The following is a 57,671-nucleotide window of genomic DNA, read 5'->3' as shown; positions in this document are numbered from 1 at the left end:
GAATTTATTACAAGCTCTGCAGCAAGACCCGCCTACCACGCTGCGCTGGCCAGCCGGCCAGCTGCAATCTACCGTTCGTCCGCCGTTTTAGGTCATTTCTTACAAATATTATTAATGGGTATATGCTCAAAGCCCTTCATTGAAAATGGCTAGCAACTTATACCACAGCGGGGTATTAAAAATTCCGCTCAGCGGCCTTGATTTTGTAAGCATTTACCGGCATCTTTAACTTACAACGAGCGCATCCCGCGCCCGAAGACTGACAAGGAAGTTGCCTGACCATGCCTGCTGCCCTCCCGCATCCAGAAACACTGTTTCTGACCCCGGCAGAACGCGGCCTAGTGAGCCCGCAACCCGCGAGCCCGGCCCCGGCGCCGACCCCAACCATCACCGATAAAATTCAGCGCCTAAAAAAGAAGCGTGAACTCGCTGGCGAGCTACAAACCATGCTGGCCCAAAGCGGCATTACCCTGGAAGAACTGCGCGACAGCCTGCGCGCCGCAGCCTGATTTAGCCCGCGCCTCTTGCCAAGCCCGCACAGTTCGGTATAATCCGCCCTCTGCTTTGGCCCAGGTGGCGAAATGGTAGACGCAGGGGACTCAAAATCCCCCGCCGCAAGGTGTGTCGGTTCGAGTCCGACCCTGGGCACCATATGCCAAAAAGCCGTTAAACTTCAAAAGTTTAACGGCTTTTTTCGTTTCTACTCCCGCCCCAATCAATTAGACTGCATTTTTTGCTGTACACAGGTTTGTACACAGCTCTTCTCGCAGTATCCTCCTCCGCTGCGCTTGGTTTGCATCTACAGGGCTTTGTTGCACAAATCAGCGGCACTACGCCGCTGATTTGTGCAACAAAGCCTGGCGGAGTTGTGTTTCAGTCCGCGCAGACCATTCCTTAGCATCAGTTTTTCGATCAAATGTGGCGGTCTGCGGAGGCTGACCTTTAACGCGCACATAAACCTGATACTTCTTCTTACCTGTTTTAGTAATACGTTCAATGATACTGGCCATCTTCGTCTCCGAAGCAGTAGGAGTCGCATCCGCGACACGGCTACTACTTAATTTCTTCAATTAAAACAGCCCGTTAATCGATAAATCTACTTGGATTTTCGGAATAACAAGCTAGAAGAACGGGCAAAAAATGGCAACAAAATAGATGTAGCATGGTTGCGACAACACTGAATATCACCGATCAATGAGGCGAAAATGCAGATATGCCGATGCCAAAGCTGGCGTTTGCTATTGCTTATGGTGGTTTACTTGGAGGTGTGACAGGTTAGTGCGTTGAAATTGCGTTGCGCAATAGACAAAGGGTTAGCAATTTCTTGCTAACCCTTTGATATTCTTGGTGCCGACGGCAGGAATCGAACTCGCGACCCCCTGATTACAAGTCAGGTGCTCTACCAACTGAGCTACATCGGCTAAGAGCTGCGCATTATACACGACTGAGTTACATCCGCAAGCCCCGCTGCACTTAAAGTCCGCGCAAAGGCTTACTTCACTTGCTGGCTACTAAAAAACGCGTCGGAATAAAACTCGTCTGCCGGTAAGCCATGGGCTACAAAAGCGCTCACTGCCGCCTCTACCATTATCGGTGCGCCGCAGGCGTAGACTTGATAATGATCGAGTTTGGGGAAGTCGGCCATTACCGCTTCGTGCACCAGGCCTGTACGGCCCGTCCATTGATCTTCCGCTTTAGGCTCAGACAAGACCGGGATAAAGCTGAAATTGGGGTATTGCTGCTGCCACTGCGCCGGCAGCTCTGGCATATAGAGGTCATGCAGCGAGCGGCAGCCCCAGTACAGCACCATTTCGCGCTGCATGTTTTGTGCAAAAGCATGCTCAAGCATGCCTTTGATGGGGGCAAAACCGGTGCCGGTGGCGACAAAAATGATCGGTTTGTCAGAATCTTCACGCAAAAAGAAGCTGCCCAGCGGGCCGGTAAAGCGGAAGATTTCCCGCTCTTGCAGCGTATCCCACACATAGCTGGAAAACTCGCCACCGGGCACTTTGCGGATGTGCAATTCCAAAAAGCCTTCTTGCGCGGGCGAATTGGCGATGGAAAAACTGCGCTTATTGCCGGTTTTGGTGTGGATATCAATATACTGCCCGGCCAGAAAGGCCAGTTTTTCGGTCGATGGCAGTTTGAGCGTCAGCACGGCCACGTCGTGCGAGACCTTATTGATTTTCTCAATCCGGGTGGGCAAGGTACGGATCTGGATATCTTTGGTGGCCGCCACTTCGCGGCATTCGATGCTCACCTGCTCACTCACCGGGGTGGCACAGCAAAATAGCGCCAGCCCGTTGGCCTGATCGGCGGCAGTGAGCGCCGTGGGCGAATGATCGCCATGCACGACCTCGCCTTGCAATACTTTGCCTTTGCAGGCGCCGCAGGAGCCATTCTTGCAGCCATACGGCATGTTGAACCCCTCACGCATCGCGGCGTCGAGCAGGGTCTCGCCGTCAAACACACTCAGTTGCTGGCCTGATGGTTCGATGATAAGTTGTTTACTCATTATTTCTGGATGTCCGACAAGTGCGAAAAAAACGCTTGTTAATCATTGGTTGTGGCGATGTTGTGCAGCGGGCTCTCCCATGGCTGCAACGGCGCTTCAAGGTGTATGCCACGGCACGCAGCGCAGATAAAGCGCTAGCACTTCATACCCTGGGCGTGTATCCAATTCGTGCAGATCTGGATCAACCGCGTACCTTGCGCCGCCTGGCTGGGCTGGCCGATTACTGGCTACACAGCGCACCGCCGGCCGAAGCGGCTGGTGAACCACGCACCCAGCATTTGCTCGCGGCCTTGCTACGCCCGCGGCAACACCGCCGGGCGCATCGCGCGACGCATCGCCAGGCGGCGATTTTAGCACAGCCCCCTCGCCGCGCCGTTTACATCAGCACCAGCGGTGTGTATGGCGATCATCAGGGCCGCTGGCTCACCGAGAGCAGCCGGCAATTGGCGCGCACCACACGCGCCTGCCGCCGGCAATGGGCCGAGCAAAGCTGGCGCGCCGCCGCTCGCCGACAAGGCCGCGCAGGCCGCCCATTGCGCGTGAGCCTGCTACGCGCGCCGGGCATTTACGCCCTTGATCGTTTGCCCACCGCGCGGCTGGCGCGTGGCGAACCGGGCATCGTGGCCAGCGAGGACAGCCTCAGTAATCATATTCATGCCGCCGATCTGGCGCAGGCCATGGTGCTGGCGCTGTTTCGTGGCCGGCCGCTGCGCAGCTATAACATCGTCGATGATGCGCCCCATACGATGGGGGAATGGTTTGATCAGGTGGCCGACTTTACCGGCCTGCCGCGCGTTGCGCGCATCAGCCGCGCCGAGGCGCAAACCCAGCTCTCGCCCACCATGTTGTCCTATCTGAATGAATCACGGCAGCTGAGCAATCAGCGCGCCAAGCGCGAACTGCGTTGGCGGCTGCGTTACCCTAGCACCGCTGATTTTTTTGCTGCCCACACTGGGGAGTATGTGGCTACACGCAAATACTGATCTAGCCTGCAGCCAGATACACGGGCATGTATCTGGTGAGCCTCGTTTAATTGACATCGTGCGTGCAACACGCCTCCACCAGAGTAGCTGCACGCAAGGCTAACACGGCATTCTGACTAACCGACGCTCAGGCTTACGACCACAGCCGGCCAAACCAGCTTTTCTTTTCCCAGGTTTTCTGTACGCCGCGCGACAAGAAATGCGATACATAGCGCTGATCGCCTTCCATGATGTGATGGGTGAGCCAGTTGCGCAGAAAATGCAGCAATTCAAAGGTAATGGCCTCACCTTCACGCATCCGCTGCTGCAAGGTATTCACCTGGCTGATCAAATCTTCGTGATGACCTTTGTGGGTTTCATACTCGGGGTAGCCCAAAATCCGCATCAGGCTCTCTTCCACCGCAAAGTGAATACGGGTGTAATCCACCAGCCGGCCTAATATTTCGACCGAGGCTTCGCGGCCATGATGCTGGCGGATGGCGTCGTGCAGCTCGTTCAGCAAATCCACCAGTACTTTATGTTGTTCGTCGATTTCTTGAATGCCGACCGACAGGGCATCGTTCCATTCGATCAGTTTGCTCATTGTTGTGATCTCCAGTCGCTCAAGCCTGCATACTGCCCAGCCCGACAAAACGGCCTTTGACCTACATCAAACTGTCACGAAGGATAGTGCGTGCTGTGGCGCTCAGGTTGCAGTGGCGGCGCCCTGCCCGGCCAGCTCGCGCTCCACCACTTGCTGCAAGGCGGCAAAGCACAGCGGATCGAGCGCATCGCCCACCATTTGTTGCATCAGGTGCAGGGTATGTTCGGGCGTATTGGCCGGATGGTAGGGCCGCTCGGCGCTGATGGCATCGAAGATATCAGCGGTGGTGATAATGCGGGTTTCCAGCGCGATCTCGTCGGCCGCGAGCCCACGCGGATAACCACGCCCATCGAGCCGTTCATGGTGGGCGCCGGCCACCCGCGCCAGATCACGAAAATGCACGATTTTGCTCAAAATTTCTTCAGTCAGTCGCGCGTGCTGTTGTACCGCAAGGAATTCGTCGGCCGTGAGACGGCCCGGTTTTTCCAAAATCGCGCTGCTCACACCCAGCTTGCCCACATCGTGCAGCAAAGCTGCGCGGCGAATCCATTGCCGCTGCTGTGCATCTAGCCCTAATTCAATCGCGATCATTTCGGCGTAAAAGCCCACCCGCTCGCTGTGGCCAGCGGTAAACGGGCTCTTGGCATCCACCACCTGACCAAAGGCCGAGGCAATGGCATCCATATAATCATCATCTAACGGCAGGCTAAATTGCGCGGGCTCGAGCTGCAGCACGGCTTCGGCAATCATCGGCTCGGCCAGCATGTGCCAGAACGCCGGATCGGCCGCTACTTCGCGAAAAGCCGCCACCACATTGGGGTCAAACCAGCTACCAGCACGCGTCTCAACTTCAGCCAAGGCAGCCGCGGGCCCATACGAGAAATGAAAGACATCCACCACTTGTGCCAGGAGCGCAATCCGCGCATACAAGGGAATGGCCGTACCGGCTAGTTGCTCGGGCCTGCCGCTGCCATCCCAATGCTCATCCAGCGAATGAATGCCCAGCGCCACCGGTTCGGGAAAGCGCAGCTGTCGGGCAATACGCGCGCCACGGTCGCAGCGGGTTTGAATCAGCTCGTTGGCAATCGTATCGCCATTACGCATGATGTTCAGAATGGCATTCAATCGGCGCGTCCAGCTTTCATGCTGACCGGTATGGCTAAATACAAAACCCAGCACCTGCGCCAGATTACCACCCACCAGCTTAAAGTCGCGCTTGAACGATTGATCATCGGTGAGATACAGCTCGCAAATACGCGCCGCATTGCTGCTACAGCCCAGATCTTTGAGCAGCAGGGTGTAGTAGAGCTCCCACTGCGCTTGCTCGGCAATCCCTAGCTGCCGGCCGATGTGCATGCCAATCCAGCAGCAGCGCACGCAATGCCCTTGCGGCTGGCCTTCGGTCATGTCTAGCGCGTAGGAAAAAGCGCCAAGAATTTCGGCTAATTGCACAGAAGAGTACGGCATGGCGGGCTAAGCAGGGTGAATCACAGCTTCACCATAGCGCTGGCACGGCCGCTTTACCAGCCGGCAACCGGCAGAAAAAAACCCGCCGGCGGCGGGTTAGGTGTGCAGACGGTAAGCGATTAATCCGCGCCACGGGCACGATCCGCGTGGAATTTGGCTACGAACTGCGGAAATTGATCCACTTCGATGGCATCGCGCATTTCCTGCATCAGCACCTGATAGTAATGCAGATTGTGAATGGTATTGAGCTGCGCGCTCAGGATTTCCTGGCTGCGGAATAAATGATGCAGATAGGCGCGGCTAAAGTTGCGGCAGGTATAGCAGCTGCAGCTTTCATCCAGCGGGCGCTGATCTTTTTTGTAATGCGCGTTTTTGATTTTGACATTGCCATAGCGGGTAAACAGCATACCATTGCGCGCATTGCGGGTCGGCATCACGCAATCGAACATATCGATCCCTTGGCTCACTCCAAACACCAAGTCTTCCGGCGTGCCCACGCCCATCAGATAGCGTGGTTTATTCACCGGCAATTTCGGCGCAGTGTGTGCCAGAATCCGCGCCATATCTTCTTTCGGCTCACCCACCGACAAACCACCAATCGCCATGCCGTGGAAATTAAGCTCATTTAGGCCGGCCAGCGATTCATCCCGCAGGTCTTCGTACATGCCGCCCTGGACAATGCCGAACAAGGCATTCGGGTTTTGCAGCCGATCGAATTCATCTTTCGAGCGCTTCGCCCAGCGCAGCGACAGGCGCATTGAGTCACCCGCCTGTTTGCGATCAGCGGGGTATGGCGTGCATTCATCAAAAATCATCACCACATCAGAATTCAGCACTTTCTGAATGCGCATCGATTCTTCTGGCGTCAGAAAGAGCTTGTCGCCATTCACCGGGCTTTGAAACTTCACCCCTTCTTCGGTGATTTTGCGCATCGCACCCAAGCTAAACACCTGAAAACCGCCCGAGTCGGTCAGCATGGGTTTATCCCAGCCCATAAATTGATGCAGGCCGCCAAATTGCTCGATCACTTCCAGCCCCGGGCGCAGCCACAGGTGGAAAGTATTGCCAAGGATGATCTGGGCTTTGATTTCATGCAGATCGCGTGGCGTCATCGCCTTCACAGTGCCGTAAGTGCCTACCGGCATAAACACTGGAGTTTGAACTACGCCGTGGTTCAGCGTGAGCGTGCCGCGGCGCGCACCGGCCGAGGTGGTTTTCAATTCGTAATGCATGGTCTTGATTTCCAATCAGAAGCGGCCAGAGACACAGTCCGGCGCAAGGCGGCAAGGTTAACGGCTGCGCCAGCCCAAGGCAAGTGCAAAATGCCGCACAGGCGATGATTTTCATTGGTGATTCACGCCGATGCACTACAATGAACATGCCAATTAAATCAGGCACTTATTAGGGAAAACATGTACTCGCCTCGCCACTGGGTTTCGCTCATTTGCTTTTGCGCCCTCGTCAATTCGCCAAGCTGGGCGGGTGAAACCCTGCGCATTTGCGCCGAAAACGATTGGAAGCCGTACTCTTTTGCCAAACAGGGCCAGGCTGCTGGTGCCTCGGTCGAACTGATTAGTGCCGCGCTTAGCCAGCAGCGCATGGCCTTTACTATTGATAGCGGCAGCTACAACCGCTGCCTCAAACTTACCCAAGCGGGCCACTACGATGCAGTACTGAACGTGGCCAAAACCAGCGAGCGCCAAAATCAGTTTGTCTGGCCGCAGCTACCTTATCTGCATGTGAAATTGCACCTACTGGCGCATAGAAAATTAGCCAAAACCAGCACCGAGTATGGGGTATTGGCTGGCAAGCGAATTGGTACAACGGCTGGCTACGAATACCCCGAGAAGATGTTTTTGCAAAAAGACATCAAGCTGATCGAATCGCACAGCGAGCTAGCCAGCTTGCGCCGGCTGGCGGCAGGCAATATCGATTTCATCCTGATTTCGCAATCCACCTATCAGGCGCAGCAAAAACTACTCAATAACGCGGAAAATGCCGGCATCAGCGACTGGGGGCTGATTGATAATCTGGCGCTCTATGTAGCCTTTAGCCCCAAACTGCCAGACGCCGGCCGCTGGACGCGGGCGCTAGATGCTGGGCTGGCGGAATTGCAAAAGCGCGGCGAAGACAAAGCCATTTTCAATCGCTGGCACGCCCTGTATTGAGCGCGCCAGCCTCCTGCCTTAGGCCGCGGTCTGCGGCTCCAGCAACATCGAATCGCCATAGCTGAAAAAGCGATATTCATGCGCAATGGCATGCTGGTAGGCATCCAGCATGGTTTGGTGGCCGGCAAAAGCCGACACCAGCATCAGCAATGTCGATTTGGGTAAGTGAAAGTTGGTGATCAGCCGGTCAACCACTTTGAATTGATAACCCGGGGTGATAAAGATATTGGTGTCGCCCGTAGGTTCGGCCAGCAGCCCCTGCTGCGACGAGGCTTCCAGCGCCCGCAATGAGGTTGTCCCCACCGCAATCACCCGCCGGCCGCTGGCTTTGGCCGCCCGAATGGCTTCTTGGGTACGCTGCGGAATTTCATAGCGCTCGTGATGCATGGTGTGCTCGGCGATGTTATCCACGCGCACCGGCATAAAGGTCCCGGCGCCCACATGCAGGGTTAAAAATTCCACCCGCACGCCTTTGGCGCGCAATTCATCCAAAATCGCGTCGGTAAAATGCAGCCCTGCAGTCGGTGCAGCCACCGCACCCGGATCGCGCGCGTAGACGGTCTGATAGCGTTTGGCGTCTTCTTCGTCCGGCTCATGCGTAATATAGGGCGGTAGCGGCAAACGGCCGGAGGCATCCAGCACTTCCAACACGCTCAGTTCACCCAGAAACTTCAGCTTAAATAAATCCTGCTGCCGCTCCAGCATTTCGGCCTCAAAACCACCCTGAAAGTGCAGAATGGTACCCGGCTTGGGGGCTTTCGAGGCCTTGATGTGCGCCAGCGCATGCTGTTGATCCAGCACCCGCTCGACCAGCGCCTCAATCTTGCCGCCGCTGGCTTTTTCGCCGAACAGGCGGGCTTTGATCACTTTGGTATCGTTAAACACCAGCACATCGCCAGCCGTGAGCAATTGCGGCAGCTCGGTAAACACATGATCCGCCAGTTGCGTGCCATTCACATGCAATAAACGACTCTTGCCCCGCTCGGTAGGCGGGAACTGGGCAATCAGGTGCTCAGGCAAATGGTAATCAAAATCGGCAATCTGCATCGAAATCTACTCTGTAAGGTCGGTAACATTCACTGGGTAAATTATACCAGCGAAACCCTTTGTAACCCGCGCCAATCCTGATGTAACAGAATATTGCAAGCCACTTGGGTCGGTGTAAGACAGCAGAAATTAAAAAAAATTCACGGCTTTTTCTGGACAAATTCGGCGAAGTTGCGGCAAACTCCGACGATTCGAAGGGAATATAAGGATTGCATGATGTCGGCGAGCGACAAGATCCTGGTTCTGCATGGCCCGAATCTGAACCTGCTGGGGCTGCGGGAACCGCAGCATTATGGCAGCCAGACACTGGCGCAGATCAACGCACAACTTGTCGCTTTAGGTACCGAACACGGCATCGAGGTCGAAACTTTCCAGTCTAATCGTGAATACGAGCTCATCGAGCGCATTCACGCTTGTCTGGATGACGGCACTCGCTACATCGTGATTAATCCGGCCGCCTTTACCCACACCAGCATCGCGCTGCGCGATGCGCTATCGGGCGTGAAAATTCCGTTTGTAGAGGTTCATCTCTCCAATATCCACGCTCGTGATGCCTTCCGGCATAAATCCTATTTTTCCGATCTTGCCGCTGGCGTGATTTGCGGCCTGGGCCCTCAGGGCTACCAGTTTGGCCTGCACTTTGCCATCAGCAAGCTCAAAACCCAATAACACCAATAGCTCACTGAGCTGTAGTCATCCAACTTAAACAGAGAGGATTGCATCAATGGATCTGCGTAAACTGAAAAAACTCATCGATCTGGTGGAAGAGTCCGGCATCGCCGAACTGGAAGTCACGGAAGGTGAGGAAAAGGTACGCATCACGCGCAGCGTAGCCAATCCGGCTTACGTGCAAGCTGCCCCAATGCAATATCATGTTCCAGCTGCCGCACCTGCGGCCGCCGCGGCCGCTACTGCGCCGGAAGCCGCAGCGCCGGTAGTCGATGGTTTCACCCAGAAATCACCGATGGTGGGTACGTTCTACCGCTCATCTAGCCCAGGCGCGAAAGCCTTTGTTGAAGTTGGCCAAACCGTGAATGCCGGCGACACGCTGTGTATTATCGAAGCCATGAAACTCCTGAATGAAATCGAAGCCGAGCAATCAGGCGTGATCAAAGCGATCCTGATTGAAAATGGTCAGCCGGTTGAATACGGCGAACCGATGTTTATCATTGGCTAATTCTGTGGGGTATGGCCGGCAAATCAAGCTTTGATTTGCCTTTTTGGCCTATCCCTACCCGGAGTACCTATGTTTGAAAAAATCCTGATCGCCAATCGCGGCGAAATTGCGCTGCGCATTTTGCGCGCCTGCCGCGAAATGGGCATTAAAACCGTGGTTGTGCATTCTGAAATCGACCGCGAAGCCAAATACGTCAAACTGGCGGATGAATCGGTGTGTATCGGCCCGAATCCGTCAGCACAAAGCTACCTGAATGTACCTGCCCTGATTGCCGCCGCCGAAGTGACTGGCGCGCAAGCGATTCACCCGGGCTACGGTTTTCTGTCGGAAAACGCCGACTTTGCCCAGCGCGTTGAAGAATCTGGCTTTGTCTTTATCGGCCCACGCCCGGAATCGATCCGCGTGATGGGGGATAAAGTCGCCGCCAAAGACGCAATGAAAAAAGCCGGCGTGCCTTGCGTACCCGGTTCGGAAGGTGGCTTGCCGGATGATGAAGCCGCCATTCTCAAGCTGGGGCGCGAAGTAGGCTATCCGGTCATTATTAAAGCCGCCGGCGGTGGCGGTGGCCGCGGTATGCGCGTGGTGCATAAAGAAGAAGATTTGCTCGCGTCTGTGGCGCTGACCAAACAGGAAGCCAATCAGTTCTTCGGCAACCCGATGGTCTACATGGAAAAATTCCTGCAGACCCCGCGCCACGTCGAAATTCAGGTCTTGGCAGACCAGCACGGCAACGCCATCTATCTGGGTGAGCGCGATTGCTCGATGCAACGTCGTCACCAAAAAGTGATCGAAGAAGCCCCTGCACCGGGCGTGACCGAAGAGCAGCGCCGCAAAGTGGGCGAAGCGTGTGCCGAAGCCTGCCGTCAGATCGGCTACCGCGGCGCGGGTACGTTCGAGTTCCTGTACGAAAACGGCGAGTTCTACTTTATCGAGATGAACACCCGTGTGCAGGTTGAGCATCCGGTGACCGAGATGATTACCGGCATTGACATTGTGCAAGAGCAGATTCGCGTGGCCGCAGGCCTGCCGCTGCGCTACACGCAAGACGATGTGAAGCTTAAAGGCCATTCGTTCGAATGCCGGATTAACGCGGAAGACGCCGTGAAGTTTATCCCTAGCCCCGGTCAGGTCACCAAATGGCACACGCCAGGTGGCCCGGGTGTGCGTGTAGATTCGCACGTGTATCAGGGTTACCGCATTCCGCCAACGTATGACAGCATGATCGGCAAGATCATCACATACGGCGACACCCGCGAGCAGGCCATGGCCCGCATGCGCATCGCCCTGTCGGAGATGGTGGTCGAAGGGATCAAGACCAATATTCCACTGCACCAGCAATTGTTGCTGGACAAGGAATTCATCAAAGGTGGCACCAGCATTCATTATCTGGAACACCATATGGATGTGATCCGCGAAGCCATAGAAGGTAAAGCGGTTTAAGCTGTGATCTAGATCACCACCCAAGGGCAGCCTAGCTGCCCTTTTTAATTGCCCATTCCACCCGGGGTATACCCCTATAATGCTTATTGGTATTTACATTCAGACACATACCCCGCCGTAGCACAGCAGCATATAACATCAGCAAACCCTAACATGTAGTGCGCAGCACAGAATTACATCCGGCCGGATTGTCAGCTTACGTTGCATCCCTTACTATCGAATCGCCCGGTACACCAAGTGGGCTTCCTGCGGTCATATCGCACCGCTGACAGATAAAAACTGGATGGAGAGATTTCAAATGCAAGTACGCACCTTGATGCATCGCAGCCGCTTGGCTGCCCTCTTGGCAGGTATGCTGCTCGCGGCGGGCGTTCAGGCCGCCACTTGGCAGGAAGGCTCGACCTACACCGCCGGCGCAGTAGTTGATTACAACGGCAAAACCTACACCGCACTGGTGACCCACACCGCGTATGTGGGTGCCAACTGGAATCCAGCGGCGACCCCAACCCTGTGGAAAGAAGGCGGCAATAGCTCAGCTACCCCAGCACCAACTGCAGCGCCAAGCGTGGCGCCGACAGTAGCACCAACTACAGCCCCAACCACCGCACCAAGCAGCGCCCCAACCGCTACGCCAGTTGCGGGCGTAAATGGCTGGGATAAAGCCACGGTGTACACCGGTGGCCAACGCGTATCTTACAATGGCGCCGTGTATGAAGCCCAATGGTGGACACAAGGCGACGTACCTGGTGCAGCGCAGTGGGGCCCATGGAAATTGGTGAGCGGCACAGTGGCTACGCCTACCCCAGTGGTCACCGCCAAACCAACGAATACCCCAGTGGTGACCAGCACCCCAACGCCGGTGGTGACTAGCACGCCTGTCGTGACTGCCACCCCAACGCCAGTGGTAACCCCGGTTGTGACCGCTACGCCAACGCCAGCGATCACCCCAAGCCCAACGCCAGTCGGCCCTACGCCTACACCAAATCCAAACGGCCTGCCAAAACATGCGCTGATTGGTTACTGGCATAACTTCACCAACCCAGCCGGCGACACCTTCCGCATCCGCGATGTACCCGCCGAGTGGGATGTGATCATGATTTCCTTTGCGGACGATGCCGGCAATGGTGCGGTGGCCTTCAATCTGGATAAAAACGCCGGTACTGAAGCCGAATTCATCGCTGATGTGGCCGCAAAACGCGCCCAAGGTAAGAAAGTGGTGTTGTCACTGGGTGGCCAAGAAGGTCGCATGACCCTGTCGACCAAAGAAAACGTGACTAACTTCGTTAACAGCCTGCATGCCATCATCACCAAATATGGTTTTGACGGGATCGATCTGGATCTGGAAAGCGGCGCCGGCGTGGTACTGGGCACCCCAATCATCAATAACCTGATTGATGCGGTGAAACAGCTGAAAGCCAAAGTCGGTCCAAGCTTCTACCTGTCGATGGCACCTGAGCATCCATACGTTCAAGGCGGTTATGTATCGTACTCGGGCATCTGGGGTGCTTACCTTCCGATCATCGATGGCCTGCGCAATGATCTGAACATCATTCACGTTCAGTACTACAACAACGGTGGTCTGTGGACACCTTACTCTAACGGCGCACTGAACGAAGGCACCGTCGATGGTCTGGTTGGTGGTTCGCTGATGCTGATCGAAGGCTTCAAAACCGTAGGCGGCACCGGCTGGGAATTCAAAGGCCTGCGTCCTGATCAAGTGGCCTTTGGCGTACCAAGTGGCCGTAGCTCAGCCAACACCGGCTTTGTGACCAGCCAAGTGGTGAACGACACCCTAACTTGCCTGACCCAGCTGAAAAACTGCGGCATGGTTAAACCAAAACAAGCCTACCCTGACTACCGCGGCGTGATGACCTGGTCGATCAACTGGGATAAACACGATGGCTACAACTTCAGCAAACCGGCTTCGGCTGCACTGAAAGCCCTGCCATAAGCTAAGAAATAGCATGACAACACCCCGACGCGTTCGGGGTGTTTTTTTGTCTGCCGCCCATACAAAGGCGCTGACGGATGTAGTTCACACGCCTTTGTCAGCTTTTTGAAATACCTATTGAGCTTACCCATAGAAAGGATTATCTTAGCGATCTACTTCGCTTACACCGACCATGTCAGACCTCTTAACCTCCATACAGCAGTGCTATGAGCGCAGCCGAGCGCTGATGTATGCCGATCCACCTGAAGCCTTGCGCCTCGCCTGTGCGGCCACGGCCATGCTCACCACCGAGCTGCCCGCGGCATTTCGGGTGAAGGTGATGTTTCAGCAGGTGGAAATGCTGATGGGGTTTGGACGGATTCATGAAGGCACGACCTTACTGCACGATACGCTGCTGATCGCCGAAACCGAAAATCTGGAAGCCGAGCGCGGCAATCTGCTTTACACCCTCGGTATTGCCCACTACACCACCGCCGATTTCAGCACCGCCATCGACTACTGGCGTGATTGCCTGAATCTGGACAATCGGGGCTTTAGCGTTGAAACCCGCATCAACGCCTTTATCGCCTTGGGGCAAATGTATTTTGCCTTCCATATGCCAGAAGACGCCCTGCGTCACCATCTTAGCGCCCACAAATACTTGCACGAGGGCATTGATCTCGAGCTGCGCGCTCGGCTGTATATCAATCTGGTCGCCGATTATTGTGAGCTGGGGCGCTATGCCGAAGCGCAGCCCTTGCTGGATGAAGCCGAACATATCTGCCAGCAGATACAGCATCTGGAATACCTTGGCGAAGCGCTCAGCTATCGCACCCTGATGCTTTTGCAGCAAGATAAACTCGAGGAAGTCACCGCGCTGCTGGAGCGCGGCCATAGTATGGATCGCTATTGGGCCTGGGGCGAAATCAGCTGGAAAATCGTCACCGGCAAAATCGCCATGGCCGAAGACAATCTCGCCGCCGCCATTGCGGCGTTTGAAGAGGCCTTGAGCCTAAGCCAGAAATACGAATGCACTAGTAAAGTTCATGTCGTGCATGCCACCTTGGCGATTGCCTATGGCCAGGCTGGCCAGCCCGCGCAGGCTGAGAAACATCAGCGCCTGTATCAGGAACATTACAACCGGCTTGGTTCGGCCGAGATTTTTGCCCGCCTACAAGACTTAGAGCAGCAGTTACATAATACCTAGCCTCGGTATCTGCTGCTGGGCTAAGATAGTCGTACCTTTGAAATCGATACCCCAGTGAGGCTAAGATGAACAACTTTAGTTTTCACAACCCAACCCGCATTGAGTTTGGCCAAGGCCAGATTGCGCAACTAAGCCAGCTACTGCCTGCTAATGCCCGCGTACTGCTGCTGTATGGTGGTGGCAGTATCAAGCGCAACGGCGCCTACAGCCAGATTATCGCGGCTCTGGGTGAGCGGGTCTGCCATGAATTTGGCGGAATCGAGCCCAACCCCGAATACGAAACCTTGCTGCGTGCAGTTGCGCTCGCGCGGCAGGAAAAACTAGATTACATCGTGGCCGCCGGCGGCGGCTCGGTCATTGATGGCGCTAAATTTGTCGCGGCAGCGGTACCGCATCAGGGTGATCCTTGGCTGATTATCGGCAACCGAACGCCACTACAGAGCGCGCTGCCAATTGCCGCAGTGCTGACCTTGCCGGCGACAGGCTCGGAATCCAATTTCGCCGCGGTGATTACCCGGCGCGCTACCCAAGATAAGTTGTCATTCAAAAATCCGCTGGTCTTTCCCCAACTAGCGATTTTGGACCCCACCCTCACCTACAGCCTGCCAGCACGCCAAGTTGGCAATGGCGTGGTGGATGCCTTCGTGCATACCACCGAGCAATACCTCACTTACCCCAATGAGGCGCGGGTGCAAGATAGGCTGGCCGAAGGCATTTTGCAAACCTTAATCGAAATCGGCCCGCAAACTTTGGCCGAGCCCACTGATTACGCCGCGCGGGCCAATTTGATGTGGGCGGCCAATCAGGCCTTGTATGGCATGGTGGGGCTAGGCCAGCCACAAGATTGGGCCACGCACGCCATGGGGCATGAGCTCACCATGCTGTTCGGGCTGGATCACGCTCAAACACTGGCGATTGTGCTGCCGGCGCTGTGGCGCTATCGCTTAGCCAGCAAAATGGCCAAGCTGGCGCAATATGGTCGCCGCGTGTGGGGGCTAAGCGGTGAAGATGCCGTGGTGGCCGTGGCGGCCATTGAGCGCACCGAAGCATTTTTCACCCAGATGGGTCTACCCTGCCACCTCAGCGCTTACCAGCTGGATGCGCAAACTGCGGCCGATGGCGTCGCACAACAACTGATCCGCCATCAGCGTACCCGACTAGGCGAAGCCCAAGATCTCAGCCCCGAAGATTGCCGTGCCATTTTGATCACAGCCGCGTAGTCAGGCAGGGCAAAATAAAAGTGTAATGGTATGCTTGGCCTTTCACGCATCCCTTACGATCATCGCATGCAAGAGGCTGATCTGCGCCGCCAATTGGCCAAGGCGCACAAACTGCTGAACTCGCAAAGCACCGAGAGCCTGGCCATTGCGCTAGAAGTGCGCAATCAGGCGCGCGAACGCGATTTGCCCGAGCTAGAAGCCAGCGCTTTGTGCCTGATGGCCAATTGCGTGTATGACTTTGGTAACTACAGCGAAGTGCTGGATTATCTGCAGGAAGTCGGCCAAATCGCCGCGCGCGCGCCCATTGGCCGGCAGGAAGGCGAGCAGCTACAAGCACTGGGGCGCACCTATTACACCATGGGCGATTACCGCCGCGCCAGTGATTACTGGCGCCGCTGCCTCACTTTACCCGATTGCGCCATCAGCCTTGAAACCCGCATCAAAGCCCATATTGGCATGGGGCAATTATTTTACGCGAGTGAGCATTTCGAATCCGCGCTCGCCCACCATCGCCGGGCGGAAGAGCTGGCCGCCAGCTCAGATGATTATCATCTGCAAGCCGCGATTCTGATCAATATCGGGGTGGATCTGATTGCCTGCCAAAAGCTAGCCGAAGCCCATGTCGTGCTCAAAGGCGCTCTACCGCTGGTTAAGGCCGATCAGAACTATCGTAATGAAGCCGAAATTTACGCGTTGATTGGCCAGATTCAACTGCTCAATGCTGAGTATGACAAAGCGCGAATGAGCCTCCTAGTGGCCTTAAAAATCAATCGCTTACACATCAATCTGTGGGGCGAAGCCAGTACTTTGCTCACGCTGGGCAAAGTGTATTTTGCCAGCGGCATGATTGATATCGCGCGCGAACAACTGGTGGAAGCGCTGAACAAAGCCTGCTCGCTGGGCGCACTACACCTGCAGCAGCATTTGCATGAGATTCTTAGCCGCGTATACCGGCACCTGGCACAAGAAGAGCTCGCCAGTGGGCACGAATCACTCTTTCATACCTTGCGCCAGCAATTGCTTGCGCAAACCGGTGAAGGTGAGCTGGAAACCATGGAGCTGCGCCTTGAATACCTGTGAGCCGGCTAATGCATAGCCACGCCGATGTCGACAATCTAAATCAGCGCGCTCGTGATCTGGCTCGCGAGCATTCGGCAGAGGCATTGGCTTGCGCACAGCATGCGGCCAATTTATCCATCCCGCTCGATTACACCGCAGGGTTTACCGAGGCGCTCTTCCTGCAAGGCAGCATTAGCTGCATTCAGGGCCAGCTTGCGGATGGACTGCCACTAATGCGCCATGCGCTGTATATGGCCAATCTGCACCAATTGGTGGCCTTGATTCCTGATTGCCTGCAAGAAATCGCCCGCGCTTGCTATACGCAGGGTGATTATGACAACGCATTAGAGGCCTGGGCTCAATGCCTGGATGCCGCGCTGGCGATTGAAAACGACGCCATCTACATTAAAGGCCAGCTGGGAATTGGGCAGCTGTATTTTGCCCACGACGAGTTTTATCAGGCGCTGAATCACCATCTGAAAGCGCGTGATCATGCCTACCGCTCCACCGATCTGGTCACCAAAGCTGCGATTGAAATCAATATCGGCGTTGATCAACTCGAGCTGGGGCAACTAGTAAATGCCAAGCAAACCCTGAAACAAGCTCTGATTTTGGCGCAAGAAGCCCACAACCTTGAATATCAAGCGGCGGCGATGGGCGGACTGGGGCAATTGGCACTGCTAGAAAAAGATTATCCGCTGGCGCAGTCTTACCTCGAACGGGCGAAAGGCTTGAACCAGCAGCACCAGAATCACTGGGGCGAAGCGCAGAATTTATACCTACTCGGCCGCTTGGCCCTCGCCCGTAACCAGCTGGATGCGGCGCTGGAAGCACTCAAACACAGCCTGACATTGGCCAATGAGATCGGAGCAGCGCATCTGATTTATAAGCTGGAGCTTGCGCTGGCCGATGTGCATGCCGAGCGCAAAGAGTACGCCCTGGCCTTGCAATACCACCGCCAAGGCTACCAGCATCATTACCAGCTCTTGCGCCAAGCGTCGCCGCAGCGGCTGCATATGATGGAAGCCAAGCTCGAAGTCGAAAAAACCCGCCTAGAAAACCTCAATCTGCGCGAGCAACATGCCGAAGAGCGACAAGCGCGGCTGCAGAGTGATTATCTGGCTTCACAAGACCCACTAACGGGCCTACTCAATCGCCGCGGACTAGAGCTCAAACTCGGCTCAGGCCTGCAATCCAATCCCGAACATCAAGAGCCACTGGCCTTGTTGATGATTGATATCGATTACTTTAAAGGCATCAATGACCGCTGGGGCCATCTGGTGGGTGACTCGGTCTTGCGGCAAGTTGGTGCGCTGCTTAAATCCGGTTGCCGGCAGGATGATCTGGTTTGCCGTTGGGGTGGGGAAGAATTTCTGGTCTTACTCCCCTCGCGCAGTGGCGTACCCGCGCGCGATGTCGCCGAGCGGCTGCGCTTAATGGTGTCGCAATGGCCATGGGGCAAAATCGAGCATGGCATGGAGCTCACTATTAGCGTAGGGGTAACGCAATATCAGAACGATGCCCAGCTCAGCAGCATGGTGCAGCGCGCCGATCAAAATCTTTACAAAGCCAAGCAAGCTGGCCGCAATCAGGTCGTCTACTAATTGCCAGTCAGCTGAAAAAAAGCCTCACCAAACCGCTGCTAGCGCCCTAAAAGCCGAGCTCGCGCAAATCCCTATCAAATTTGCGAGTTTAAGTAAGCATTTTTCCGTTAAAATTCGGTCTTTAGCCGTCTTTCCCGCCGGAGATGCCCTTCATGGCCGACCAGACCGCCGCCGCCATCGTCCAATCGCAAGAACGCTTGCGTGAGATTCCCTACAACTACACCTCGTTTTCTGATCGTGAAATCGTGATTCGCCTGCTGGGCGATGATGGTTGGCGTATTTTGGACGAGCTGCGCCAAGAGCGTAAAACCGGCCGTTCGGCGCGTATGTTGTTTGAAGTATTGGGCGACATCTGGGTGGTGAAGCGCAATCCGTATCTACAAGATGATCTGCTGGAAAACCGCAAGCGCCTGAGTTTGCTGGTGGAAGCCATGCATCACCGGCTGGCCGAAATCGAAAAACGCCGCCAGGAAAACGAGCGGGTGAATATTTTGCTCGCCCGCACCCGGCAGGCGGTGGATGAATTTGAACGCGAATTCCGCGATATCGGCATTCTGCGCAAGAAAGTCCTGAAAAAAATGGGCGCCCTCACGCGCAAAGACAACATCCAGTTTGATGGTCTGGCGCGGGTTTCCCATGTTACCGATGCCACCGACTGGCGGGTGGAATACCCCTTTGTGGTCCTCACCCCGGATACCGAAGCCGAGATGGCGCCGCTGGTCTCCGCCTGTATTGAGCTGGGGCTCACGATTATCCCGCGTGGGGGTGGCACTGGTTACACCGGCGGCGCTGTGCCGCTGACGCCAATGAGTGCGGTGATCAATACCGAAAAACTCGATCGCCATCAGGGCGTTGAGAAAATCCGCATCCCCGGAGTGGATCACGAAGTTGCCACCATTCAGTGTGGCGCAGGCGTAGTGACTCGCCGTGTGATGGAAGCCGCGGAAGACGCGGGCCTCGTATTTGCGGTGGACCCAACCTCGGCCGATGCCTCCTGTATTGGTGGCAATGTCGCCATGAATGCCGGCGGTAAAAAGGCCGTGCTCTGGGGCACAGCACTCGATAATCTAGTCAGCTGGAAAATGGTCGACCCCGATGGCAACTGGCTGTTTATCGAGCGGATGGATCACAATCTGGGCAAAATCCACGATGCGGCACAGGCTACCTTCCGCATTAGCAAATTCAAACCCGATGGTAAAACCAAGCTCGGTGAAGACACGCTGGTGATTCCTGGCCGTACGTTCCGCAAGGAAGGCTTGGGTAAAGACGTTACCGACAAATTCCTCGCTGGCCTGCCTGGGATTCAAAAAGAAGGTACTGACGGGCTGATTACCAGTGCCCGCTTTGTGCTGCACCGCATGCCGGATCATATCCGCACCGTGTGTTTGGAATTCTTCGGTGAAGTAAGCCGCGCCGTACCGTCGATTGTTGAAATCAAAGATTATCTCGATGCCCATCCGAGCGTGCAGCTCGCTGGCCTAGAGCATCTCGATTGGCGCTATGTCCGCGCGGTAGGCTATGCCACCAAGGCCAAATCCAAAGGCCGGCCCAAGATGGTGCTGATTGCCGATATTGTGTCGGATGATGAAAAAGCGCTGGGCGAAGCCACTAGCCATGTCGTGAAACTGGCCAACGCCCGCGGCGGTGAAGGCTTTATCGCCGTGCTGCCCGAGCAGCGGAAAAAATTCTGGCTGGATCGCGCCCGCACAGCAGCGATTGCCAAACATACCAACGCCTTCAAGATTAATGAAGACGTGGTGATTCCGCTGCCGCGCCTGGGTGAATACTCAGACGCCATCGAGCGAATCAATATCGAGCTGTCGATTCATAACAAACTGGAATTACTCGACCAGCTGAGCGAGTTTTTCACCCAAGGCCGCCTACCCTTCGATACCAGCGATGCACCAGTCAGCCATGATGTGCTGATTGGCGATCGCCGCGAATCGGCGCTGGCCTTTATCGAGCAAACCCGCCAGCACTGGCAGTGGGTAAACAATAATCTGGATGTCGCGTTCGAACTGTATCAAAGCGCCTTCCCCCAGCTGCCGCTCGAAAAAGCCGTCGATGCCAATGAGCTTCCGCAAAGCGTATTCCACGCCTTGCGTGATTTTGTACTGCGCATTTCCTACAAACGCGAGCTACTGACCGAGCTAGAAACGCTATTTAGCGGCCGCACCGATAAGCCGATTCTGGATGCGATTCATGCCCTGCATCAGAAAGTCTTAAAAGGCCGCACTTGGGTCGCGCTGCATATGCACGCCGGCGATGGCAATGTGCACACCAACTTGCCGGTGAACTCGGACGACTACGATATGCTGCAACGCGCCCACCACGCAGTGGCGCGCATTATGCAAGTGGCCCGTGATCTGAATGGCGTGATTTCCGGCGAGCACGGCATCGGCATTACTAAATACGAATTCCTCACTCGCGCTGAACTGCAGCCATTTGAAACCTATAAGCAAAAAGTCGATCCGCACGGCCACTTTAATAAGGGCAAGCTCTTGCCCGGCGCCGATCTGACCAATGCCTACACGCCATCCTTTAGCCTGCTGGGCACAGAATCGCTGATTCTGGAGCAATCCGATATCGGCAGCATCAGCAATATGGTCAAAGACTGTTTGCGCTGCGGTAAATGTAAGCCGGTATGTACCACCCACGTACCGCGCGCAAATCTACTGTACAGCCCACGCAATAAGATTCTGGCCACCGGTTTGCTCACCGAAGCTTTCCTGTACGAAGAGCAAACCCGCCGTGGCATTTCGCTCAAGCACTTTGAAGAGCTGGGTGATGTGGCGGATCACTGTACCGTGTGTCACCGCTGTGTGAACCCTTGCCCGGTGAAGATCGACTTTGGTGATGTCTCAGTGGCGATGCGCAATTTCCTGCGCAAAGAAGGCAAAAAGAAATTCAACCCGGGCTCGGCGCTGGGCATGACTTTCCTGACGCTGAAAGATCCCGCCACCATCAAACTGATGCGCGCCATGATGATCGGCTGGGGTTACAAAGCGCAGCGGCTGGGGCATTCGGTGGCGAAGAAATTTGGTCTGCTCAAAGGCGTGACCAAGCAGCCACCATCCACGCTGGGCACAGCGCCCATCAAGGCGCAGGTGATTCACTTCATCAATAAACCGATGCCAGGTGGCTTACCGAAGAAAACCGCCCGCGCCTTGCTGGATGTGGAAGATAGCAATGTAGTACCGGTAATTCGCGACCCGCAGCGCCTGAACGACGACAACGAGGCCGTGTTCTACTTCCCGGGTTGCGGCTCGGAGCGGCTGTTTAGCCAGGTGGGTTTGGCCACGCAAGCCATGCTGTGGCATGTGGGCACCACCACGGTGCTGCCACCGGGCTATCTATGTTGCGGCTACCCGCAAACTTCCAGCGGCCAGCAGGATAAAGGCGACAAGATCACGATGGAAAACCGCGTGCTGTTCCATCGCTTGGCCAATACGCTGAACTACCTCGACATCAAAACCGTGGTCGTGTCGTGCGGTACATGTATGGATCAGCTGCTGAAATACCGCTTTGAGGAAATCTTCCCGGGCTGCCGCCTACTGGATATCCATGAGTATCTGCTGGAAAAGGGCGTCAAGCTTGAAGGTGTGAGTGGTACCCAGTATATGTATCACGAGCCATGCCACACGCCGATGAAGACCTACAAAGGGGTGGAGGTGGCCAACCAGCTGATGGGCCAACGCGTTGACCTGAACGATCGCTGCTGCGGTGAATCGGGCACCTTTGCCGTTGCCCGCCCTGATATTTCGACCCAAGTGCGTTTCCGTAAACAGGAAGAAATGGAAAAAGGCGCAGCGAAATTGCGTTCCGATGCGGGCAATGACAAAGCGCCAGTCAAAATCCTGACTTCTTGCCCATCCTGCCTGCAGGGCCTGAATCGCTACAACGACGATGCCGGCACCGAAGCAGACTACATCGTAGTCGAAATCGCCAAGGCGGTACTGGGGCAAAACTGGATGCCCGAGTATGTCGCCAAGGCCAGTAACGGCGGGATTGAGCGGGTTCTGCTCTAGGCCACGGCTTAAATTAGCATTTACTGTTGTATGAACACCGCAAAGGGCAGCGCCGATTAGGCCTGCCCTTTGTGATTTATGCCACCGCCAAGCTGACAGCCTGCTATGGTAAGAAAACCCCAGTGCGCTGATTATCCACGCCAAATCGCAACAAATGCTGGGGCATAATCGCGGCTTGAGTAAGCTTGCAAGCCCAGCGTTTGATTTTTGTAATACGACTCACCTCTGCAGTATGAACGGTGGTTTTGCCCTACTCGCCAAACGGGCGCGCCGTAATATAATCAACACAAAATTAAAACACTGGTTTGAACATGAACACCCACTGCCCCCTGTGTCATGAAGACGGCGGCGAAGTCGTCTGGCGCAATCACCTTGCCCGCGTCGTTCTAGCGCATGAGCCCGATTACCCGGGCTTTTGTCGGGTTATTCTGGCCAAGCATCAGGCCGAAATGACCGATCTGCCGCTGGCCGAACGCGAAGCGCTAATGGCGATTGTCTGGGCGGTAGAGGCGGCCGTGCGGCAAACACTCAATCCAGACAAAATCAATCTAGCCAGCCTGGGCAATATGGTGCCGCATGTGCATTGGCATGTGATTCCGCGCTGGCAAGATGATCTGCATTTCCCGGCACCAATTTGGGCCACAAAGCCGGCCGATCGCACTCGCCATCAGCCCGCGGCGGCTGACCTGGCGGCGCTACGGCAAGCGCTGGAGCAACTGGCACCATGATCGAACAGTGGATTGAGCGTGCCCTGCCCCAACCTGATCGCGGCCAAGTACCGCCGTTTCAGGATGCACGCAGCGCGCGTGACTGGCTGAAATTACTGCCACTGATTAATGTGCCGGTAGCGCATGCCGAGCTCACCGAAGCCATCAGCCAGCTCAATCACAGCGATTTGCCGGCACTAGATGCACTGAAAATCATCGAGCAATTTCGCGAAACCGTACACATCCTGCAAGAGGGCATGCAGGAAAAACTCATCGGCAAACCCGTGCCGCTCACCCCCGCCGAGCAGGAAACCTGGTTTGCCATCTACAGCATGTGGCTGCATTTAGAGCATGCCTATGCGCTAGCTTGGCGCGCCGCCTGCAGCGGCGAACAAACCGTGGCCGAATACCTGCCCCTACTGGCTGAGCGCACCTTGTATTACACCAATCAGGCCATGGCCTGCCAGGTGCAGATTTATCGCCGTCCACCGGCGCGGGATTGGCAACAATTATTCGCCTTTTACCAGCTAGCGCGCGCACAGCACATCGATAAGCTCAAAGCCCGCGATAGCCTGATCCAGATCAGTGGGGTCAGCACCCCTGAGGCGATGTTCCTGCACGCGCTGCTGTTTGCCGCGGCCAATCCCTACCAGTATTCGCATAAGCAACAGCTGTGGCTGCATAAACGGCTAGAAATATTGGCCACCCGCAGCACACTGGCCCCCAAGGCCGAAGGCCTGCCTGGCCGCCCACCGCTGCTGATCAATCTGGCCGAACCCGGCGTACCGCTGCGGGCCGATGGCCGCGGCGAAGCCGATGAGCTGAGCATCGATACTCTGTCGCTCGCGCAGGTGCTCAGCAAACGGATCAAGCTGCTGCGTATGGGCGAAATGCCGGAAAAAATCGGCTTGGGCAGCGAGCTGGGGCCACAGGCCGCCGAAGAATTATTGCGCGAGCTATATCGCGCTTGGTGCGATCATCCGCTTGAGCGGCAATTACCCCGCCGCCCTACTGATCGCTATCTCGAAGCCGGGCTGCAGCTGAAAAACCTGCATCTGTGGCTTGCCGCTGGGCACTTTGCCCCGCCACCACAAGCCGAGCAGCAGATGAGTAGCGCTGAGCTGATGCAGATTCGCATGTTTGGCCAAACCAGCGCTCGGCTGGCGCCGGTTGCGCCCTTGGCGCCGCAAACCCAGCAATGGCAGATCAGCAATGAAACTGCCCAGGGTATGTGTCTGCGTCGCCCGCGGGATGAGACGCAGCGGCTGGTACTGCACCAGGTATTGATGATTGCCGATGGCCAGCAGCGCCTCATCGGGCAGATTCGCTGGCTGGCCGAGCAAGATGGCGAACAGCAATTGGGTCTGCAGCTGCTGCCCGGCACGCCGCATGCCGCCAGTATCCGCGCGCAAGATGCCGCGCGTTTTGGGCAAAGTGATTTCACCTCGGTGGTGATGATTGATGCCGTACCAGCGCTGAAATCCCCTGCCAGCCTACTGCTGCCGCCCGGCTGGTTCCGGCAGGGCCGGCTCTTGGATTACTGGGATGGCCAGACCATGCATCGCATCCGGCTGGTTAGCCTGCTGCAACGCGGCGCAGATTTTGAACGCGTGCATTTTGTAGGCTCGGGCGGCTTGTAATTAGCCACAAGCGCACGCCATTTGCTCGCGAGCAAACCACGGCCAACGGACCGCCACCAACGACCTTCATCAAAAAAACACCGGCTGCTGCCGGTGTTTTTGTTTCGCCCGCTAAACGCGTGCGGCCACAGCCGACCTGTGGGGCCCTAACGCCTTGCGGCGATCAGCCGCCAAACAGCGCGCGCCGCCACGATTGGCATGATATGAATATCTACCGCGCCCAGCCCCAACGCGGTTTCGCCCAGCGCCAGAGCCGCCAGCCCAGTAATAGCGCCAGCCCGGCGGCAAACAGCAGTGGCGTGGTCAAATCGCGCTTAACCAGCCACAGATAATGCAGCACGCCCAGTAGCGCCGCCGGATACACCAGCTGATGCAGTAGCCCCCAACGGCGCTTTAGTCGCCGCATCCAGCCTTGGGTTGAAGTGATCGCCAGCGGTAGCAATAAGGTAAACGCCAGCATCCCCAGCAAAATAAATGGCCGCTTCACCAGATCTGCCACGATCGCGTCCAGCGCAAAAAACTGATCCAGCCACAAATAAGTCAGCCAGTGCAGGCAGGCATAAAAAAACGCAAACAGCCCCAGCAAACGCCGATAGCGCTGCCAACCCGCCCAGCCGCTCAGCTGGCGCAGCGGTGTGATGGCCAAGGTGGCGCACAGCAAACTCAGCGCCCAAGTGCCGGTGCTGTGGGTGATAAATTCAATCGGGTTCACGAGCTCGCCCTGCAGCACCAGCCACACCATGCGCAGCAAAGGCGTCAGCAAGAGCAGCCACCAGCAGGCCTTATGCTGTAGACAGCGATACAATAGTGGGGTATTGCCCGCTAAATCATGATTTAACAACATTACTGGCTCATACCCCGCCAATTAAAAGAATTTCTGCAAATCCATCCCGCGATACAAGCCCGCCACCTGCTCGCCATAGCCATTAAATGGCAGGGTTTTGCGTTTGAAAAACTCGCCAATGCGCCGCTCGGTGGCCTGGCTCCAGCGCGGGTGCGCCACGGCCGGGTTCACATTGGAGTAAAAGCCATATTCATTGGGCGCGGCCAGATTCCAGCTGGTGGGCGGCTGGGTTTCCTGCAAGCGGATCCGCACAATCGATTTAATGCTCTTAAAGCCATATTTCCACGGCACCACCAAGCGAATCGGCGCGCCATTTTGCTTGGGTAGCACCTCGCCATACAGGCCAACCGCTAGCAGTGTGAGCGGGTGCAATGCCTCATCGATCCGCAGCCCTTCCTTATACGGCCAATCCAGCACGCGCGTACGCTGGCCGGGCATTTGCTGCGGATCGAGCAGGGTTTCGAAGGCGACGAATTTGGCTTTGCCAGTAGGCTGCACCACTTTGAGTAAACTCGCCAGCGGGATACCAATCCACGGAATCACCATCGACCAGCCTTCGACACAGCGCAGGCGATAAATCCGCTCTTCCAGTGGCGCCAGTTTCAGAATTTCTTCCAGCCCAAAGACTTTGGGCTTGAGCGCCTCGCCTTCGACCGCCACCTGCCAAGGGCTGGTTTTCAGCCGCTGCGCATTGGCGGCCGGGTCTTCCTTGCTGGTGCCAAACTCGTAAAAATTGTTGTAGCTGGTAATTTGCTGGCGAGTGTTCAGCGCCTCGGTGGTGGAAAACGGGCTGGGTTTGCCAGTGAGCGCCGCCAGCGCTTCGCCGGCCAAGAGCGGCGTGGCCGCAGCCAGCGCCATAAACTCGCGCCGGCGCAAATACTGCGCCTGCGGGGTAATTTCAGAAGGGGCAATATCGGTCGGGCGGCGAATCAGCATGGCTTAGCTCCACGGCACACTCAAGCTGCCAGTATGCGCGAAAACCCGCCTCAATGGCAGTGGCTGCGTTGCCCTAGCCAGCGCGCAATGCATTCACGCCAGACGAAAAAAACCCCGGCAGCGGGCCGGGGTCAGTGTGTTGCAGGTGAGTTTTATTTTCGGGCCAATACCCATTCGGCCATCTGTTTGGCCTCGGCTTCAGTCACCGCATTAGCAGGCATCGGCACTTGCCCCCACACCCCTGCTCCTCCTTTTTGAATCTTGGTCGCCAGCTTGCTCACTGCGGCTTTGTCGCCTTTGTATTTGGCCGCCACTTCCTTATACGCGGGGCCGACCAGTTTTTTATCGACCGCATGGCAGGCAAAACAGGCCTTGGCCTTCATCACATCTTCTACCCCCGCGGCATGGCTCGCGGCGGCAATCAGTCCCATGGCCACCCCGGCCAGTACGGTGCTGCTTATCCCTTTCATGGCAGATCTCCTGTTTTGATCAATTCAACTGGCCCGGCGCAGTGGCTGCGCATGCATAAATTGTAAAGACAAGGCCGGCACAAGGGCCGCGGTGCGCGTTGCACGCGCAGCTTTGCGATTGTGCTGGCGAGCAGCATGGCATAATTCACCTTGAGCAAAAACGATCTAGATCAAAATCGCCCCGGAAAACCACGCGCCGCCGCCGGCATGCGCGACAATGGCGGCTCACCGCCCGAGATGCCCATGGACTATTTCCCCCTCTTTCTGAATTTGAAACAACAACCCTGTCTGCTGGTTGGCGGCGGGGAAATCGCGCTGCGCAAAATGCGCCTGCTAGCCAGCGCCGGCGCCGACCTTACCGTGGTCGCGCCGCAAATCTGCGATGAACTTCTAGCCGAAGTACGCGCCGGCCGGCTGAACTGGCGGCCCGGTGAGTTTTCACTCAGCCACATCGTCGGCATGCGGCTGGTGATTGCCGCCACCGATCAGCCGGCGGTCAATCAGGCCGTATTTGCTGCCTGCGAATCCGCGGGCATTTTGGTCAATGCCGTGGATGACCCGGCGCATAGCCGCTTTATCACCCCGGCGATTGTTGATCGCGCCCCGCTGACGATCGCGCTTTCCACGGGCGGTGGGGTACCGGTGCTGGCGCGGCATCTGCGCGCCCAGCTCGAAGCGCTCATCCCGCATGGCTGGGGCGACTTGGCCCGGCTGGGGAGCGAGCTGCGCCTCCTGGCGAAAGAAAAACTGCCTGATCCGGCCGCCCGACGGGAATTTTGGGAAAACGTGCTGGCGGGCCCGATCCCCGATCAGGTCTTTGCCGGCCAAGTGACCGCGGCCCGCAGCGCGCTGGAAGACGCCCTGCATAGCGGCCAGCCGCCGGTGCGCGGCGCGGTCTATCTAGTGGGCAGCGGCCCGGGCAACCCTGATCTGCTGACCTTCCGGGCGCTGCGGCTGATGCAGCAAGCCGATGTGGTGCTGTACGATAATCTGGTGTCGCCGGCGATTATGGAGCTGGTACGCCGCGATGCCGAGCGTGTGTATGTCGGCAAAAAGGCCAGCAACCACGCTCTGCCGCAAGAAGAAATCAACCAGCTGCTGGTGCGATTGGCGCAAGCTGGCAATAAAGTGCTGCGCCTCAAGGGGGGCGATCCATTTATCTTTGGCCGCGGCGGCGAAGAAATTGCCGAGCTGGCCGCGGCGGAGATTCCATTTGAAGTGGTGCCCGGTATCACTTCGGCCGCCGGCGCCTCTTGCTATGCCGGCATTCCGCTCACGCACCGCGATTATGCGCAATCGGTCACCTTTGTTACCGGCCACCGGCGCGCCACAGAGAGCGAGGCGGATAAACTGGAGCTAGATTGGGCGCGCCTTGTGAATCCGCAAGAAACCGTCGTGGTGTATATGGGTGTAGCGCAAGCGGGGTATATTGCCGAACAGCTTATCCAGCATGGCCGTGAGGCCAATACCCCCGTTGCGATTATCGAGCGTGCCACCACCCCGCAGCAACGCGTGGTGATCAGCCAGCTCGCCACCCTCGCCGCCGACATCCACTGCGCTGCCATCAAGCCACCAGCCCTACTCATCATCGGCCATGTGGTGGAGCTGCACGGGCAGCTGAATTGGCGCCAGGAAGCGGCGAGCTAAAGCGCAGTCTGCATCGGTTACGAGCAAGCGCATCAATCAGCCCGCCTTTTGGCGGGCTTTTGTTTGCATCCACCCGCAGACGAATGGCCAACGCAAGGCCCCAATATAAGTCTGCTAACCATGTAGCTCAGCGCCTGCCTAGGCAATCGGCCTATACCGGCGCACAATGCCTTTATCCCTCGCTGCGAATCCCACTATGCCCTTACGTCACCTCAGCCAACTCTTGTTGCTTGCCGCCATCTGGGGCGCATCGTTTTTGTTTTTGCGCGTGGCCGTACCGACACTGGGGCCGGCGTGGCTGATTGCGGGGCGGATTGGCTTTGCGGCGCTGTTTCTTGGCGCCGTGGCAGCGCTGCTGCGGCAGGATTTGCCATTGGGGGAATGGCGGCATTTTCTGGTGCTGGGGCTATTGAATACGGCCTTGCCATTTCTGGCGTATGGCTTTGCCGCCCGCCAACTGAATGCTTCGCTGATGTCGATTTTGAATGCCACCGCGCCGATCTGGGGGGCGATTATTATGGCCAGCTTGCAGCGGCGTTTGCCCGCGCGCAGCGTGATGCTCGGCCTTCTGCTCGGCATGCTGGGCGTCGCGGTGCTGGTGGGGTTTGATCGGGTAAGCGGCCAGCCCGGCGCAGCTTGGGCGATTGGCGCCTGCCTCGGCGCCACGCTGTGTTACGGCCTGGCCAGTAGCTATGCCAAACTCAAGGCCAGCCACCTCGCGCCGTTTCAGAGTGCGCACGGCAGTATGTGGGGCGCCACTTTGCTGGTGTTGCCACTCCTTACCGTCAGTAGCCCGGCGGGCAGCCCAACCCCGCTGGTGTGGGGCGCGGTGCTGGCGCTGGCGATACTCTGTACCGGCGTGGCGTATTTGCTGTATTTCCGTCTGGTGCGCGATATTGGCGCCGCCTCGACGCTAACGGTGACGTTTTTGATTCCAATCTTTGGGGTGCTGTGGGGGGCTTTGCTGCTGGGCGAGCATATCGGCAGCAATACGCTGGCCGGTGGCCTGATTATTTTGCTGGGGACGGCCTTGGTCACCGGCTTTAATCCGCTGGCGCGTTTGCGCGCGGCGCAGCCAAGCTAAGCGGTCGGCGTATAATCTGCTTTTTTGCGCGGAAAAAACGATGAATCTACTGGCTTGTGCCTTGATCGGCGTTGGCGCGGCGGCAGGCGCGTGGTTGCGCTGGGTGCTGGGCTTAGCGCTCAACCCCATGCTGGCGGGGATTCCGCTGGGCACGCTAAGCGCCAACTGGCTGGGCGGCTATCTGATGGGCATTGCGCTGGGGCTGTTTAGCCAAACTGGCGTGCTGAGCCCCGAATTACGCCTGATGGTCACCACCGGTTTTCTCGGCGGCTTGACCACCTTTTCGACTTTCTCCGCCGAAACCACCAGTATGCTGCTACGCGGCGAATACACGCTGGCGCTGGGCACCATCGCCCTACATGTGTGCGGCTCGCTGCTGCTCACCTGGCTGGGGATTTTGAGCATTCAATACGGTTTTGCCCGCTGGTAGCGCTAGTTAGCCAGCCGCCCAGCAGCGCTGATAGTCACCCGCGCGGTCATAGTCATGCGCCTGCTTGAGCGGATTAAACCGCCGCCCGGCGCGCGGATCGGTGCCGCGACCCGCCAGATATAGCCAGTTGCCCTGATTGCTGTAAACATCGTAATCGACCAGTTGCGCTTCAAACCACGCCGCGCCAGCGCGCCAATCGCCGCCCAAATCATGCACGAAATAGCTCGCCACATTCTGCCGCAGCCGATTGGATAAATAGCCCGTCAGCCGCAGCTCACGCATGCCGGCATCGATAAAAGGCTGGCCAGTTTGCCCCTCGCACCAGTGGGCAAAGCGGGCTGGATCATGGGTGGGTGCAGGGGCACTAGGGTTTAAGCCGCTGGCGCGGTACAAACGCCGCCCATGCTGGCGGTGCAAATGGCGAAAATACTCGCGCCACAGCAGCTCGAAATACAGCCATTCGCTGCCTTCATCTGCGCCACGCGCTTGCTCGCGCGCCGCCAGCCCCGCATAAATCTGCCGCACCGACAGCGCCCCGCTGGCCAGCCAAGCCGACCATTTGCTGGAATACGCCGCGCCCAGCAGGCCATTACGCGTTTGCTTGTAGTGGGTGGGCAATTCGCTGGCGAGATAGGCCTGCAAATAGCGCAGGGCCGCGCTTTCTCCAGCGACAAACTCGGGCAGATCAAAGCGCAGCGCGGCGCGCGGGTCTGGCGCGGCCGGGTGGCTCTCGCGCCAGGCGGCTAAATCAAATTGCGGCACTTGCGCCGTCCAGGCCGGCAGCGCCGGTAGCGCGCTGATCGGCGCCACAGGCGCGGCAGGTTCGCAACCGGTGCGCGCCAATAATTGCCGAAAAGGGGTAAATACCTGCGGCAAGCTATCCGGGCGAAATGGTAAATCGGCCAGCGCAAACAGACCCGATTGCCAGTGCGAGTGCACTTGCCAGCCCGCCGCGCGCGCGGCCTGCAGCTCGGCTTCTTCGTCCGGCGCGGCAATCTCCTCGCACCAGAGCTGACAAGGCCAGCCTTGCGCCCGTAGTTGGGCTTGCAGCTGGGCCAGCGCAGCAGCGGGCGGGCCGGCCAGAATCAGCAAATCACTACCCAGCGCACGCAGCCGCTGGCGCAAATCCAGCGCCGTGTCGGCCAGATAACGCAATTTCAGCCCACTATGGCGAGCAAAGCCCCAAGCGGTAGTGGGGTTATCAGGCCACACCCACACGGGCACCACTTGCGGGCAAGCCGCCAGCGCCGCAGTGAGCGCAGGCTGATCGTGCAGGCGTAAATCTTGCCGAAACCAATACACGCCACACGATTGAGGCTGCGTCATGCTAGATACCCCACCCTAGTAATAACCCAAAAGCTATTAATAATGATAATTTCAAGCCCATACCTCTCATAAATCATCCAGCTGCGCCAGATACAACTCGGCCTGCGCCAAGGTGGCCGCCTGCTCTTGCGCCCCGAGCTTCTCCCAGCTGCGATAGCTCATCGCCAGCCGCGGGTTGCGCCCCAGCCGCTCGGCGTGGCGGGCATGAAAATGCCAATACAGGCTATTAAATGGGCAAGCCATCTCGCCGTGCCGCAATTTGGGCTGATAGACGCAGCCTTTGCAGTAGTCGCTCATCTTGCCGATGTAGCTGGCGGAACCGGCATAAGGCTTGCTGCCCAGCAGCCCGCCATCGGCGTATTGGCTCATACCGCGGGTATTGGGTAGCTCCACCCACTCGAAGGCATCGATATAAATCCCCAGATACCAAGCATCGACCTGATCGGGGTCGATGCCGGCCAGCAAGGCGAAATTGCCGGTTACCATCAGCCGCTGGATATGATGGGCATAGGCCATGCTCAGCGATTGGCCAATCGCATGGCGCAGGCAAGCCATTTTGGTTTGGCCATCCCAATACCAGCGCGGCAAGGGGCGCTGATGTTGCAGCACATTCAGCGCCCGATAGCCGGGCATGCGCGCCCAATACACCCCACGCACAAATTCGCGCCAGCCCAAGATCTGCCGCACAAAGCCTTCCACCGTGGGCAGGCTCACCGCGCCGTGTTCATACGCCGCAATCGCGGCCTGAATCACCTCCAGCGGGTGCAGTAATTTGATATTCAGCGCAAACGACAGCCCGGCATGAAATAAGGTTGGCGAAGCTTGGCTCATTGCATCTTGATACGCGCCAAAATGCGGCAAGGCGTGCGCGATGAAATGGCGCAACCACTCTTGCGCCTCGCGCCGGCTCAGTGGCCAATTAAACGCGTCCGCCTGCGGCGCGCCCAGCGTGCGCACGCCTGCGGCGTTGATTTCCTGCCACAGTTCGCGTAAATCGTGGCGCGGCTGCGGCCAGCTGGGCGCAGGCGGATTGCCCGGCCAGCGCTGGCGATTGTCGGCATCAAAATTCCACTGCCCGCCCAGCGGCTCGCCCTCGGGCGTTAAGAGCAGCTGATATTGCCGGCGCATGGCGCGGTAAAAAAACTCCATCCGTGGGATTTTTTGCGCAAATTGCTGGCTAATCTGTGCCTGCTCGGCGAGGAAATGCTCGCTATCGACGACCTGATACGGCAAGCCCGACTGGGCGGCGAATTCGTTCAGGTGTTGCGCCACCCGCCATTCATCCGGCTGCTGCCATTCCAGCGTGCTGATCTGATGGCGCGCCAACAGCGTAGCCAGATTGGCGGCAAAACTCTGCTGATTATCCTCATCGCCCAAGCGCAGGTAATGCACGGCCAGCCCAGCCGTGGCCAAGGCCTGCGCAAAGGCGCGCATGGCGGCGAAAATACCCAGCACTTTTTGCGCATGATGCCAGGCGTAATCGGTTTCGCTGCGGATTTCCATCAGTACATACAGCGTATCGGCCTGCTCGGCCGGCGTGCGAAACCAGCTATGCCGGGCATTGAGCTGATCGCCCAAAATCAGCCGCAGGCGGCGAAATGGCTGAGCCCTAGCAATGCGGGGTAAATCAGTTGTGCGCATCGCCACCTCCCCCGCGCGCGGCGCGGGCGCAACGCTGGCTGCAGTATTTAACTTGCGCCCAATCGCGCTCCCATTTTTTGCGCCAGCTAAATGGCCGCTGGCAGATGGGGCATAGCTTGCTGGGCAATTGCGCTTTGGCCGACACGGCTGCGCGGGTTTTCGGTTTATCAGGCATGTTTACTCCAGCGCGAGCTCGGCATCGAGCCCGCCGGCAAATAAGTCGGCTTGCACCGCGGCGGGCGGCGCTTTCACCGTACCAGCGCGCCGGCTGCGCCGCTGGGCTGGGCCCTGGCGGCTACCGTGTTTTTGATACACCGCTTGCGATAATTCGCGTAAATGCGGCTGGCTGCGTCGCCAATCACTGATCCGCTGCTTGGCCAGTTGCATTGAGCTGGCCCAATCCACCACCGGCCACGGATAATCGCGGCCCAGCATGCAGCCCGCTTCGCGCTGTATGCCTTCGGGCATCAGCCAGGGCTCGAAAATGCACCAATCGGGCACTCGCCGCAGTGCCGGTAACCAATGCCGCACAAATGCGCCGCGTGGATCATGTTCTTGCGCTTGCTTGATCGGGTTGTAAATGCGCAGCGTGTTAATGCCGGTGACACCCGATTGCATCTGCACCTGCGGGTAATGAATGCCCGGCTCGTAATCCAGAAACAGGCGCGCCAAATGCGCCGCCGGCTGCGGCCAGTGCAGCCAGAGGTTGTAGCTGGCAAAACTCACCAGCATGGCGCGCATGCGGAAATTGATCCAGCCGGTGTACCGCAGCATCGCCATGCAGGCATCGATCAAGGGATAGCCCGTTTCGCCAGCGGCCCACGCCTGAAAATACGCGGGATTAAACTGACTTTCCCGCAAGCCCAGATAGGCCGGGTTTTGCGCGAATTGCTCAAGCTCTGGCTCGGATTCGAGCTTTTGCATAAAGTGGCAATGCCAGTGCAAGCGGCTTTCAAAGCTGCGCAAAGATTGCGTCCAGCGCGTCGGGCTCGACTCTTCGGCTTTCAGTTGCACCGCCCGCCGCCGCGTGGCCTGCACCACCTCACGCAGCGACAGGCAGCCAAAACTTAAATACGGCGATAAGCGCGAACAGGCCGACACGGCCTTCAGCGGGCTGGAAATCCCGCCGCGATATTGCCCACCCCGCTCCAGCAAAAATGCCTGCAGCGTATTCACCGCCGCGCGGCGCCCGCCAGACTGGCGCGCTGCAAAATCCTGGCCCTGCGCCGACGTATCGACCCAGAAATCGCCCGCCGCGCCCGCCTGACCAACAGGCCAGCTGGGCCAGGCCACCACTGCTGCATCTTGCGCCCACTGCAGTTTGGGCGCGGGGCTGGCCGCCATCCGCCCTTGCCAGTGGCGATGCCAGTGATCACGATTGGCCAGCCGGCGCACGACCCCGTTTTGCGGCCATTCTTGCCAAGGCACGCCAGCCGCGCGACACCACGCCGCCACCGCCCGATCGCGGGCAAAGCTAGCGAGATTGCCGGTTTCTTCATGCGAATACAGCCCGGCCAACGCCACCTGCTGCTGCAAAGCCTGTAAGGTCGGCACCACCTCGCCGGGATACACATACAGTCGCAAGCCGGCCCGCGCCAAATCATGCGCAAGCTCCGCCAAGCATTCGCGGGTAAACGCCCAATGCCCGGCGCTGTAATCGGGCTGCGCCTGCAGACTAGGCTCGCGGCAATACAGCACCACCACCGGCCCACGCTGGCTGGCTTCCCATAATGGCCAATGATCGTGCAAGCGCAGATCTTTCTTGAGCCACACCACATGCACCGGCATACCTGCCACGGTATATCCCCACAAGCTTTTCTAAATAATGGATACCACTACATACCCCAATGGTCTGTCTAACCACCGGCAATAGCTACTAACAAGAACAAACAGATACCAATAAGTATATAAAATACTACACGGTAACAACAAAGCCTGCCAGCCAAGCCGTCAAGAAAAAACCCCGTCGGGGCGGGGCTTCGATAAAAAAACATGGGTCAAACCTCAGCAATTTCCGCGCGAACTTTGACTACGTTTTATTCTTAACCACTAGAGCATCCGTCCATATTTGAACAGGGGTAACTGATCCTAAGCTCAGCTGTAGATGAGTGCGAACGCAGTAACGCTCAGCCAATTTGTGTGCGTTATCGCAGGGAGATGGATAGAATAAAAAAACCGCCAGTTGCAGCTGGCGGTCTTGGTTGTATTAGCTGATCAAGCTAATACAGATCAATATTAAAGAAGTGAGATCGAGTACCAAGGCTACGCGAGTAGTCTTGGCTGCTTTTACCACGGTCAGTTTGAGCATATGCACTCCGGTGAACGGCGAAGTTGCCGTATCGGGATTGTGTCATAAGCTCTGAATACGACCTACGCCACCCAAAGCAGCCCACGGCGCATTTGCACGTTTATATGGCCGCACAGACCACATTGCATCGTTCAATACTCCAATCAACAAAAAGCCCGCATTTCTGCGGGCTTCAGGCTGTTTGCTGCTACTTGGTGCCGGACGTTGCCAGGCGCGGGATCATTCCCACTCAATCGTTGCCGGTGGTTTGCCGCTGACGTCGTATACCACGCGATTCAAGCCACGTACTTCGTTAATGATGCGGTTGGATACGCGGCCCAACAGGCTGTATGGCAACTCGGCCCAGTGGGCAGTCATGAAGTCGCTGGTGACCACGGCGCGCAGCGCTACTACGTAATCGTAAGTACGGCCATCGCCCATTACACCCACTGATTTCACCGGCAGGAATACGGCAAAGGCTTGGCTGGTGAGGTCGTACCAGCTCTTGCCGGTTTTTTCATCGATGGTGTTGCGCAGCTCTTCGATGAAAATCGCATCCGCGCGGCGAAGCAGGTCGGCGTATTCCATTTTCACTTCGCCCAGAATCCGCACACCAAGGCCTGGGCCTGGGAATGGGTGGCGATACACCATTTCGGGTGGCAAGCCCAGCGCCACGCCCAGCTGACGCACTTCGTCTTTAAACAGCTCGCGCAGCGGCTCCAAGAGTTTCAGGTTCATGTCTTCTGGCAAGCCGCCGACATTGTGATGGCTCTTGATCGCATGCGCTTTGCCGGTTTTCGCGCCGGCTGATTCGATCACATCAGGGTAAATCGTGCCCTGAGCCAGCCATTTGGCGGTGGTGAGTTTGCCGGATTCTTGCTGGAAAACTTCAACGAATTCGCCACCGATGATTTTGCGTTTGCGTTCTGGGTCGGTCACACCAGCGAGTTTGCTCATGAATTGTTCAGTGGCATCCACGCGGATCACTTTCACGCCCATATTGCGCGCGAACATGTCCATCACCATATCACCTTCGTTCAGACGCAAGAGGCCATGATCCACAAACACGCAAGTCAGCTGCGAGCCAATCGCGCGGTGAATCAGCGCCGCAGCCACTGATGAATCGACGCCGCCCGACAGACCAAGGATGACTTCTTCGTCGCCGACTTGCTCGCGGATTTTTTTCACCGCTTCGTCGATGTAGTTCGGCATGGTCCATGATGGCTTGGCATTACATACATGCAGCACAAAGCGGTGGATCATTTCAGTGCCGCGTTTGGTGTGCGTTACTTCGGGGTGGAACTGCACCGCGTAGAATTGGCGCGCTTCATCGGCCATGGCGGCGATCGGGCAAGATGGCGTTTCGGCGATCACGTTAAAGCCAGCTGGCAGTGCCGTTACTTTGTCGCCGTGGCTCATCCACACATCGAGGAAACCGTTGCCAGCCGCATCAACGCGGTCTTGCAGGCCTTCGAATAATTTTGAGTGATGACGCGCTTGGATCTCAGCATAGCCAAATTCGCGCTTGTCGCCCGATTCAACTTTACCGCCCAAGGTTTGCGCCATGAACTGCATGCCGTAACAGATACCGAGCACTGGAATGCCCAATTCAAACAATTTTGGATCTGCTTGGTAATCCGACTCGTACACCGAGTTCGGGCCACCCGACAGGATAATCCCTTGCGGATTAAAAGCCTTGATCTCTTCCAGTGACATATCGAACGGGTGCAGCTCACAGTACACATGCGCTTCGCGCACGCGACGGGCGATCAGCTGGGTCACTTGCGAGCCGAAATCAAGAATCAGAATTTTATCCATGCCGTTTTCATCCAGAGGTGGGCGGTAAAACACGCCATTTTACCGCGCTATTGCCATGCAGGCGAGTTCATTGGTCTGCGCGCCCAATACCTAGGAGGGTATACCACCCGAAAGCTCATCAAAAATAGCCTTCGGGCCTATACCCAAGGGGATCATTTAGCTTGCCACACTTCGCGAATCAGCTGATCCAGCGCCGGACCCGCTTTGGCGGCCTCGGGGTGATTCACAATTCCCACCACGGCCCAGTTGCGCCCTTGCCGATCACGCACATAGCCGGCCACCGCCCGCACATCGCGCAGGCTGCCGGTTTTGATATGCGCCTGGCCTGCCAGCTCACCCAGGCGTTTTTTCATCGTGCCGTCCAGCCCGACCAGCGGTAGCGAGCTGATAAACTCGGCGGCATACGGGCCACGCGCGGCTTCGCGCAGCAATTCGGCCAAATGGCGCGCGCTAATGCGCTCGCTGCGCGAGAGACCTGAGCCGTTTTCCAGCACCAGCTCCGGCCAGCGCAAACCCGCCTGCTGCAGCGTATCGCGAATGGCGGTGGCGGCTTTGTCATCGGTGTAGATGCCCGCCACATTGCTCTCGGCGCCGATGGTGAGATACAACTGGCGCGCCATCAGGTTATTGCTGAATTTATTAATATCGCGCACGGTGCTCACCAGATCGGGCGAACGGCTGCCGGCCAGCCGTTGCGCGCCGGCGGGGGTGGTGGCAAATTCGGTTTTACCCGAGCCTTTGCCGCCATTGAGGTACCACAGGTGCCAGAACAAGGCCTGGGTGTAGCTTTGCGGATTCAGCACCGGCACATAGCGTTCGGCCTGACAGCCGGGCGGCATTTCGCCCACATACTGCACCAGAAACTCCGAGCCACTGACCTCGCCCATGCGCTGCTGTACGCGCTTGGCCCATTCGGCGCAATTGCCGCCGCTGCCAATCGCCAGCTGATTACTCACCCGCACCTGATTCAGTGGCGGATCGACCCGCAGCTGCACGCGCTCGCCGGTGGAATCAAAATTAATCCGCAAGGTGCGAAAATTACTGATCAGCGCATCAGGCTCAACCAGAAACGCCCGCTCGGTATCGCCATCATCATCGTATTCGCTGCGCTGCGGGCTGCGCTGAAAGTAGCTCGCATCCAGCACCAGCGGGCCGGCGATATCATCGACCCCGGTAGCACGTAACTCACGCACCAGCAGCCACATCCGTTCCAGCGTGATTTTGGGGTCACCCCGCCCACGCAGATACAGCGGGCTATTGAGTACGCCTTTCACCGGCGCCTGGGTGGCCAGCAGATCGGTTTGCCATTGCCAGCTCGGGCCAAGGCGCTGCAGCCCCGCCCAAGTGGTGAGTAATTTCATGGTTGAGGCCGGGTTGCGCGCCTCATCGGCTAAATGCCATTGGGCCGCGCTGGCCGGCCCATCCAGTGGCAGCACTGCCACGCTAATGGCGCTGCTGGGTAGATTGGTAGCCTGCAGGCTACTGGCCACTTTGGGCGACAATTGGGCACTGGCCCAAGGGCTAAGAATCAAGCCGGCCACACAGGCCAGCGTAGACAAACGGCTCATGTATTACTCCTGACGGCCAGCAGGCTGGCCTCGTCTCAATTCAACACCTTCATTCCAGCGCAGATTCAATCCACGCGCAGTACGCTTACCACTTGGCCGGTTAATCGCTCGCAGCCGCAGACGCAGCATCGCGGGCGGCTTGGCGCGCACGCCAGGCTAAATGCTCGGCGCGATAAGCGTGCAAGGCTTCGGCATAAATATCAAAAATACAGGGCACGCAGCCACTGGTGCAGCATTCTTCCAGTGCTGGCTCATGCGGGGCTTGTGGCTCGGGATCATCCTGCGCCGTGGGTAAGCTGGGATCAGCGGGGGGATTCAGCATTTTTCCTTCTTCCTTCAAGCAAGGCTCAACCATCGCAAACCGATCTGTTAGAATCGCGCCATGGCCTATCAAGTACTCGCGCGCAAATGGCGCCCTAAAACCTTTGCCCAACTCGTTGGGCAAGAGCATGTGATCAAAGCCCTCGCCAATGCGTTTGCCAGCGAGCGACTGCACCATGCTTATTTGCTGACCGGCACGCGCGGGGTGGGCAAGACCACCATCGCCCGGATTATGGCCAAGGCGCTGAACTGCGAAACCGGCATTACCTCCGAGCCGTGTGGCGTGTGTTCGGCCTGCACCCAGATTGATGCCGGGCGCTTTGTCGATCTGCTGGAGATCGATGCGGCCTCCAATACCGGCATTGATAACATCCGCGAAGTACTGGATAACGCGCAGTATGCCCCGACAGCCGGGCGGTTCAAAGTGTACATCATCGACGAGGTACACATGCTGTCCAAATCCGCCTTCAACGCGATGTTGAAGACGCTGGAAGAGCCGCCAAGCCATGTGAAATTTATTCTGGCCACCACCGATCCGCAAAAAGTGCCGATCACGGTGCTCAGCCGCTGTTTGCAGTTTTCGCTGCGGCAAATGACGCCGCAGCAAGTCTCTAGCCATCTGCATAAAGTGCTACAGGCCGAGCAAGTGCAATTTGAGCCGCTGGCGCTCAATCTGCTCGGCCACGCGGCCAATGGCTCGATGCGCGATGCGCTCTCGCTACTTGATCAGGCCATTGCCCACGGCGCGGGTCAGGTAGAAGAAGCTGGCGTGCGCGCCATGCTGGGCGCAGTGGATCAAAGCTATCTGTTTGAATTACTCGCCGCGTTGGCCGCCCATGATGGGCCGGCGCTGCTGAATACCGCCAATGAAATCGCCAAACGCGGTTTGTCTTACGAAGCTGCACTGCATGAGCTGGCGCATGTTTTGCACCAAGTGGCGCTGATTCAAGCCGTGCCTGGGGCGCTGGCTGATGATTTGCCGCAATTGGCGCAGATTCAGGCCGCGGCCGCAGCGCTGAGCCCTGAAGACACCCAGCTGTATTATCAAATCGCGCTGCACGGTCGCCGCGATTTGCCGCTGGCTCCGGATGAATATGCGGGCTTCACAATGACGCTGCTGCGCATGCTGGCCTTTGCGCCGGCCAGTGCCGAGCAGTTGCCCGCAAGCCCAATTCAGCCGGCCCCGACCCCAGGCCTGAGCGCACCGGTAAGCCCGAGTACAGCAGCTACGCCTGCTGCGAGCGTAGCGATTGCAGCAGCCGCGCCTAACGTGGTGTCACCGGAAGCGGCGGCAGTGAATCCAGAGGCAGTTCATCCGGTTGCAGTGAATCCGGCTGCTGTGGCTCAAGCATCAGCAGCACCCGTCGCCCCCTCGGTCGCCGCACCAACAGCCCCAAGCGCTCAAGCCACATCACACTCACCGGCCCCAGCCCCCAGCCACGCTGCCGATGAGCCACCACCGTGGCATGTTGAAGCTGCTGCGGCGCTGTATGACGAGCCGGCGAGCTACACCCAAGTTGCTGCGCCCGTTGTAGCACCTACAGCTGATCCAGCCCCAAGCCAAGCCCCTACTGAGCTATCGAGCGACATGCCCGTAGCCGCCACGCCTAGCGCCCCACCGCCGCCGTTTAATGGCGACTGGCGCGCCTTGGTGGTGCAGCTCAAGCTCGGCGCCGCCGGCATGCTAGCGCAAAACGCCGAATTGCAGCACTACGCCGATGATCATTTCATGCTGCAAGTCAGCGAAGAGCATCGGGCAGTATCCGGCCGCGATTATCAGGAAAAACTCCGCCTCGCGCTGAGCGAGCATTACGGCCGTGACATCAAATTGACCGTACAGATTGGTACGCTTAGCGGTGAAACTCCGGCCGCCATGCTGGTGCGCGAAAACGCCCAGCGGCAGGAAAATGCCGTGGCGGCAATCCAGAACGACCCGTTTATTCAAACCCTAGTGCGGGATTTTGGCGGCATGATCGACGCAGATTCGATCAAACCACTGTAAAACCCGCCCTGTTTATCACCAAAAGGAAGCAGTATGTTTAATAAAGCCGGTCTCGGTGGCTTGATGAAACAAGCCCAGCAAATGCAGGAAAACATGAAAAAGGCCCAAGATGAGCTGGCCACCGTTGAGGTGGAAGGCCAATCTGGCGCGGGCCTGGTGAAAATCACCATGACCTGCGCCAATGTGGTGAAGCGTGTGGCCATCGACGACAGCCTGCTAAGCGACGATAAAGACATGCTGGAAGACCTGATCGCCGCCGCCTTCAACGACGCGCTGCGCAAAGCCGAAAGCACCAGCCAAGAGCGCATGGCGGGGCTGACAGCCGGCCTACCGCTGCCACCGGGCTTTAAAATGCCATTCTAAGCGCTATACCGCGGCGCTGATCTGGGGCCCATCACTGGGCGCCAGATCATACTCACCACCTGTATCTCCCTCTAAGCCTTGATTTTAATATCTTCATAGGCAATACCCCATGAGTACACCTCGCTCACTGGCGAATCTCATCGACGCCTTGCGCGTTTTACCCGGCGTTGGCCCCAAATCAGCAACCCGGATGGCCTTTCATCTGGTGCAGCGTGATCAGCACGGCGCAGGCCAATTGGCCCAAGCGCTGATGGAAGCCTTGGGCACGCTCAAGCATTGCCGCCAGTGCAATACTTTTACCGAAGCCGAGATTTGTGATATTTGCGCGGATGAGCAGCGCAATCAGGCCCAGCTGTGCGTGGTGGAAATGCCCACCGATTTACTCTCGGTCGAGCACACCCGCAGCTATGAAGGCCTGTATTTTGTGCTGATGGGGCGCTTATCGCCGCTCGATGGCATTGGCCCGAAAGACATCGCCCTGCAACAGCTGTTGCAACGCGCCAGCGATGGCATTATCGAAGAAGTCATTCTCGCTACTAATTTCACCACCGAGGGTGAAGCCACGGCCCATTATCTGGCCGAGATGTTGCGCGCTCGTGGCCTGAAAGTCAGCCGCATTGCTCGCGGCCTACCGGTAGGGGGCGAACTGGAGCATGCCGATCCTGGCACACTGGCACAGGCCGTGATTGAGCGGCGTGGGTTGTAGTCCTATACTGGTGGGTCAAACTGACTCGCCCCGGAGCGCCCGATGTCACCCGAAGTAAAATGGTGGTTTTTGCACGGCCTCTTGCCCACGTTGGTGGTGCTCTCTTTTGTCGGCACGATTGCTTATATGTTTGCCGCAGCCGTGGTACATGGCTATCTGAAAGAGCATTATCACGATGCCTTGCCGCCGCGGGTGGATGTGTTTATGTCTGATTACGAAGCGGCCGGTGGCTTTATCGCCGGCACCTGGTATGCCTATCGGACTGGCGCTTACAAGCGCATCGAAAGCCGCTTCTGGCGCAGTTTTTTTATTGGCACGCAAATGCTGGGCGGCATCAGCCTTCTGAGTGTCGTGGCTTTGTGCGCAAGCTTTCTATTCTGGCCGCGTTAAGCCCGTGCCAGCTGGGCCAGCAGCGCCTCAACGTTGACTTCATCACACTGCGCCGCGGTGAGAAACTTCGCCGCATAATCCTGCCATACGCGGCTGAGCAAAAAGATCTTCAGTAGCTCGGCATCCACATGCTGCTCCAGCGCCATGCGCGTCAGGATCTGTAAAGCGGTTGAGAGCTTCATCCCCTCTTTATATGGTCGATCGCGCGCGGTGAGTGCCTCAAACACATCGGCAATCCCCATAATCCGCGCCTGCACGCTCATTTGTTCGCGCTTGAGCCCCTTGGGGTAGCCGCGCCCATCCATCCGCTCATGGTGGCCACCGGCGTATTCGGGCACGTTTTGCAGATGCGCGGGCCACGGCAACGATTCCAGCATCTGGATCGTGACTTCGATATGCCGATTGATGATGTCGCGCTCGGCCGCGGTCAGCGTTCCTTTGCGAATGGCAAGATTTTCCAGCTCATCCGTACTTAAAAATGGCTGTGCAGCCTGGCCGTGCGGCGTCCAGCTGCGTGCTGCGATCTGATCTAGCCGCGCCAGATCAGCCTCGGCCATGGCTTCGCCACCATGATTGATCGTGCGCAAAAACTCGCGCTCACTCAGCAAAGCGGCCTGCTCAGCACTGAACTGCACCGGTGACAGATCGCCGCGCAAATAGCTAATTTCCAGATCGCGCAGCAAGACCTCAAACCGGGTATCGAGCAAGGCAATACGATCAAAGATCGTTTGCAGCTTGGTGGCTTTATCCACCACATGCACCGGCGTGGTGATCTTGCCGCAGTCATGTAATAGCCCGGCAATTTTCAGCTCATAGCGATCATGTTCATTCAGCCGAAACTCGGCCAGCTCGCCCTCGCCATAGGCACTCACCGCCTCGGCCAGCATCATGGTGAGCTCGGGCACACGCTGACAATGCCCGCCGGTGTAAGGCGATTTATCATCAATCGCCAAGTTGATCAGCTTAATAAACGATTCAAACAGCTCTTGCAAAGACAGTACCAAGCGCCGGTTGGTCAGCGCAATCGCCGCTTGCGACGCCAGCGATTCCACCAGCTGCTGATCCTGGCTGGTAAAGGCCTCGATCTGGTGTTGCTCGCTGATTGCGTTGATGAGCTGCAATACCCCGATCACCCGCCCTTCATGGTCACGCATCGGTACGGCCAGAAATGACTTAGAGTGATAGCCCGAATGCTGATCAAAGCGCCGCGTGCCGGAAAAATCATACTGCGCATCGGCATAAGCATCGGCAATATTGATGGTGCAGTTTTGATTCACCGCACAGGCGACCACATTGGCCAGATTCGGCCGGCCATCGGCCAGCTGCAGCGGCACCGGGGGCAATTTGATTGGCACGCCACTGGTGCCGCCTTGGGCAAGCCCCAGGCTGGTATTGAGCAGAATTTTAAAATGCAGGGCTTTGTCTTTCACTAGATAAAGGGTGCCGGCATCGGCGCGCACCAGATCTGTGGCGGCCACCAGAATGCTCTCAATCAGGCGCTCGACCTGCGTTTCGGCCGACAGTGCAGCGCCAATCGCATTGAGCTTGGCCAGACGCAGATTGAATTCGGCTTCGGTCATCCCCGCATTCCTATTTAATACAGACCTTACGAATTTGCGCCAAGTCGGTATGGCCTTGTAGTACTTTTTCGATGCCATCCTGTTTGAGAGTGCGCATACCTTGCGCCAGCGCACAGGCCAATAGTTCCGCCACGCGCGCGCGAGTCTGAATCAGCTGTTTGGCTTGATCCGAGCCCACCAGCAATTCATGTAGGCCAATCCGCCCGGCGTAGCCGCTATCGTGACAGTGACTACACCCCACCGGACGATACAGCTTAAATTCCCCATTGACCGCAAATTGCTGCTGCCATTCGGCGCGCAGCTGCTGCTTGCAACCAGGGGTATCAGCCTGCCAGGCAGGCGTAGCAAGGAGTTCATCGCTATACTCTACCAGCAATTGCTCAATCTCAGCCTCAGTGGGCTGATAGGCTTGTTTGCAATGCGGGCATAAGCGCCGCGCTAGGCGCTGCGCCAGAATACCCAGCAAGGCATCGGCAAAATTAAACGGATCCATGCCCATATCCAGCAGGCGGATCACCGATTCGGGCGCGCTATTGGTGTGTAAAGTAGCCAATACCAAATGCCCGGTGAGCGAAGCCTCAATCCCCACCCCTGCGGTTTCGGCATCGCGCATTTCCCCTACCATAATCACATCGGGGTCGGCCCGTAAAAATGAGCGCATCACCTGTGCGAAAGTCAGCCCGGCTTTGACATTAACCTGCACTTGCCGTAACCCGGCCTGGGTGATTTCAACCGGGTCTTCGGCAGTCCAGATTTTGGTTTCGGGTGTATTCAGGTATTTGAGCACCGAATGCAGGGTGGTGGTTTTACCCGAGCCAGTGGGGCCGCACACGAAAAACAGGCCATAGGGCTTATCGACCACGGCCTTGAGCTGTTGCAGATTTCGACTAGAGAGCGCCAGCTTTTCCAGCGGCAAAGGCTCGCCCGCGGCTAAAATCCGCAAGACAACATCTTCCAAGCCGCCCGCGGTGGGCACTGTCGCCACCCGCAGCTCAATATCCAGCTCAGGCACATATTTTTTAAATTTGATCTTGCCATCTTGCGGCTTGCGCCGCTCACTGATGTCCAGATCACACATGATTTTCAGCCGGGTCACCAACGGATTGCGATATGCGGCGGGAATTTCTCGGTACAACACTAGCTGGCCATCGCGGCGAAAACGCACCCGGGTTTTGGCCTGCCCCGGATAGGGCTCGATATGAATATCCGAGGCTTTTTGCTGATAAGCGTCGACGATAATCTGATTCACAAGCCGGACCACTTCATTGTCTTGCGCGGCGCTCATTTCATCGGCCGCGGTAGGAATGCTCTCTTCCTCTACCGCCATATCACTGAGCAGGGCATCAATATTGCCCCCCTGCCACTGACCGAAAAATTGCTCCAGCGTTTGGGCAAACTCAAGTCGGGTGGTAACCCGCAGCTGCACTTTGTTGCCATACAAGGCTAGGGCTGGGCCGCTGCGAACGCGTTCGGGATCGGTACAGAGAATCAGCACCAAGCCATCAGTTTCATCCAGTGGCAACCATTGTTGTTCAGCCAGATACTCGCGCTTGAGATTTTTTAAAAGATTGAGTGGTTTGAGGCGATCGGCGCGAAATGGCTCATAGGGCTGGGCATAAAATAGCGCCAGCGATGCCCCGATTTGTGCCGCGGTGATACCGAAGCCTGTCAGCAGAACTTGCTCGATATCCTGCTGTTTTTTCTGAGCTTCGCGCTGCGCCACCTGCCACGCTGCGGGCGAAAGTGCGCCACTGGCCAATAGCTGATGGTATTTATGCTGCGGCACAAAGGGAAAAGCCGAGCCCTGCCGCTGCCGAAAAGCCACCGCCAGCGTTTTGGCCAGTAGATTAATCCCCTCCAGCATGGGCTCGGCAAACGGTTGCCCACTGCGGCTATTGATCAACTGAATCACACCCTTCAAGACCCCGTCTTCGGCCTGCATAATTGGCACCACCAGCATCTGGCGGGTGTGAAAACCAGTTTTCTGGTCGACTTGCTGCAAAAACTGCAAGCTAGGCGAATGGGCTTTTAGCTCGGCTTCGTCATACACATCGCGCAGATTAAGCTGTTGTTTGTGATTGGCCACAAAGCCGGCAATGCTGCGATCATTAATGGGAATGCGCAGCTCACGTACCCCTTCCAGCCCGGTTTTTACTTTGGCCAGGAGCTCGCGCCCATCCGCCGTCGTGACATACAGAGTCATGCGCTCACATTGAAAAACCGCACAAATCGGGTTGGCGATTTCAGTCAGCAGCTCATCGAGATGGCTGGTGGCATGAATCTGTGTGGTGAGTTGCTGCAGAGCCTGCAGAAAATCGAGGGTATTGCGGTCTGCCGGATGGGTCATCGTGCGACTCGCTAGCCAGAAAAGAAAATCAGAACCGGATGGTTTCGCCCTGCAACAAACCACGAATCGGGTGTTCGTGATCAAGCGCCAGCACTTCCTGCAAAGTAAGCTCACTCTCACCGGGCTTGAGATGAGTGATCAAGACTTCTGCCCCACCCCGCCAATGCTGCAGTTGCTCCGCCAGCGTGGATGGGCAAAGGTGCTTGGCCGCGGCAGCCAGTGCATGTTCTTTGTTAGAAAATGCAGTCTCGATTATCAAGGCTTTCAGCGGATCGATTTGATTGACGGCAGCCCAGAACGCCTCACTGGCCACGGTATCCCCACTGAACACAATCGAAGACTCAGCCGATTCCAGCTGAAACGCCACCGCCGGAATGGTATGCAAGGCCGGTAAAGGCGTAACGGTTACCGCCCCAATGGTGCGGCGCTCGCCAAGTTCATGCGCGACAAACACCAGGCTGGGATTTTCAGCTGAGGGGATTTGCGAGAAATCCGGCCAGATCAGCCAATTGAAAATATGGGTTTTGAGTAGCTCGATGGTCACCGCGGTGGCATGCACATACACCGGCGTAGTGCGCATGCCGACGATGGCATCTAGCAACAGCGGCAAGCAGGCAATGTGATCAAGATGCGCATGCGTCACAAACACATGATCAATCGCCTGTAGCTGGGCAAGCGATAAATCGCCCACCCCAGTGCCCGCATCAATCAGGATGTGCTGGTTGAGCAAAAACGAGGTGGTGCGATTTTGGCCGCCGATACCCCCGCTGCAGCCCAAAATGGTTAGCTGGCAGCTCATCGCTCAACGAAAGAAAAAAGCCATGCGTACGCCCAAGATCTCGATCAGATCTTCTTCGGCGAGCAAATGGGGTTTATCAGAGATTTCGCGCGAATTCACCATCGGGCGCTGATCACCCTCGACATGCGCGATGTAGTAGCCATTGTCACGTTTGCGAAACGCCACGACCTGCACGCCCGCTTTACCCAGCGTCGTCAGGGGTTTATTAAGCAGTAACTCTTTGCCTGCGTTTTGGCCGGTTAGAATGCGGATAACGGCTTCTGGCCCCGCTTCCGTCTCTGTAGCAACAGCCGCAGCCTTGGTACTGGCAGCTGGTGCAGGCGCCACCACGGGGCTCGCTTGCATCACCATGGTTTTTTCAAATTCGGCTTGTTTGGCTGCCGCGGCCGGCTCACGCCAGAAAGTGATTTTGTAGCGCCCAATGGCGATCTCATCACCATTTTTGAGCGGATGCCGACGGGTAATGGCCTCGCCATTGAGCAAAGTACCATTGGTGCTATTTAGATCATCAATGAAATACAGCTGCCCGACGACTTCCACCGCGGCGTGATCACCTGAAACGGCAAGGTTATCAATCTGGATATCATTATGCGGCCGCCGACCAATGGTCGTGCGTGAACGGGTCAGGCGAAATTCCTTAACCAGATTGCCATCGAGGCTTAGCAATAGTTTTGCCATGTGCGCCTATCCTATCCACTCTTGCCGTTGCTGCCCAACCAGCCAGTAAATTTATTCCAAATGCCGCTTTCTACCGCGAACGCTTGATTTATTTTGACCAACACCACCGAAACATTGTCGCGACCGCCCTCGGCGTTGGCCTGTTCGATCAGGGTATCAGTTGCCTGTGACAAATTGTCAGCGTAAATACTGATCAACTGCTCAATGGCGGCATCTTCGAGCATATCGCTTAAGCCATCCGAGCAAAAGAGATACACGTCACCGGGCTCCACTGCATATTCGTGCACTTCGGTATGCACGGCGGGATTAATCCCCACCGCCCGGGTCACCAGATTTTTATAGGGCGCAAAACGGGCTTCCTCGACGCTAACTAGGCCGGCGTCGATCTGCTCCTGCAAAAATGAATGGTCTTTGGTCAATTGTTCGAGCTTTGTATCACGGAGCCGATAGGCCCGTGAATCGCCCACATGGGCAATTGCCAAACAGTTATTGTAGAAAAGCGCACTCACCAGCGTTGTCCCCATCCCGGCACACTGCGCGTGTTCCTGCGCGGTCTGGTAAATCAGGCTATTGGCACGATCGATCGCCAGCATCAACATTTCATGTGCCACTGGCCACAGGCTACCGGCAGTTTTAACATGCGCTGGTGTCGCAGCCACCTGGGCTCGCATCATTTCTGCGACCACTTGCGTCGCAATTCCACTGGCGACCTCACCGGCGTTATAGCCGCCCATACCATCAGCCAAGACAACAAGGCCCAGATCGGGCTCGAATAGAATGGCGTCTTCATTATGATCCCGCACGCGACCGGTATCGGTCTTGCCGCTCATTTCAAGCGCGGCCGTCAGACTTTGCATTCGCCGCTCCTTTGATGGCGTTTTCCAGTTTGATTAACACGGCGGCCATTTTGGCGCCGGTTTGAAAGCGGGCGTTCACGTCCTTCTCCAAGGCCTTGAGGATGATCTTTACCACCACCTCGGGCAATTTAGGGTTGTACTGCCGCGGATCGGTCGGCGGCTGCTGGGTAATTCGATACATTAACTCAGCCATCGAATCCCCGGTAAATGGTAAGTAGCCGGTCAGCAATTGATACAACATCACACCCAGCGAAAATAAATCCGAGCGACCATCAATATGTTGGCCAGCCAGTTGCTCCGGCGACATAAATGATGGCGTTCCCAGCACCATACCGGTTTTAGTTTTGGATGAATCGGTAATCCGGGCGATGCCAAAGTCGGTCACCTTCACCACTTTATTGCGCCGGTCATACATCACATTGGCAGGTTTGATATCACGATGCACTACCCCCTGCGCATGGGCGTAATCCAGCGCTTCGGCCACTTGGCGCACAATCGTTACCGCTTCCAGCACCGGCAAAAGATGCCCGGCACGCGCATAAGGAGTGAGATCTTCGCCATGCAAAAATTCCATCGCGATATAGGCGAGATCATGCGCTTCGCCAGCGTCGAAAATGGTCACAATATTGGGGTGATTTAAGCGGCCCGCAGTCTCGGCTTCGCGGAAAAACCGTTGCCGGGCTTCATCGAGCATATCGGCTTCAAATTCTTGCGACAGTGCCATGGTTTTGATGGCCACCACCCGGGCGATTTTTGGGTCTTTGCCTTGATACACCACGCCCATCGCGCCTTTGCCCAGTTCTTTTTCCAGCTCGTAACGCCCCAGCATCGGCTTGACCACTTCGCCACCCAGCATAATCTGGGTGCCACCAGCCTGCCCGGCACCCAGCAATACAGTCTCAGACATCTGCTTGGCCACTTTCATTTTCTCGGCCAGATCGCGAAAGCCAGGGTCATACTCATGCAGCAGCCGGTAAATGCTTTCAGCCTTGTTAAATTGCCGCTGCCGTTCAAAATCAAGTGCCAAGTTGTACATTACCTCGAGCATGCCCGCATCTAGCGGCACGCGGCGCAGCTTATCGTAGGCCATATCCAGCTGCCCCTGGTTTTGCAGCGCCAGCCCCAACATCCGGTTGGATTCAGCCGATTCGGCGCTGGATTTTTCTTCTTTGGCTTCGGTAAGCAAAAAGCGCTTGGTGGTCAGCGCCAAATGCCCTAACAGCAGTAGGCACAAGGGCGCCATCAGCGGCAACCACAGCATGCCCCAGCGCAGCAGCACGTATTCCGTCAATAACAGCGCGAGCACCAAGCCCGAGGTAGTCAGCGCCCCCGCGCGGGCTTTCAGCCGCGGCAATAGCAGCACCAGATACACCGCCACCAGCCCGACCATGGCCAAACTGAGATAGCCGGCCCAAGCCGGCACACGATACAGATGCTGTTCCAGCAAAGCGGAGAGCACCTGCCCAGTCATTTCCACCGGCGAGGTCGTCGCCGTTACAGGAGTGCTGACGGTGTCGCCGATTCCCGCAGCAGTAACTCCAATCAGAACGATCTTGCCCTGATATTTACTGGCCGGAATTTTCTCCGCCAGCACGTCATAAAACGAGTCAACCGCCAATGCGGGCGTTGTGCCACGCTCGGCATAAAAATGTGGGTAAATCTGCCCTTCCTGGCTGGTACTGATGCGCTGTGTGCCAATGCGCAGTGCCTGCCCGAATTCCAGCTGCATATCGCGGAGCGCCACATGTTGGCTGGCGGCCAGCACCTGACTAAAAAAGCTCGGATAAATCGCGTCGTAATACAGTACGGCAAGCGGCACCGCCCGCAGCACCCCATCGGTATCCAGATCAAATACCAATGGCGCCACCTGCCGCGCAGCAGCCCCAATCTGCCCCACGGGCAAGACGGGCTCAATCACCGAACGCGGCTGACCATGGCCAATCTCGCCGCTCGCCTCGATTTCATTACGGGCAAAAAAATCGGGGAGCTCGGCCGCCGGATTACCGGCGCGGCTACCAAAACTAAAGAACATCGGCAGCGTGACATTGCCGGCTTTGGTCAGCGCAGTGGCCAGTACACCATCGGCATTCAGCTGCCCCACCATCTGCCCCAACTGCGTGGCGAATTCTGCCGGATAGGCGGCGGGGTTTTCCTGCACTTGCTGCTGCAGTTCTTGCAAAAACCGCAGTCCGCGTTCGGTTTGCGGCTCGGTAAAAAAGACGGTAGACACAATCTGCTCGGCGCCGCCCGCCTGCAGTTTTTCGATCAGGCGGGCGTGAATATCCCGCGACCACGGCCAACGGCCCAGATTATCCAGGCTAGTTTGGTCGATACCGATAATGGCAATGCGTGCAGAGGGTGTGCGCTCGATCCAACGCAGACTTTGGTCGTAGGCCTTGCTTTCTAGCTCACGCACCAGCGGCGTGGCCTGCCATAGCAAGACAAACAGCACCACCACAGCCAGGGCCACCGCCCAATCGCTCCGCCACCGCAGTCGTTTCATTGGCCCACTTCCCATCTCCGAACATGACCGGCGGCCATGCTAGCATTGATTATGGTTTTCCCGTACAACAGCCCTCACATCACCCAAGCCAAGACAGCCAACCAAGCTTAGGGAATATCGGCATACGCCATCCGACGCTGAATAATCGTGGTTTTGCGCAACAAGCGCCGATCGCTGCGGTTTTTGTCGTAATAGCGCGGATTGGTCACCATCGAGGCCAATTTGGCCGCCTGCCCCGCGCCAAGGCGCTTGGCACTGGTTTTATAGTAGTGCCGCGCTGCCGCTTCAGCACCAAATACCCCGTCACCCCACTCGATCACATTCAGATACACCTCAAAGATCCGCTGTTTATCCCAGCAGGCTTCGATCATCACGGTGAGAATGGCTTCCTGCACTTTGCGTAAGGGGTTGCGGCTAGAGGAAAGAAACAGATTTTTAGCCAGCTGCTGGCTAATGGTTGACCCGCCCGCCACGATGCGGCCTTTTTGCAGGTTTTTTTCCCACGCCGCCTGCATGCCTTCCCAATCAAATCCTTCGTGATTGAGAAATTTCGCGTCTTCAGCCGCCACCACCGCGCGCTTTAGGTTTGGGGAAATCTGCGCATAATCGACCCAGGTAAATTTAAGCTCGGCAGCAGGGTCTTCAGCTTGCAGACGTTCTAGCTGCTCAGCCATAAAGGCGGTCTGGCCGGGGTTGACCCAGCGCCAGGCCACAATCTGCGCCAGCATCCAGGCATTCCACAGCAGCAACAATAGCAGCAGACAGGCTATCGCCCGCCCTAGCCAGCCCATCACACTCACTTTCCCTTTGGCCATACTTCCCTACAGTATTCTTCTACAAATCAATCAATATAATACTTATAGCCATATACCCTAGGCCATCTTCCGTAGTTGCGCTAACACGGGGGCGACATCCGGGCGCAAGCCGGTCCAGAGGGCAAAGGCCTCTGCCGCTTGCCCGACTAGCATGCCCAAGCCATCCACTCGTTGCGCCACACCGGCTTCGCGCGCCTGGGCAAGAAAGGGCGTTTCCTCCTTGCCATACATCATGTCGTAGGCCAGTGCATTGGGTGCAAACACCGTTGGGGCAATCGGCAAACGCTCACCGCCCAGACTGGCGGAAGTGGCATTAATAATCAGATCAAACTCGCCGACCAACTCAGTAAATGTACTGACCGCGATCGCAATCGCGCTGGTGGGCTGAAAATGCGCCTGCAGAGCCTCTGCTTTAGCCAAAGTGCGATTGGCAATGGTGAGCGAATGCGGTTGCTGCTCGAGTAGAGGGAGTATCACGCCACGGGCCGCACCACCGGCGCCCAGCAGCAAGATACGCCGCCCCCGTATGCTGATATGCCGCAAAATATCCGCCACCAGCCCCGCGCCATCGGTGTTGTCCCCCAACCAGCGATTGCCCCCCAGATACTGCAAGGTATTCACCGCGCCGGCGGCTTTCGCCCGTGGTGTCAGTTCGCTGGCCAGTGCAAAGGCTTCCTCTTTAAACGGCACGGTAACATTCGCACCCTGCCCCCCTTGCGCTGCAAATTGCTGCAAGCTGGTGGCAAATCCATCCAGTGGTGCCAGCAAGCGGTCATACTCAAAGCTGGCTAGCGCTGGCTCAGCGGAAAACTGGGCGGCAAATGCTGCATGAATTATCGGCGATTTGGAATGCGCAATCGGATGGCCGATTACCACGTGCGAGGGCAGCTGGGACATGATTTTTCCAGGCGGGATGAGGCCCTGCCTCATCCAGATCGATGCAAATAAATACGAATTGAGTTCAGCGGCATTGGCTGACCGCGCAAAATGCTCGGGGCGCTGTTTCAGCCCTGTTGCCACGGCAAGCCGGCCACTTTCCAGCCATTCACCGTGCCGCGATGGGCTGCAGCATCTTTATCGCCCTCAAAGCCTTCCAGAATATTCATTGCCGCCGTGTAGCCATGCTGTGCTGCCAAGAGCGCAGCATCGTGCGAACGCGCACCGGAACGGCACAAAAACATCACCACTTGCTCGGGATCGACTTTGGTTTTCAGTTGGGTGAGGAAATTCGGGTTCGCCGCCATGCCCGGGTAGGATTTCCACTCAATCAGCTCGGCATTCGGAACGACGCCGACCCACTGCCATTCGGCATGCGTGCGCACGTCGACAATCACCGCCCCGGGCAGGGTTTGTGCCAGCTGCCAGGCCTCTGCCGGGGTTACCGCGCCGGCATAAGGTAAACCCTGGGCAGCCGCTCTGGCTTGGGCCTGTTGCAGAATGTCATTGGCTTGGCTCATCGTCACGTCTCCGTCATCAAGTGCCATTGATTATATTCGCAAACCGTAAAGCACCAACAGCAGCGCCACTCATCAGTGCAAATGCACCATTTCAGTGCAATATTTGCCTGCGCGCACCAAAATAATCAGCACGTGCAAATGTGCGCGGAGCAAAACACTTGTGGCACAATAGCTGGAAGACGTTACTTCGCTTGGCACGGTTTATGCTTACTCATCTGCCGTCCCGTGCGCAAAAACGCACACTACAACTTCACTTGATTCACTGTCCCAACTAGGAGCGACAACATGGCTGTAGCCGACGTTCTCAAGCTTATTAAAGACAACGACATCCGTTTCGTTGATCTGCGCTTCACCGACACTATCGGTAAAGAGCAGCACGTAACCGTTCCTTCGCACGTAGTTGACGAAGAGTGGTTTGAAAACGGTCACGCGTTCGATGGCTCTTCTATCGCCGGCTGGAAAGGCATTCAGGCTTCAGACATGCTGTTGATGCCAGATGCATCAACTGCCAAGATCGATCCTTTCTTCGACGAACCAACCGTGTTCATCACTTGTGACGTACTGGAGCCAGCAACTGGTAAAGGTTACGACCGTGATCCACGCTCTCTGGCCAAACGTGCTGAAGCCTATCTGAAAACTTCAGGTATCGGTGACACTGCCTTCTTCGGTCCAGAGCCAGAATTCTTCATCTTTGACAGCATCCGTTGGAACACGGACATGTCAGGTACTTTCGTGAAGATCGGTTCGGACGAAGGCGCTTGGGCAACTGCTGACAAAACTCAAGGCGGCAACCTGGGGCACCGTCCACGCGTTAAAGGCGGCTACTTCCCAGTGCCACCAGTAGACAGCCACCAAGACATCCGTGCCACTATGGTACTGGTTCTGGAAGAGCTGGGCGTGCCAGTTGAAGTATTCCACCACGAAGTAGCCAATGCAGGTCAAAACGAGATCGGTACTAAATTCTCGACCCTGACTCAACGTGCTGACTGGACTCAGATCCTGAAATACGTAGTGCACAACGTTGCTCACCAATACGGCAAAACTGCAACCTTCATGCCAAAACCAGTGGTTGGCGACAATGGTTCAGGTATGCACGTTCACCAGTCAATCTGGAAAGACGGCAAAAACCTGTTTGCAGGCAACGGCTACGCTGGCCTGTCTGAAACTGCCCTGTACTACATCGGCGGTATCATCAAGCACGCTAAAGCACTGAACGCGATCACCAACCCAGGTACTAACTCGTACCGTCGTCTGGTTCCGCACTTCGAAGCCCCAGTAAAACTGGCTTACTCTGCGAAAAACCGTTCAGCGTCAATCCGTATCCCTCACGTTTCTAGCGACAAAGGTCGTCGTATCGAAGCGCGCTTCCCAGATCCATTGGCTAACCCATACCTGTGTTTCGCAGCGCTGCTGATGGCCGGTTTGGATGGTATCCAGAACAAGATCCACCCAGGCGATCCAGCAGACAAAAACCTGTATGACCTGCCACCAGAAGAAGACAAACTGATCCCAACCGTTTGCGCTTCTCTGGACGAAGCCCTGGCGGCACTGGACGCAGACCGCGAGTTCCTGACTCGTGGCGGCGTATTCACCGACGAGTGGATCGACGCGTACATCGAACTGAAGATGAACGACGTAAACCGCACTCGCATGAACGTGCATCCAGTTGAATTCGATATGTACTACTCACTGTAATCAATTTCGGCCGGTGCTTGCACAGGCCGATTGATGCACCAACCCGCATTCAGCCTAGCTGATGCGGGTTTTTTCTTGCCCGCAGATTTATTGCACGCGCACGTCATAAAAAAACGGCCTTTGGTGGTTTTTTTCCAGACAGTTTCATAATTGGCCACTACAATTCGTCAAAATTATGAAAGCTTGCAGTTATTTATTCCATGCGCATCAAACCCAAACCAGCCCTACTTTTGCTGTGCAGCTATATGCTGGCCGCCTGGCTCAGCATTCGGCTCGGCACCATTCAATCGGCCTATCTGGTCGTGATCTGGCTGGCATCTGGCATTGCAATGATGGGAGCGATTCAGCTGGGCCGCCAAGCCTATCCGGTGATTCTCATTGGTCATGTCTTAATTAACTTCGCGCTGTATCGACAAAACCAGCAACAATGGTTCACCCTTTTTCCAGCCCTCTTAGTGTCCGGCGGCATTGATGCGCTGCAAGCTTGGCTGGGCAATTATTACTACCGACGTACCCGGCGCTATTTTGGGGCCGCATTTTGGCAAAAAGCCGCTCAATTGCCCCGCATCTGGTATCAAATCTGCGCCATTCCCGTTCTGCTCACCACCCCGCTACTCGTACTACTCTGGTATGGCATGGGTTTAATCCAGGCCCATAACTGGTCCGAATGGGCAATGATCACCTTCATCCAGGCGCTCAGTAACTTCGCGGGCGTTCTATTGTTGCTGCCACTACTGGAAGATTGGCGCCAACAACGCCTGCAACCGGTCTTGCGCCAAGGTCTGCCGCTGCTTGTCGGCCTGTCGCTTTTGGTAGGCGTAGCCCTCTTTGTCGATCGTCATCTGATGATTCTGAGCTTGCCAGTCATGTTGTACATCGCCATACGCCACCAAATTAGCGGGGTGCATTTGGGCTTGCTGCTAGTTGGACTGTTATGCGCACTGGGCGGGCATTTTGGCGGCAGTGGATTTATTGGTGACACACCCACCGAGACCTTCTTGAACCTGCAGCTGTTTATCTTCTCGCTGGCCTTCACTTTTCAGTTTCATGCTCTGATCCAGCAGGAAAAAGCCCAACAAACTGCGAATTTGGAAGCCGAAGTCGCCGCACGCACCAATGCCTTGATGCAGGCCAACAAGCATTTATCAGAGCTAGCTACCACTGATGAGCTCACTCAGGTCTACAATCGCCGCGAATGGCAACGCCGCTGCGCCGAGGCCGTGGTGCGCGCCCGGCGCTATAAACAACCCCTTTCGATCATTTTGCTCGATATTGATCACTTCAAAAAAATCAACGACCAGCATGGCCATTTATTGGGCGATTTGGCGCTTAAGCACTTAAGCCGCTTATGTAGCCAGCATCTCCGCGCCATCGATACCTTTGCCCGCTGGGGGGGCGAAGAATTTGTGATTTTGCTACCCGATACCGAGCTGGAACAAGCCAATCTGGTGGCTGAAAAAATCCGCAGCCTGATTGAGCGCAACCCCTTATTAGTTGATCAGCGCCCGCCCATCCACTTCACCATTAGCCTTGGTGTGACCGCGCTCAGCGTCATGGACCTGACCCTGGATGACCTACTGGGTCGCGCTGATGAAGCCTTGTATGTGGCCAAGGCCAGTGGGCGCAATCGCGTTATTAATTCAGCCAGTGTCAGCACCAGCTACCTCAGCCCCGGCAACAGTCATCACCGCTGAATACAGCGCGCGCTAAAATCGCTACAATTCTTTCTTTTGGGCGGAAGCTACGATGTCAGCGATTGTCGTCTTCGATTTTGGCGGGGTGCTGTTTGATTGGAACCCCAGCTATCTGTATGAATCGCTGCTGCCCGATCCGGCCGAGCGCGAGTGGTTTTTGCGCGAAGTATGCAATCCGGCTTGGAATATCGAGCAAGATCGTGGCCGCACGATTGCCGAAGCCGTAGCACTAAAATCGGCCGAATATCCGGCCTACGCGGCGCAGATTGCCGCTTTTTATGCGCGCTGGCCGGAAACTTTGCGCGGCTTATTGCCCGAGGGAATGGCGCTATTTGACGCGCTGCGCGCGGCGGGCTATCCAGTCTTTGGGCTAACCAACTGGTCGGCCGAGACTTTCCCGTATGCGTGGGAACATTATCCCTTCCTGCACACTCTGCCCGACATCGTGGTATCTGGCCGCGAGGGTTTAATTAAGCCGGATCCAGCCATATACCACCTGATGTATCAGCGCATCTTGCGTCATCATCCCGCTGCCAAACCGGCTGATTTGTATTTTATCGATGATTCAGCCGCCAATGCCGCCGGCGCGAGCGCGGTGGGCTGGCATGGCATTCATCACACCAGCGCGGCCAACACCG

At 56.9% G+C, this 57,671-nt stretch carries 50 protein-coding genes and 2 tRNA genes (2 of these 52 only partly in view); 26 read left to right on the top strand and 26 right to left on the bottom strand.

Features of this window, described 5'->3' with window-relative positions:
* The 3 genes from G482_RS0103065 to G482_RS0103055 all read left to right on the top strand — a co-directional run.
* Positions 1-91, top strand: partial view of a hypothetical protein gene (locus G482_RS0103065; RefSeq protein WP_028448795.1) — the 3' portion only. The gene continues 287 nt to the left of window position 1, outside the view; 91 of the gene's 378 nt are visible here — the last part of the coding sequence; its start codon lies off the left edge, out of view; its stop codon occupies positions 89-91.
* A 190-nt stretch (positions 92-281) separates the two neighbouring features.
* Entirely contained in the window at positions 282-509 is a 228-nt protein-coding gene (locus G482_RS0103060; RefSeq protein ID WP_028448794.1) for a hypothetical protein, read from the top strand.
* 58 nt (positions 510-567) lie between these two features.
* A tRNA-Leu gene (locus tag G482_RS0103055) sits at positions 568-651 on the top strand.
* Between the two features lie 179 nt (positions 652-830).
* Here G482_RS0103055 and G482_RS17075 read toward each other — a convergent pair.
* The 3 genes from G482_RS17075 to G482_RS0103045 all read right to left on the bottom strand — a co-directional run bounded on the left by G482_RS17075 (position 831) and on the right by G482_RS0103045 (position 2,515).
* Positions 831-1,010: a hypothetical protein gene (locus G482_RS17075; RefSeq protein WP_034618660.1), complete on the bottom strand. Its 180-nt coding sequence runs from the start codon at positions 1,008-1,010 to the stop codon at positions 831-833.
* 335 nt (positions 1,011-1,345) lie between these two features.
* Positions 1,346-1,421 (bottom strand) — tRNA-Thr (locus tag G482_RS0103050).
* A 71-nt stretch (positions 1,422-1,492) separates the two neighbouring features.
* Positions 1,493-2,515 carry a CDP-6-deoxy-delta-3,4-glucoseen reductase gene (locus G482_RS0103045; RefSeq protein ID WP_028448793.1) on the bottom strand — a complete coding sequence of 341 codons (1,023 nt, stop codon included), beginning with the start codon at positions 2,513-2,515 and terminating at the stop codon, positions 1,493-1,495.
* 62 nt (positions 2,516-2,577) lie between these two features.
* Between G482_RS0103045 and G482_RS17070 the strand changes: the two genes are divergently transcribed.
* Positions 2,578-3,498, top strand: coding sequence for an NAD-dependent epimerase/dehydratase family protein (locus G482_RS17070; RefSeq protein ID WP_245575233.1), 921 nt, complete (start codon positions 2,578-2,580; stop codon positions 3,496-3,498).
* A 133-nt stretch (positions 3,499-3,631) separates the two neighbouring features.
* On the opposite strand, the gene G482_RS0103035 is transcribed toward G482_RS17070, so the two are convergent.
* From G482_RS0103035 to tgt, 3 genes are all read right to left on the bottom strand, one after another.
* Complete coding sequence (locus G482_RS0103035; protein WP_028448792.1) at positions 3,632-4,081, bottom strand: bacteriohemerythrin; 450 nt, start codon at positions 4,079-4,081, stop codon at positions 3,632-3,634.
* Between the two features lie 102 nt (positions 4,082-4,183).
* A complete protein-coding gene (locus G482_RS0103030) occupies positions 4,184-5,548 on the bottom strand; it encodes an HD-GYP domain-containing protein (protein ID WP_028448791.1) in 1,365 nt (454 codons plus the stop codon).
* A 119-nt stretch (positions 5,549-5,667) separates the two neighbouring features.
* Positions 5,668-6,780, bottom strand: a complete 1,113-nt coding sequence (gene tgt, locus G482_RS0103025; RefSeq protein ID WP_028448790.1) for a tRNA guanosine(34) transglycosylase Tgt — start codon at positions 6,778-6,780, stop codon at positions 5,668-5,670.
* 180 nt (positions 6,781-6,960) lie between these two features.
* On the opposite strand from tgt, the gene G482_RS0103020 reads away from it, so the two are divergent.
* Positions 6,961-7,716 carry a substrate-binding periplasmic protein gene (locus tag G482_RS0103020; RefSeq protein ID WP_028448789.1) on the top strand — a complete coding sequence of 252 codons (756 nt, stop codon included), beginning with the start codon at positions 6,961-6,963 and terminating at the stop codon, positions 7,714-7,716.
* Between the two features lie 18 nt (positions 7,717-7,734).
* On the opposite strand, the gene queA is transcribed toward G482_RS0103020, so the two are convergent.
* Positions 7,735-8,763, bottom strand: a complete 1,029-nt coding sequence (gene queA, locus G482_RS0103015) for a tRNA preQ1(34) S-adenosylmethionine ribosyltransferase-isomerase QueA (protein WP_028448788.1) — start codon at positions 8,761-8,763, stop codon at positions 7,735-7,737.
* A gap of 216 nt (positions 8,764-8,979) precedes the next feature.
* Between queA and aroQ the strand changes: the two genes are divergently transcribed.
* From aroQ to G482_RS0102955, 11 genes are all read left to right on the top strand, one after another.
* Positions 8,980-9,432, top strand: coding sequence for a type II 3-dehydroquinate dehydratase (aroQ, locus tag G482_RS0103010; RefSeq protein WP_028448787.1), 453 nt, complete (start codon positions 8,980-8,982; stop codon positions 9,430-9,432).
* 55 nt (positions 9,433-9,487) lie between these two features.
* A complete protein-coding gene (gene accB, locus G482_RS0103005; RefSeq protein ID WP_028448786.1) occupies positions 9,488-9,940 on the top strand; it encodes an acetyl-CoA carboxylase biotin carboxyl carrier protein in 453 nt (150 codons plus the stop codon).
* Between the two features lie 69 nt (positions 9,941-10,009).
* Positions 10,010-11,380 (top strand): acetyl-CoA carboxylase biotin carboxylase subunit, encoded by a 1,371-nt coding sequence (gene accC / locus G482_RS0103000; protein WP_028448785.1) that lies wholly within the window; start codon positions 10,010-10,012, stop codon positions 11,378-11,380.
* A 298-nt stretch (positions 11,381-11,678) separates the two neighbouring features.
* Complete coding sequence (locus G482_RS19985) at positions 11,679-13,331, top strand: chitinase (RefSeq protein ID WP_245575232.1); 1,653 nt, start codon at positions 11,679-11,681, stop codon at positions 13,329-13,331.
* Between the two features lie 172 nt (positions 13,332-13,503).
* Positions 13,504-14,517, top strand: a complete 1,014-nt coding sequence (locus G482_RS0102990; RefSeq protein WP_156905336.1) for a tetratricopeptide repeat protein — start codon at positions 13,504-13,506, stop codon at positions 14,515-14,517.
* A 65-nt stretch (positions 14,518-14,582) separates the two neighbouring features.
* On the top strand, positions 14,583-15,737 hold the full coding sequence (locus G482_RS0102985; protein WP_028448782.1) for an iron-containing alcohol dehydrogenase: 1,155 nt from the start codon (positions 14,583-14,585) through the stop codon (positions 15,735-15,737).
* Positions 15,738-15,767: 30 nt separating this feature from the next.
* Entirely contained in the window at positions 15,768-16,817 is a 1,050-nt protein-coding gene (locus tag G482_RS0102980; RefSeq protein WP_034618659.1) for a tetratricopeptide repeat protein, read from the top strand.
* A gap of 8 nt (positions 16,818-16,825) precedes the next feature.
* Positions 16,826-18,400, top strand: coding sequence for a tetratricopeptide repeat-containing diguanylate cyclase (locus tag G482_RS0102975; protein WP_028448780.1), 1,575 nt, complete (start codon positions 16,826-16,828; stop codon positions 18,398-18,400).
* A gap of 143 nt (positions 18,401-18,543) precedes the next feature.
* Positions 18,544-22,428 carry a DUF3683 domain-containing protein gene (locus tag G482_RS0102970; protein WP_373277553.1) on the top strand — a complete coding sequence of 1,295 codons (3,885 nt, stop codon included), beginning with the start codon at positions 18,544-18,546 and terminating at the stop codon, positions 22,426-22,428.
* 311 nt (positions 22,429-22,739) lie between these two features.
* Entirely contained in the window at positions 22,740-23,156 is a 417-nt protein-coding gene (locus G482_RS0102960) for an HIT family protein (RefSeq protein WP_034618657.1), read from the top strand.
* Positions 23,153-24,775 carry a cyclic-di-GMP receptor FimW-related protein gene (locus G482_RS0102955; RefSeq protein ID WP_028448777.1) on the top strand — a complete coding sequence of 541 codons (1,623 nt, stop codon included), beginning with the start codon at positions 23,153-23,155 and terminating at the stop codon, positions 24,773-24,775. The genes G482_RS0102960 and G482_RS0102955 overlap by 4 nt, the downstream gene beginning before the upstream one ends.
* Before the next feature lie 211 nt (positions 24,776-24,986).
* On the opposite strand, the gene msrQ is transcribed toward G482_RS0102955, so the two are convergent.
* The 3 genes from msrQ to G482_RS0102940 form a co-directional block, all read right to left on the bottom strand.
* Positions 24,987-25,619, bottom strand: coding sequence for a protein-methionine-sulfoxide reductase heme-binding subunit MsrQ (gene msrQ / locus G482_RS0102950; protein WP_028448776.1), 633 nt, complete (start codon positions 25,617-25,619; stop codon positions 24,987-24,989).
* A 21-nt stretch (positions 25,620-25,640) separates the two neighbouring features.
* The gene (msrP, locus tag G482_RS0102945) at positions 25,641-26,555 is read right to left on the bottom strand and encodes a protein-methionine-sulfoxide reductase catalytic subunit MsrP (protein ID WP_028448775.1); all 915 of its coding nucleotides are present in this window, start codon (positions 26,553-26,555) and stop codon (positions 25,641-25,643) included.
* 152 nt (positions 26,556-26,707) lie between these two features.
* Entirely contained in the window at positions 26,708-27,025 is a 318-nt protein-coding gene (locus G482_RS0102940; protein WP_028448774.1) for a c-type cytochrome, read from the bottom strand.
* Positions 27,026-27,175: 150 nt separating this feature from the next.
* Here G482_RS0102940 and cysG point away from each other — a divergent pair, with 150 nt between their 5' ends.
* The 3 genes from cysG (at position 27,176) to crcB (ending at position 30,186) form a co-directional block, all read left to right on the top strand.
* Positions 27,176-28,672: a siroheme synthase CysG gene (gene cysG, locus G482_RS0102935; RefSeq protein ID WP_245575231.1), complete on the top strand. Its 1,497-nt coding sequence runs from the start codon at positions 27,176-27,178 to the stop codon at positions 28,670-28,672.
* Between the two features lie 196 nt (positions 28,673-28,868).
* Complete coding sequence (locus G482_RS0102930) at positions 28,869-29,756, top strand: DMT family transporter (RefSeq protein WP_028448772.1); 888 nt, start codon at positions 28,869-28,871, stop codon at positions 29,754-29,756.
* Between the two features lie 40 nt (positions 29,757-29,796).
* Positions 29,797-30,186, top strand: coding sequence for a fluoride efflux transporter CrcB (gene crcB / locus G482_RS0102925; protein WP_028448771.1), 390 nt, complete (start codon positions 29,797-29,799; stop codon positions 30,184-30,186).
* A 6-nt stretch (positions 30,187-30,192) separates the two neighbouring features.
* Here the strand turns inward: crcB and G482_RS0102920 are convergent, their stop codons facing one another.
* From G482_RS0102920 to G482_RS0102890, 7 genes are all read right to left on the bottom strand, one after another.
* A complete protein-coding gene (locus G482_RS0102920; RefSeq protein WP_028448770.1) occupies positions 30,193-31,512 on the bottom strand; it encodes a DASH family cryptochrome in 1,320 nt (439 codons plus the stop codon).
* A 66-nt stretch (positions 31,513-31,578) separates the two neighbouring features.
* Entirely contained in the window at positions 31,579-33,153 is a 1,575-nt protein-coding gene (locus G482_RS0102915) for a cryptochrome/photolyase family protein (RefSeq protein WP_051258672.1), read from the bottom strand.
* A complete protein-coding gene (locus G482_RS17065) occupies positions 33,140-33,328 on the bottom strand; it encodes a DUF2256 domain-containing protein (protein WP_051258671.1) in 189 nt (62 codons plus the stop codon). The genes G482_RS0102915 and G482_RS17065 overlap by 14 nt, the downstream gene beginning before the upstream one ends.
* 2 nt (positions 33,329-33,330) lie before the next feature.
* On the bottom strand, positions 33,331-34,941 hold the full coding sequence (locus tag G482_RS17060; protein WP_051258670.1) for a cryptochrome/deoxyribodipyrimidine photo-lyase family protein: 1,611 nt from the start codon (positions 34,939-34,941) through the stop codon (positions 33,331-33,333).
* Between the two features lie 739 nt (positions 34,942-35,680).
* Positions 35,681-37,258, bottom strand: coding sequence for a glutamine-hydrolyzing GMP synthase (gene guaA, locus G482_RS0102900; protein ID WP_028448768.1), 1,578 nt, complete (start codon positions 37,256-37,258; stop codon positions 35,681-35,683).
* A gap of 152 nt (positions 37,259-37,410) precedes the next feature.
* Positions 37,411-38,826 carry a D-alanyl-D-alanine carboxypeptidase/D-alanyl-D-alanine endopeptidase gene (dacB, locus tag G482_RS0102895; RefSeq protein ID WP_034618656.1) on the bottom strand — a complete coding sequence of 472 codons (1,416 nt, stop codon included), beginning with the start codon at positions 38,824-38,826 and terminating at the stop codon, positions 37,411-37,413.
* A 100-nt stretch (positions 38,827-38,926) separates the two neighbouring features.
* Positions 38,927-39,148 carry an oxidoreductase-like domain-containing protein gene (locus G482_RS0102890; RefSeq protein ID WP_028448766.1) on the bottom strand — a complete coding sequence of 74 codons (222 nt, stop codon included), beginning with the start codon at positions 39,146-39,148 and terminating at the stop codon, positions 38,927-38,929.
* Between the two features lie 60 nt (positions 39,149-39,208).
* Here G482_RS0102890 and dnaX point away from each other — a divergent pair, with 60 nt between their 5' ends.
* The 4 genes from dnaX to G482_RS0102870 all read left to right on the top strand — a co-directional run bounded on the left by dnaX (position 39,209) and on the right by G482_RS0102870 (position 42,608).
* A complete protein-coding gene (gene dnaX, locus G482_RS0102885; RefSeq protein ID WP_028448765.1) occupies positions 39,209-41,149 on the top strand; it encodes a DNA polymerase III subunit gamma/tau in 1,941 nt (646 codons plus the stop codon).
* Positions 41,150-41,182: 33 nt separating this feature from the next.
* Positions 41,183-41,512: a YbaB/EbfC family nucleoid-associated protein gene (locus G482_RS0102880; protein ID WP_028448764.1), complete on the top strand. Its 330-nt coding sequence runs from the start codon at positions 41,183-41,185 to the stop codon at positions 41,510-41,512.
* Between the two features lie 109 nt (positions 41,513-41,621).
* Positions 41,622-42,218 (top strand): recombination mediator RecR, encoded by a 597-nt coding sequence (recR, locus tag G482_RS0102875; RefSeq protein WP_028448763.1) that lies wholly within the window; start codon positions 41,622-41,624, stop codon positions 42,216-42,218.
* 42 nt (positions 42,219-42,260) lie between these two features.
* On the top strand, positions 42,261-42,608 hold the full coding sequence (locus G482_RS0102870) for a hypothetical protein (protein WP_028448762.1): 348 nt from the start codon (positions 42,261-42,263) through the stop codon (positions 42,606-42,608).
* Here the strand turns inward: G482_RS0102870 and G482_RS0102865 are convergent.
* The 9 genes from G482_RS0102865 to G482_RS0102825 all read right to left on the bottom strand — a co-directional run bounded on the left by G482_RS0102865 (position 42,605) and on the right by G482_RS0102825 (position 53,644).
* Entirely contained in the window at positions 42,605-44,188 is a 1,584-nt protein-coding gene (locus G482_RS0102865) for an HD domain-containing phosphohydrolase (protein ID WP_028448761.1), read from the bottom strand. The two genes, G482_RS0102870 and G482_RS0102865, sit on opposite strands and share 4 nt — an antisense overlap.
* Before the next feature lie 10 nt (positions 44,189-44,198).
* A complete protein-coding gene (locus G482_RS0102860) occupies positions 44,199-46,535 on the bottom strand; it encodes a GspE/PulE family protein (RefSeq protein ID WP_028448760.1) in 2,337 nt (778 codons plus the stop codon).
* A 28-nt stretch (positions 46,536-46,563) separates the two neighbouring features.
* Positions 46,564-47,334 carry a 3',5'-cyclic-nucleotide phosphodiesterase gene (locus tag G482_RS0102855; protein WP_028448759.1) on the bottom strand — a complete coding sequence of 257 codons (771 nt, stop codon included), beginning with the start codon at positions 47,332-47,334 and terminating at the stop codon, positions 46,564-46,566.
* 3 nt (positions 47,335-47,337) lie between these two features.
* Positions 47,338-48,012: an FHA domain-containing protein gene (locus G482_RS0102850; RefSeq protein ID WP_028448758.1), complete on the bottom strand. Its 675-nt coding sequence runs from the start codon at positions 48,010-48,012 to the stop codon at positions 47,338-47,340.
* An 11-nt stretch (positions 48,013-48,023) separates the two neighbouring features.
* Complete coding sequence (locus G482_RS0102845; protein ID WP_034618655.1) at positions 48,024-48,869, bottom strand: Stp1/IreP family PP2C-type Ser/Thr phosphatase; 846 nt, start codon at positions 48,867-48,869, stop codon at positions 48,024-48,026.
* The gene (locus tag G482_RS17055; RefSeq protein WP_034618654.1) at positions 48,844-51,372 is read right to left on the bottom strand and encodes a CHASE2 domain-containing serine/threonine-protein kinase; all 2,529 of its coding nucleotides are present in this window, start codon (positions 51,370-51,372) and stop codon (positions 48,844-48,846) included. The genes G482_RS0102845 and G482_RS17055 overlap by 26 nt, the downstream gene beginning before the upstream one ends.
* A 107-nt stretch (positions 51,373-51,479) precedes the next feature.
* Positions 51,480-52,187 (bottom strand): monofunctional biosynthetic peptidoglycan transglycosylase, encoded by a 708-nt coding sequence (gene mtgA / locus G482_RS0102835; RefSeq protein ID WP_373277552.1) that lies wholly within the window; start codon positions 52,185-52,187, stop codon positions 51,480-51,482.
* 57 nt (positions 52,188-52,244) lie between these two features.
* On the bottom strand, positions 52,245-53,084 hold the full coding sequence (gene aroE, locus G482_RS0102830) for a shikimate dehydrogenase (RefSeq protein ID WP_028448755.1): 840 nt from the start codon (positions 53,082-53,084) through the stop codon (positions 52,245-52,247).
* 107 nt (positions 53,085-53,191) lie between these two features.
* Positions 53,192-53,644 (bottom strand): rhodanese-like domain-containing protein, encoded by a 453-nt coding sequence (locus G482_RS0102825; protein ID WP_028448754.1) that lies wholly within the window; start codon positions 53,642-53,644, stop codon positions 53,192-53,194.
* A gap of 285 nt (positions 53,645-53,929) precedes the next feature.
* Here G482_RS0102825 and glnA point away from each other — a divergent pair, with 285 nt between their 5' ends.
* From glnA to G482_RS0102800, 3 genes are all read left to right on the top strand, one after another.
* Positions 53,930-55,339, top strand: coding sequence for a type I glutamate--ammonia ligase (glnA, locus tag G482_RS0102815; protein ID WP_028448753.1), 1,410 nt, complete (start codon positions 53,930-53,932; stop codon positions 55,337-55,339).
* Positions 55,340-55,539: 200 nt separating this feature from the next.
* Complete coding sequence (locus tag G482_RS19375; RefSeq protein ID WP_051258669.1) at positions 55,540-57,033, top strand: sensor domain-containing diguanylate cyclase; 1,494 nt, start codon at positions 55,540-55,542, stop codon at positions 57,031-57,033.
* A gap of 52 nt (positions 57,034-57,085) precedes the next feature.
* Positions 57,086-57,671, top strand: partial view of an HAD-IA family hydrolase gene (locus G482_RS0102800; RefSeq protein WP_028448752.1) — the 5' portion only. It continues 35 nt past the right edge of the window; the window shows 586 of its 621 coding nt (coding positions 1-586); its start codon is at positions 57,086-57,088; its stop codon lies off the right edge, out of view.

It is taken from the genome of Chitinibacter tainanensis DSM 15459, assembly GCF_000429785.1.
Lineage (GTDB): Bacteria > Pseudomonadota > Gammaproteobacteria > Burkholderiales > Chitinibacteraceae > Chitinibacter > Chitinibacter tainanensis.
This window is presented reverse-complemented; position numbering and strand designations above follow the sequence as displayed.

What these genes read in the sequence shown, in the direction of transcription:
- G482_RS0103060 (WP_028448794.1), top strand. Translation starts at nt 282, where the DNA reads ATGCCTGCTGCCCTCCCGCATCCAGAAACACTGTTTCTGACCCCGGCA.
- G482_RS17075 (WP_034618660.1), bottom strand. Translation starts at nt 1,010, where the DNA reads ATGGCCAGTATCATTGAACGTATTACTAAAACAGGTAAGAAGAAGTAT.
- G482_RS0103045 (WP_028448793.1), bottom strand. Translation starts at nt 2,515, where the DNA reads ATGAGTAAACAACTTATCATCGAACCATCAGGCCAGCAACTGAGTGTG.
- G482_RS0103035 (WP_028448792.1), bottom strand. Translation starts at nt 4,081, where the DNA reads ATGAGCAAACTGATCGAATGGAACGATGCCCTGTCGGTCGGCATTCAA.
- G482_RS0103030 (WP_028448791.1), bottom strand. Translation starts at nt 5,548, where the DNA reads ATGCCGTACTCTTCTGTGCAATTAGCCGAAATTCTTGGCGCTTTTTCC.
- tgt (WP_028448790.1), bottom strand. Translation starts at nt 6,780, where the DNA reads ATGCATTACGAATTGAAAACCACCTCGGCCGGTGCGCGCCGCGGCACG.
- G482_RS0103020 (WP_028448789.1), top strand. Translation starts at nt 6,961, where the DNA reads ATGTACTCGCCTCGCCACTGGGTTTCGCTCATTTGCTTTTGCGCCCTC.
- queA (WP_028448788.1), bottom strand. Translation starts at nt 8,763, where the DNA reads ATGCAGATTGCCGATTTTGATTACCATTTGCCTGAGCACCTGATTGCC.
- aroQ (WP_028448787.1), top strand. Translation starts at nt 8,980, where the DNA reads ATGTCGGCGAGCGACAAGATCCTGGTTCTGCATGGCCCGAATCTGAAC.
- accB (WP_028448786.1), top strand. Translation starts at nt 9,488, where the DNA reads ATGGATCTGCGTAAACTGAAAAAACTCATCGATCTGGTGGAAGAGTCC.
- accC (WP_028448785.1), top strand. Translation starts at nt 10,010, where the DNA reads ATGTTTGAAAAAATCCTGATCGCCAATCGCGGCGAAATTGCGCTGCGC.
- G482_RS19985 (WP_245575232.1), top strand. Translation starts at nt 11,679, where the DNA reads ATGCAAGTACGCACCTTGATGCATCGCAGCCGCTTGGCTGCCCTCTTG.
- G482_RS0102990 (WP_156905336.1), top strand. Translation starts at nt 13,504, where the DNA reads ATGTCAGACCTCTTAACCTCCATACAGCAGTGCTATGAGCGCAGCCGA.
- G482_RS0102985 (WP_028448782.1), top strand. Translation starts at nt 14,583, where the DNA reads ATGAACAACTTTAGTTTTCACAACCCAACCCGCATTGAGTTTGGCCAA.
- G482_RS0102980 (WP_034618659.1), top strand. Translation starts at nt 15,768, where the DNA reads ATGCTTGGCCTTTCACGCATCCCTTACGATCATCGCATGCAAGAGGCT.
- G482_RS0102975 (WP_028448780.1), top strand. Translation starts at nt 16,826, where the DNA reads ATGCATAGCCACGCCGATGTCGACAATCTAAATCAGCGCGCTCGTGAT.
- G482_RS0102970 (WP_373277553.1), top strand. Translation starts at nt 18,544, where the DNA reads ATGCCCTTCATGGCCGACCAGACCGCCGCCGCCATCGTCCAATCGCAA.
- G482_RS0102960 (WP_034618657.1), top strand. Translation starts at nt 22,740, where the DNA reads ATGAACACCCACTGCCCCCTGTGTCATGAAGACGGCGGCGAAGTCGTC.
- G482_RS0102955 (WP_028448777.1), top strand. Translation starts at nt 23,153, where the DNA reads ATGATCGAACAGTGGATTGAGCGTGCCCTGCCCCAACCTGATCGCGGC.
- msrQ (WP_028448776.1), bottom strand. Translation starts at nt 25,619, where the DNA reads ATGTTGTTAAATCATGATTTAGCGGGCAATACCCCACTATTGTATCGC.
- msrP (WP_028448775.1), bottom strand. Translation starts at nt 26,555, where the DNA reads ATGCTGATTCGCCGCCCGACCGATATTGCCCCTTCTGAAATTACCCCG.
- G482_RS0102940 (WP_028448774.1), bottom strand. Translation starts at nt 27,025, where the DNA reads ATGAAAGGGATAAGCAGCACCGTACTGGCCGGGGTGGCCATGGGACTG.
- G482_RS0102930 (WP_028448772.1), top strand. Translation starts at nt 28,869, where the DNA reads ATGCCCTTACGTCACCTCAGCCAACTCTTGTTGCTTGCCGCCATCTGG.
- crcB (WP_028448771.1), top strand. Translation starts at nt 29,797, where the DNA reads ATGAATCTACTGGCTTGTGCCTTGATCGGCGTTGGCGCGGCGGCAGGC.
- G482_RS0102920 (WP_028448770.1), bottom strand. Translation starts at nt 31,512, where the DNA reads ATGACGCAGCCTCAATCGTGTGGCGTGTATTGGTTTCGGCAAGATTTA.
- G482_RS0102915 (WP_051258672.1), bottom strand. Translation starts at nt 33,153, where the DNA reads ATGCGCACAACTGATTTACCCCGCATTGCTAGGGCTCAGCCATTTCGC.
- G482_RS17065 (WP_051258671.1), bottom strand. Translation starts at nt 33,328, where the DNA reads ATGCCTGATAAACCGAAAACCCGCGCAGCCGTGTCGGCCAAAGCGCAA.
- G482_RS17060 (WP_051258670.1), bottom strand. Translation starts at nt 34,941, where the DNA reads ATGCCGGTGCATGTGGTGTGGCTCAAGAAAGATCTGCGCTTGCACGAT.
- guaA (WP_028448768.1), bottom strand. Translation starts at nt 37,258, where the DNA reads ATGGATAAAATTCTGATTCTTGATTTCGGCTCGCAAGTGACCCAGCTG.
- dacB (WP_034618656.1), bottom strand. Translation starts at nt 38,826, where the DNA reads ATGAGCCGTTTGTCTACGCTGGCCTGTGTGGCCGGCTTGATTCTTAGC.
- G482_RS0102890 (WP_028448766.1), bottom strand. Translation starts at nt 39,148, where the DNA reads ATGCTGAATCCCCCCGCTGATCCCAGCTTACCCACGGCGCAGGATGAT.
- dnaX (WP_028448765.1), top strand. Translation starts at nt 39,209, where the DNA reads ATGGCCTATCAAGTACTCGCGCGCAAATGGCGCCCTAAAACCTTTGCC.
- G482_RS0102880 (WP_028448764.1), top strand. Translation starts at nt 41,183, where the DNA reads ATGTTTAATAAAGCCGGTCTCGGTGGCTTGATGAAACAAGCCCAGCAA.
- recR (WP_028448763.1), top strand. Translation starts at nt 41,622, where the DNA reads ATGAGTACACCTCGCTCACTGGCGAATCTCATCGACGCCTTGCGCGTT.
- G482_RS0102870 (WP_028448762.1), top strand. Translation starts at nt 42,261, where the DNA reads ATGTCACCCGAAGTAAAATGGTGGTTTTTGCACGGCCTCTTGCCCACG.
- G482_RS0102865 (WP_028448761.1), bottom strand. Translation starts at nt 44,188, where the DNA reads ATGACCGAAGCCGAATTCAATCTGCGTCTGGCCAAGCTCAATGCGATT.
- G482_RS0102860 (WP_028448760.1), bottom strand. Translation starts at nt 46,535, where the DNA reads ATGACCCATCCGGCAGACCGCAATACCCTCGATTTTCTGCAGGCTCTG.
- G482_RS0102855 (WP_028448759.1), bottom strand. Translation starts at nt 47,334, where the DNA reads ATGAGCTGCCAGCTAACCATTTTGGGCTGCAGCGGGGGTATCGGCGGC.
- G482_RS0102850 (WP_028448758.1), bottom strand. Translation starts at nt 48,012, where the DNA reads ATGGCAAAACTATTGCTAAGCCTCGATGGCAATCTGGTTAAGGAATTT.
- G482_RS0102845 (WP_034618655.1), bottom strand. Translation starts at nt 48,869, where the DNA reads ATGCAAAGTCTGACGGCCGCGCTTGAAATGAGCGGCAAGACCGATACC.
- G482_RS17055 (WP_034618654.1), bottom strand. Translation starts at nt 51,372, where the DNA reads ATGAAACGACTGCGGTGGCGGAGCGATTGGGCGGTGGCCCTGGCTGTG.
- mtgA (WP_373277552.1), bottom strand. Translation starts at nt 52,187, where the DNA reads ATGGCCAAAGGGAAAGTGAGTGTGATGGGCTGGCTAGGGCGGGCGATA.
- aroE (WP_028448755.1), bottom strand. Translation starts at nt 53,084, where the DNA reads ATGTCCCAGCTGCCCTCGCACGTGGTAATCGGCCATCCGATTGCGCAT.
- G482_RS0102825 (WP_028448754.1), bottom strand. Translation starts at nt 53,644, where the DNA reads ATGAGCCAAGCCAATGACATTCTGCAACAGGCCCAAGCCAGAGCGGCT.
- glnA (WP_028448753.1), top strand. Translation starts at nt 53,930, where the DNA reads ATGGCTGTAGCCGACGTTCTCAAGCTTATTAAAGACAACGACATCCGT.
- G482_RS19375 (WP_051258669.1), top strand. Translation starts at nt 55,540, where the DNA reads ATGCGCATCAAACCCAAACCAGCCCTACTTTTGCTGTGCAGCTATATG.